Annotated in this window: 57 protein-coding genes and 1 tRNA gene (1 of these 58 cut by a window edge); 20 read left to right on the top strand and 38 right to left on the bottom strand. The window is 62.2% G+C overall.

What is annotated here, in order from left to right; all coding sequences use genetic code 11:
- From B3397_RS11605 to B3397_RS11565, 9 genes are all read left to right on the top strand, one after another.
- Positions 1-98, top strand: the final stretch of a protein-coding gene (locus B3397_RS11605; protein ID WP_296250100.1) for a LacI family DNA-binding transcriptional regulator. The gene continues 937 nt to the left of window position 1, outside the view; only the last 98 of its 1035 coding nucleotides appear in the window; its start codon lies beyond the left edge, outside the window; it ends in the stop codon at positions 96-98.
- Between the two features lie 256 nt (positions 99-354).
- A complete protein-coding gene (locus B3397_RS11600; RefSeq protein WP_296250173.1) occupies positions 355-1662 on the top strand; it encodes an MFS transporter in 1308 nt (435 codons plus the stop codon).
- A 16-nt stretch (positions 1663-1678) separates the two neighbouring features.
- Positions 1679-2656, top strand: coding sequence for a 2-hydroxyacid dehydrogenase (locus B3397_RS11595; protein ID WP_296250098.1), 978 nt, complete (start codon positions 1679-1681; stop codon positions 2654-2656).
- A gap of 10 nt (positions 2657-2666) precedes the next feature.
- A complete protein-coding gene (locus B3397_RS11590) occupies positions 2667-3866 on the top strand; it encodes a mandelate racemase/muconate lactonizing enzyme family protein (protein ID WP_296250096.1) in 1200 nt (399 codons plus the stop codon).
- A 269-nt stretch (positions 3867-4135) separates the two neighbouring features.
- The gene (locus tag B3397_RS11585; protein WP_296250095.1) at positions 4136-5029 is read left to right on the top strand and encodes a nitrilase family protein; all 894 of its coding nucleotides are present in this window, start codon (positions 4136-4138) and stop codon (positions 5027-5029) included.
- 12 nt (positions 5030-5041) lie between these two features.
- Positions 5042-6226: a hypothetical protein gene (locus B3397_RS11580; RefSeq protein WP_296250093.1), complete on the top strand. Its 1185-nt coding sequence runs from the start codon at positions 5042-5044 to the stop codon at positions 6224-6226.
- Positions 6227-6285: 59 nt separating this feature from the next.
- Positions 6286-6978, top strand: coding sequence for a UPF0149 family protein (locus tag B3397_RS11575; protein ID WP_296250092.1), 693 nt, complete (start codon positions 6286-6288; stop codon positions 6976-6978).
- Positions 6979-7282: 304 nt separating this feature from the next.
- A tRNA-Val gene (locus B3397_RS11570) sits at positions 7283-7359 on the top strand.
- 145 nt (positions 7360-7504) lie between these two features.
- Positions 7505-8842 (top strand): sensor histidine kinase, encoded by a 1338-nt coding sequence (locus B3397_RS11565; protein ID WP_296250090.1) that lies wholly within the window; start codon positions 7505-7507, stop codon positions 8840-8842.
- Between the two features lie 197 nt (positions 8843-9039).
- Here B3397_RS11565 and B3397_RS11560 read toward each other — a convergent pair whose 3' ends face one another.
- Both B3397_RS11560 and ampC read right to left on the bottom strand, forming a co-directional pair.
- Positions 9040-9600, bottom strand: a complete 561-nt coding sequence (locus B3397_RS11560) for a hypothetical protein (RefSeq protein ID WP_296250088.1) — start codon at positions 9598-9600, stop codon at positions 9040-9042.
- A gap of 107 nt (positions 9601-9707) precedes the next feature.
- Positions 9708-10859 carry a class C beta-lactamase gene (gene ampC, locus B3397_RS11555; protein ID WP_296250087.1) on the bottom strand — a complete coding sequence of 384 codons (1152 nt, stop codon included), beginning with the start codon at positions 10857-10859 and terminating at the stop codon, positions 9708-9710.
- A 199-nt stretch (positions 10860-11058) separates the two neighbouring features.
- Between ampC and B3397_RS11550 the strand changes: the two genes are divergently transcribed.
- From B3397_RS11550 to B3397_RS11520, 7 genes are all read left to right on the top strand, one after another.
- Positions 11059-11424: a c-type cytochrome gene (locus tag B3397_RS11550; RefSeq protein ID WP_296250085.1), complete on the top strand. Its 366-nt coding sequence runs from the start codon at positions 11059-11061 to the stop codon at positions 11422-11424.
- A gap of 246 nt (positions 11425-11670) precedes the next feature.
- Complete coding sequence (locus B3397_RS11545) at positions 11671-12837, top strand: SMP-30/gluconolactonase/LRE family protein (RefSeq protein WP_296250084.1); 1167 nt, start codon at positions 11671-11673, stop codon at positions 12835-12837.
- A gap of 494 nt (positions 12838-13331) precedes the next feature.
- Complete coding sequence (locus tag B3397_RS11540; RefSeq protein WP_296250171.1) at positions 13332-14063, top strand: TSUP family transporter; 732 nt, start codon at positions 13332-13334, stop codon at positions 14061-14063.
- A gap of 153 nt (positions 14064-14216) precedes the next feature.
- Positions 14217-15245: a TRAP transporter substrate-binding protein gene (locus tag B3397_RS11535; protein WP_414704376.1), complete on the top strand. Its 1029-nt coding sequence runs from the start codon at positions 14217-14219 to the stop codon at positions 15243-15245.
- 2 nt (positions 15246-15247) lie between these two features.
- Positions 15248-15742 carry a TRAP transporter small permease gene (locus B3397_RS11530; protein WP_296250080.1) on the top strand — a complete coding sequence of 165 codons (495 nt, stop codon included), beginning with the start codon at positions 15248-15250 and terminating at the stop codon, positions 15740-15742.
- Entirely contained in the window at positions 15739-17025 is a 1287-nt protein-coding gene (locus tag B3397_RS11525) for a TRAP transporter large permease (protein ID WP_296250078.1), read from the top strand. Before B3397_RS11530 ends, B3397_RS11525 begins: the two co-directional genes overlap by 4 nt.
- Before the next feature lie 30 nt (positions 17026-17055).
- Complete coding sequence (locus B3397_RS11520) at positions 17056-18282, top strand: aspartate aminotransferase family protein (RefSeq protein ID WP_296250077.1); 1227 nt, start codon at positions 17056-17058, stop codon at positions 18280-18282.
- Here B3397_RS11520 and B3397_RS11515 read toward each other — a convergent pair.
- From B3397_RS11515 to B3397_RS11420, 20 genes are all read right to left on the bottom strand, one after another.
- Positions 18255-19136, bottom strand: a complete 882-nt coding sequence (locus B3397_RS11515) for a LysR substrate-binding domain-containing protein (protein WP_296250073.1) — start codon at positions 19134-19136, stop codon at positions 18255-18257. The genes B3397_RS11520 and B3397_RS11515 overlap by 28 nt on opposite strands.
- A 171-nt stretch (positions 19137-19307) precedes the next feature.
- A complete protein-coding gene (locus B3397_RS11510) occupies positions 19308-20534 on the bottom strand; it encodes a hypothetical protein (RefSeq protein ID WP_296250071.1) in 1227 nt (408 codons plus the stop codon).
- Between the two features lie 435 nt (positions 20535-20969).
- Positions 20970-21929 (bottom strand): PDR/VanB family oxidoreductase, encoded by a 960-nt coding sequence (locus tag B3397_RS11505; protein ID WP_296250069.1) that lies wholly within the window; start codon positions 21927-21929, stop codon positions 20970-20972.
- 2 nt (positions 21930-21931) lie between these two features.
- Positions 21932-22369 (bottom strand): Rid family hydrolase, encoded by a 438-nt coding sequence (locus tag B3397_RS11500; RefSeq protein ID WP_296250066.1) that lies wholly within the window; start codon positions 22367-22369, stop codon positions 21932-21934.
- On the bottom strand, positions 22366-23400 hold the full coding sequence (locus B3397_RS11495) for an aromatic ring-hydroxylating oxygenase subunit alpha (RefSeq protein WP_296250064.1): 1035 nt from the start codon (positions 23398-23400) through the stop codon (positions 22366-22368). The genes B3397_RS11500 and B3397_RS11495 overlap by 4 nt, the downstream gene beginning before the upstream one ends.
- 16 nt (positions 23401-23416) lie before the next feature.
- On the bottom strand, positions 23417-23638 hold the full coding sequence (locus B3397_RS11490) for a recombinase-like helix-turn-helix domain-containing protein (RefSeq protein ID WP_296250062.1): 222 nt from the start codon (positions 23636-23638) through the stop codon (positions 23417-23419).
- A 1-nt stretch (position 23639) separates the two neighbouring features.
- The gene (locus tag B3397_RS11485; RefSeq protein ID WP_296250060.1) at positions 23640-23963 is read right to left on the bottom strand and encodes a hypothetical protein; all 324 of its coding nucleotides are present in this window, start codon (positions 23961-23963) and stop codon (positions 23640-23642) included.
- Positions 23960-24925, bottom strand: a complete 966-nt coding sequence (locus B3397_RS11480; RefSeq protein ID WP_296250058.1) for a VOC family protein — start codon at positions 24923-24925, stop codon at positions 23960-23962. Before B3397_RS11480 ends, B3397_RS11485 begins: the two co-directional genes overlap by 4 nt.
- Positions 24922-26418, bottom strand: coding sequence for an aldehyde dehydrogenase (locus B3397_RS11475; protein ID WP_296250056.1), 1497 nt, complete (start codon positions 26416-26418; stop codon positions 24922-24924). Before B3397_RS11475 ends, B3397_RS11480 begins: the two co-directional genes overlap by 4 nt.
- A gap of 24 nt (positions 26419-26442) precedes the next feature.
- A complete protein-coding gene (locus B3397_RS11470; protein ID WP_296250054.1) occupies positions 26443-27246 on the bottom strand; it encodes an aspartate dehydrogenase in 804 nt (267 codons plus the stop codon).
- Positions 27247-27256: 10 nt separating this feature from the next.
- Entirely contained in the window at positions 27257-28939 is a 1683-nt protein-coding gene (locus tag B3397_RS11465) for a thiamine pyrophosphate-binding protein (protein WP_296250053.1), read from the bottom strand.
- Complete coding sequence (locus tag B3397_RS11460; RefSeq protein WP_296250052.1) at positions 28932-29729, bottom strand: SDR family oxidoreductase; 798 nt, start codon at positions 29727-29729, stop codon at positions 28932-28934. The genes B3397_RS11465 and B3397_RS11460 overlap by 8 nt, the downstream gene beginning before the upstream one ends.
- A gap of 1 nt (position 29730) precedes the next feature.
- Positions 29731-30558, bottom strand: a complete 828-nt coding sequence (locus B3397_RS11455; RefSeq protein WP_296250051.1) for an IclR family transcriptional regulator — start codon at positions 30556-30558, stop codon at positions 29731-29733.
- Entirely contained in the window at positions 30555-31436 is an 882-nt protein-coding gene (locus tag B3397_RS11450; RefSeq protein ID WP_296250049.1) for an alpha/beta fold hydrolase, read from the bottom strand. Before B3397_RS11450 ends, B3397_RS11455 begins: the two co-directional genes overlap by 4 nt.
- A gap of 4 nt (positions 31437-31440) precedes the next feature.
- A complete protein-coding gene (locus B3397_RS11445) occupies positions 31441-31980 on the bottom strand; it encodes a cupin domain-containing protein (protein ID WP_296250047.1) in 540 nt (179 codons plus the stop codon).
- 30 nt (positions 31981-32010) lie between these two features.
- Positions 32011-32775 (bottom strand): SDR family oxidoreductase, encoded by a 765-nt coding sequence (locus B3397_RS11440; protein ID WP_296250046.1) that lies wholly within the window; start codon positions 32773-32775, stop codon positions 32011-32013.
- A complete protein-coding gene (locus tag B3397_RS11435; protein ID WP_296250043.1) occupies positions 32775-33551 on the bottom strand; it encodes an ABC transporter permease in 777 nt (258 codons plus the stop codon). The genes B3397_RS11440 and B3397_RS11435 overlap by 1 nt, the downstream gene beginning before the upstream one ends.
- Before the next feature lie 7 nt (positions 33552-33558).
- Positions 33559-34566 (bottom strand): ABC transporter substrate-binding protein, encoded by a 1008-nt coding sequence (locus tag B3397_RS11430; RefSeq protein ID WP_296250042.1) that lies wholly within the window; start codon positions 34564-34566, stop codon positions 33559-33561.
- 40 nt (positions 34567-34606) lie between these two features.
- On the bottom strand, positions 34607-35458 hold the full coding sequence (locus B3397_RS11425) for an ABC transporter ATP-binding protein (RefSeq protein ID WP_296250040.1): 852 nt from the start codon (positions 35456-35458) through the stop codon (positions 34607-34609).
- Positions 35459-35719: 261 nt separating this feature from the next.
- A complete protein-coding gene (locus B3397_RS11420; protein ID WP_296250038.1) occupies positions 35720-36865 on the bottom strand; it encodes an FAD-dependent monooxygenase in 1146 nt (381 codons plus the stop codon).
- Positions 36866-37112: 247 nt separating this feature from the next.
- Here B3397_RS11420 and B3397_RS11415 point away from each other — a divergent pair, with 247 nt between their 5' ends.
- Entirely contained in the window at positions 37113-37778 is a 666-nt protein-coding gene (locus B3397_RS11415) for a TetR/AcrR family transcriptional regulator (protein WP_296250168.1), read from the top strand.
- A gap of 31 nt (positions 37779-37809) precedes the next feature.
- Here B3397_RS11415 and B3397_RS11410 read toward each other — a convergent pair whose 3' ends face one another.
- The 14 genes from B3397_RS11410 to paaF form a co-directional block, all read right to left on the bottom strand.
- Positions 37810-38328: a GNAT family N-acetyltransferase gene (locus tag B3397_RS11410; RefSeq protein ID WP_296250036.1), complete on the bottom strand. Its 519-nt coding sequence runs from the start codon at positions 38326-38328 to the stop codon at positions 37810-37812.
- The gene (locus tag B3397_RS11405) at positions 38286-38588 is read right to left on the bottom strand and encodes a DUF1778 domain-containing protein (protein WP_296250034.1); all 303 of its coding nucleotides are present in this window, start codon (positions 38586-38588) and stop codon (positions 38286-38288) included. The genes B3397_RS11410 and B3397_RS11405 overlap by 43 nt, the downstream gene beginning before the upstream one ends.
- Before the next feature lie 278 nt (positions 38589-38866).
- Positions 38867-39397: a DUF1003 domain-containing protein gene (locus B3397_RS11400; RefSeq protein WP_296250033.1), complete on the bottom strand. Its 531-nt coding sequence runs from the start codon at positions 39395-39397 to the stop codon at positions 38867-38869.
- 208 nt (positions 39398-39605) lie between these two features.
- Complete coding sequence (locus B3397_RS11395; RefSeq protein WP_296250032.1) at positions 39606-40139, bottom strand: cysteine hydrolase family protein; 534 nt, start codon at positions 40137-40139, stop codon at positions 39606-39608.
- Between the two features lie 186 nt (positions 40140-40325).
- Complete coding sequence (gene paaZ, locus B3397_RS11390; RefSeq protein ID WP_296250030.1) at positions 40326-42371, bottom strand: phenylacetic acid degradation bifunctional protein PaaZ; 2046 nt, start codon at positions 42369-42371, stop codon at positions 40326-40328.
- Between the two features lie 92 nt (positions 42372-42463).
- Positions 42464-43540, bottom strand: coding sequence for a 1,2-phenylacetyl-CoA epoxidase subunit PaaE (gene paaE / locus B3397_RS11385; protein ID WP_296250028.1), 1077 nt, complete (start codon positions 43538-43540; stop codon positions 42464-42466).
- Positions 43541-43560: 20 nt separating this feature from the next.
- Positions 43561-44094: a 1,2-phenylacetyl-CoA epoxidase subunit PaaD gene (gene paaD / locus B3397_RS11380; RefSeq protein ID WP_296250026.1), complete on the bottom strand. Its 534-nt coding sequence runs from the start codon at positions 44092-44094 to the stop codon at positions 43561-43563.
- Positions 44081-44848: a 1,2-phenylacetyl-CoA epoxidase subunit PaaC gene (gene paaC / locus B3397_RS11375; RefSeq protein ID WP_296250024.1), complete on the bottom strand. Its 768-nt coding sequence runs from the start codon at positions 44846-44848 to the stop codon at positions 44081-44083. Before paaC ends, paaD begins: the two co-directional genes overlap by 14 nt.
- Positions 44849-44856: 8 nt before the next feature.
- Positions 44857-45138, bottom strand: coding sequence for a 1,2-phenylacetyl-CoA epoxidase subunit PaaB (gene paaB, locus B3397_RS11370; RefSeq protein ID WP_296250023.1), 282 nt, complete (start codon positions 45136-45138; stop codon positions 44857-44859).
- Between the two features lie 17 nt (positions 45139-45155).
- Positions 45156-46145, bottom strand: coding sequence for a 1,2-phenylacetyl-CoA epoxidase subunit PaaA (gene paaA / locus B3397_RS11365; RefSeq protein ID WP_296250021.1), 990 nt, complete (start codon positions 46143-46145; stop codon positions 45156-45158).
- 147 nt (positions 46146-46292) lie between these two features.
- Positions 46293-47606, bottom strand: coding sequence for a phenylacetate--CoA ligase PaaK (paaK, locus tag B3397_RS11360; protein ID WP_296250019.1), 1314 nt, complete (start codon positions 47604-47606; stop codon positions 46293-46295).
- A gap of 115 nt (positions 47607-47721) precedes the next feature.
- Positions 47722-49236: a 3-hydroxyacyl-CoA dehydrogenase PaaH gene (gene paaH, locus B3397_RS11355; RefSeq protein WP_296250017.1), complete on the bottom strand. Its 1515-nt coding sequence runs from the start codon at positions 49234-49236 to the stop codon at positions 47722-47724.
- A 3-nt stretch (positions 49237-49239) separates the two neighbouring features.
- Positions 49240-50031, bottom strand: coding sequence for a 2-(1,2-epoxy-1,2-dihydrophenyl)acetyl-CoA isomerase PaaG (gene paaG / locus B3397_RS11350; protein WP_296250016.1), 792 nt, complete (start codon positions 50029-50031; stop codon positions 49240-49242).
- A 25-nt stretch (positions 50032-50056) separates the two neighbouring features.
- Positions 50057-50827: a 2,3-dehydroadipyl-CoA hydratase PaaF gene (paaF, locus tag B3397_RS11345; protein WP_296250015.1), complete on the bottom strand. Its 771-nt coding sequence runs from the start codon at positions 50825-50827 to the stop codon at positions 50057-50059.
- Positions 50828-51139: 312 nt separating this feature from the next.
- Here paaF and paaY point away from each other — a divergent pair, with 312 nt between their 5' ends.
- Positions 51140-51736 (top strand): phenylacetic acid degradation protein PaaY, encoded by a 597-nt coding sequence (paaY, locus tag B3397_RS11340; RefSeq protein WP_296250014.1) that lies wholly within the window; start codon positions 51140-51142, stop codon positions 51734-51736.
- A 56-nt stretch (positions 51737-51792) separates the two neighbouring features.
- Positions 51793-52713, top strand: coding sequence for a phenylacetic acid degradation operon negative regulatory protein PaaX (gene paaX, locus B3397_RS11335; RefSeq protein WP_296250012.1), 921 nt, complete (start codon positions 51793-51795; stop codon positions 52711-52713).
- 95 nt (positions 52714-52808) lie between these two features.
- On the opposite strand, the gene B3397_RS11330 is transcribed toward paaX, so the two are convergent.
- Together B3397_RS11330 and B3397_RS11325 are read right to left on the bottom strand one after the other, a co-directional pair.
- Entirely contained in the window at positions 52809-53669 is an 861-nt protein-coding gene (locus B3397_RS11330; protein WP_296250010.1) for a pirin family protein, read from the bottom strand.
- A gap of 33 nt (positions 53670-53702) precedes the next feature.
- Positions 53703-54356 carry a hydrolase gene (locus B3397_RS11325; protein ID WP_296250008.1) on the bottom strand — a complete coding sequence of 218 codons (654 nt, stop codon included), beginning with the start codon at positions 54354-54356 and terminating at the stop codon, positions 53703-53705.
- Positions 54357-54616: 260 nt separating this feature from the next.
- On the opposite strand from B3397_RS11325, the gene B3397_RS11320 reads away from it, so the two are divergent.
- Positions 54617-55495, top strand: a complete 879-nt coding sequence (locus tag B3397_RS11320) for a LysR family transcriptional regulator (RefSeq protein WP_296250006.1) — start codon at positions 54617-54619, stop codon at positions 55493-55495.
- The last annotated feature ends 31 nt before the right edge of the window (positions 55496-55526 follow it).

Raw genomic sequence — 55526 nt, 5'->3', positions numbered from 1 at the left:
CGATGTTACTCAACAGGCTGAACGGGGAGGGGGGCGAGCCTGTAGCGCAGGATATCGGCTTCGAGATAGTGGAACGGGAAAGTACCGGGCGGCTTTGAAGTCTGCTGCGCTCGGCAAACCAGGCGCTGCCAGATCGAACCCCTTGCCAATCCTCCTACAATCCCCTACTGTTCACGGCAGCCAATGGTTGCGCTACCAAACGGCTACGGCATCTGTCCGACACAATAAATACAAGACCACAACAGGCGGCCCCCCATGTCCAAGATTCTGGATCCTACGCTACATGCCAGAAATGGTAGCGATACCATCGCCGGCTCCAATGCCATACGCGCCACGCGCGTTCGCTACGGCATCATGGCCATGCTGTTCTTCATGACCGCCATGAACTACGCCGACCGCTCGACGCTGTCGATCACCGGCGCGGCAATCCAGCAAACCTTCGGCATTTCCTCCATTACCCTGGGCTATATGTTCTCGGCCTTCGCCTGGACCTACGTGCTCGCGCAGATTCCCGGCGGCAAGCTGCTTGATCGCTACGGCTCGAAACGGGTCTATGCCATCAGCCTGGGCCTATGGTCGATCACTACCTTCACCATGGGCTTCGTCATCGGCCTGCCCGCCGCGGCGGCGGTGGCGGCGCTGTTCATCCTGCGCATCATCATCGGCCTGGTCGAGGCGCCGGCCTTTCCGGCCAACAGCCGGGTCGTTGCCACCTGGTTCCCGGCCGCCGAGCGCGGTACCACGGCGGCGCTGTTCACCTCGTCGTCCTATTTCGCCAAGATCGTCTTTGCCCCGCTGATGGGGTGGATTACTCAGATGTACGGCTGGCAGTACGTGTACATGCTCATGGGCGTACTGGGCATCGTCATGACCCTGGTGTGGGTCAAGGTGATCTACGCCCCGCGTGAGCATCCGCGCATGAACAAGGCGGAGCTGGACTACATCATCGACGGCGGCGCCGTGGTCGACATGGACAGCCCGGAAAACACCCAGCGCAAGAAAGGGGAGCAGGGCAGCGTCAACACCTGGCCGTGCATCCGCGAGATTCTGGGCAACCGCATGATGGTGGGGATCTTCCTCGGCCAGTACTGCGTGACCACCCTGACGTACTTCTTCCTCACCTGGTTTCCCATCTACCTGGTGCAGGATCGCGGCATGTCGATCCTCAAGGCTGGCTTCATCGCCGCCATTCCGGCCATCGCCGGTTTCATCGGCGGTGTGCTGGGCGGTGTGGTGTCCGACCACCTGCTCAAACGCGGCATGTCGTTGAGCGCCGCGCGCAAGATTCCGCTGGTGCTGGGCATGCTGCTGTCCACCACCATGATCATCTGCAATTACATTCAACTGGAGTGGCTGGTGGTGGCGATCATGGCCTTGTCATTCTTCGGCAAGGGTTTCGGCGCCATGGGCTGGGGCGTGATGTCCGATGTGGTGCCCAAGGAGGCCAGTGGCCTGGCCGGTTCCCTGTTCAACGGTTTCGGCAACATCGCGGGCATCGTCACCCCCATCATCATTGGTTATCTGGTCAGTGGCGCGGGCAACTTCTCGTTTGCCCTGGTATTCATTGCTGCCCACGCAGTGGGTGCGATCCTTTGCTACCTGGTGTTGGTCGGCAAGATCCAGCGGCTGGTGTTGAAGAATTCCGTGGTCGGCGCGCAATAAAGGAGAAGGAGTGGTTATGAAAATTGTGATGGTAGGTGAAGCGGCAACGCACCAGGACGAGATTGCTGCGGGCCTGGACTTCGACGCCGAATTCGTCGCCTTGCCTCGCGAGGCGCATGAATCGCCAGCGTGGGACGACCAGATCGAAGGCGCCGATGTGCTGGTGGCGATGCGTTTCCAACGCAGCACGCCTGCACCGGCATTCCGCCTGCTGCACGCACCGGGGGCAGGCCTGGACGGCATCGACTTCCAGGCGCTGCCCGCGGGCTGCACGGTGTGCAATGTGTTCGAGCACGAAATACCCATGGCCGAATACGCCTTGGCCTGCATGCTTGAACATCAGGTCGATCTGGCTGCGTTGCAGGCCAGCTTCAGCACCGAGCGCTGGTCGGCCACCTACCTGGGGCGCAAACCCCGCGGCGAGCTGTTTGGCAAGACCGTGGTAGTGGTGGGCTTCGGCCGCATCGGTCAGGCGGTCGCGGTGCGGGCCCAGGCCTTTGGCATGAAAGTCATCGCCATCTCCGGGCGGGCCCAGGACGGCCGCGTGGAGGGGCCTATGGACGAGGCCTATCTCCCCGCGCAGCTGAACCAGGTGATTGGCCGTGGCGACTTCGTGGTGTTGACCTGCCCGTTGAACGAGAGAACCCGCAACTCATTTGGCGCCGAGCAACTGTCGGCCATGAAGGCGGACGCGGTGCTGATCAATATCGCCCGCGCTGCCATCGTCGATCAGGATGCGCTTTATCAGGCCCTGCACGACCAAGTCATCGCCAAGGCCTATCTGGACGTGTGGTATGCCTACCCCGTCGGCAGCCATGACCAGGTTGCACCGGCCAGCCACCGCTTCGAGGCGCTGCCCAATGCCTTCTGCACGCCCCACGCATCGGGCTGGACGCACGGTCTGTTCGAGCGCCGCTATGCCTTGATCGCCGCCAACATCATGCGTTTGAAGTGGGGCCAGGCCCTGGAAAACGTCGTACACGGACACGCTTGAGGGCCGCCCCATGAAAATAACCAAGATCCAGACCACGCGCCTGACCCAACTGCCCAATTTGCTGTGGGTGGAAGTCCATACCGACGAAGGCCTCGTTGGCCTGGGCGAGACCTTCCGCGGCGCCGAAGCGGTGGAGGCGTACATTCACTCCATCTCCGCCGGCATGCTGCTGGGCAAAGACCCGTTGCAGATCGAGCGACACAACAAGGCCCTGTTGCGCGGCTACCTGGGTTTCAACGGCTCGGGCGTGGAGACCCGTGCCGCTTCGGCGCTGGATATCGCCCTGTGGGACATCTTCGGCAAGGCGGTGAACCAGCCTGTGTATCAGCTGCTGGGTGGCTTGTGTCACGACAGCATGCGTGCCTACAACACCTGCGCCGGTGGAAACTTCAACACCTCGGGCGAGCAACGCCGCACCATCAGCAAAGGCGAGGCTCGGGTCGCCGAGCGCTACGATGACCAGGTGGCCTTCATCGAGTGCCCCGACGAATTGGCCCACAGCCTGATCGAGGAAGGCTTCAGCGCCATGAAGATCTGGCCGACCGACAGCTTCGCGCTGCCCACCGGCGGCCAGTTCATCAGCAGCGCCGATATTCGCAAGGCCATCGAACCGTTCGAAAAGATCCGTCGCGCGGTGGGCGACAAGATCGACGTCATGTGTGAATTCCATTCGCTGTGGAACACCTCTTCGGCCTTGGCCATCGCCCGCGAACTCAAGCAGTACAATATTTTCTGGGCCGAGGACCCGATCAAGATGGACAGCGTCCAGGCCCTCGCCGACTACCGTCGCCTGTCCGGCCTGCCGGTGTGCGGCAGCGAAACGCTGGCCACCCGCAGCGCCTTCCGCGATCTGCTGGCGGCCGACGCGCTGGATTACGTCATGCTCGATCTGTCGTGGTGTGGCGGCATCAGCGAAGCGAAAAAGATCGCCGGCATGGCCGAGGCCTATCAGAAACCCATCGCGCCCCACGATTGTACCGGTCCTGTGGTGTTGATGGCCTCGCTGCACCTGGGCCTGTCCTCGCCCAATGCCATCTTCCAGGAAGTGGTGCGCGCGTACCTGTCAGGCTTCTACCAAGACCTGGTCACCGAGCTCCCCGTGCTGCAGGCTGGCTTCCTGCTACCGCCGACCGCGCCTGGGTTGGGTACGGCGTTGAGTGAGAAGTTGCGGAATCGGGAGGATTGTGTGACCAGGACGAGTAGTTTGTAGGCGGACTCCCTGTAATCCGCCTCTAGCCCCTTATCCCGCGGGGCGATACGGCCATCCGAGAGGGTGGGGGGGAGGGGGAGCCTCCCCTACAAACCTGCAGCCAATCCGCGCTGTTGGGCGCTTCTGATCTCTCCCAAAATCATACGTTGCACAATCTTGAACCCACCTTCCGACTATTCCTACAAGCACCTGGGAAATGTCTGATTTGACCACCCAAACGATTGGGTTTTTATGTGGAGGCAATCCAAAAACAACAATAAGGTGCCTTCATGTCCTCTCAGCTTGCCATCAGTCCTGTTCGCGTGGCGGTCGTGCAGTTCGACCCGCAATGCGGCCCTGAAAACCGTTCAGCCAACCTGTCCAACAGCTTGTATCTGGCCCAGCAGGCCGCCGCCGGCGGGGCCAATCTGATCGTGCTGCCGGAGCTGGCCAACACCGGCTACGCCTATCGCAACCGTGAGGAAGCCTTCGCCCTGGCCGAGGCTGTTCCCGACGGACCCAGCGTGCAGCAATGGTCGGAATTTGCCTGCACGCACAACGTCTACCTGGCCGCCGGACTGGCTGAGCGTGATGGCAATAAACTCTACGACTGTGCGGTACTGGTTGGCCCCGACGGCTTCATCGGCAAATACCGCAAAGCTCACCTGTGGAACCTGGAAAAACTCTGGTTCAGCCCAGGTGAGTTGGGTTTCCCTGTATTCGAGACGCCTATTGGCCGCATCGGCCTGATGATCTGCTGGGATGTCTGGTTTCCCGAAGTGCCAAGGCTGCTCAGCCTGCAGGGCGCGGACATCATCTGTAGCCTGAACAACTGGGTATGGACGCCACCGCCGCTGTTCGATGAAACCGGCAAATGCATGGCTTCATACCTCACCATCACCGCCGCCCACGTCAACAACGTCTTCATTGCCGCCGCCAACCGCATCGGCACCGACCGGGGTAACCGCTTCCTCGGCTGCTCGTTGATTGCTGGCACCAACGGATGGCCGCTGGGGCGCGTCGCCGGCGCCGAGGAGGAAACCATCCTGTATGCCGACATCGATCTGGTGTCGGCACGCAGCGCGCCGATCTGGAACAGCCTCAACGATCTCCCCCGTGATCGGCGTGTCGATCTGTACGGACCCATGCTGGGTTACGACCGCCACGCCGCGCTGCCGCGTTGAGGAGGGAGTGTCATGGAACATTCTTTCGAAAGCGCGAGCAGGAGCGCCCGCAACGGTACCCTCACGGGCCTGCTGTTGCTGTCATTGGCCATAACCCTGACCGTTATCAGCGGCAAGCTACTGGCACTTGAAGCCCTGTGGCCCAGCTATGCGGACATGATGGAGAACCTGCATCACCCGGCGGCCTGGTGGCGCTGGGTGGTGGGTGACATCAGCGAAGTGGCGTTCTACAAGCATGAGTTTGCCTCTATCGGCCTGCTGGCAGGTGCCGGTCTTGGCTGGTGGGCAAATCATACGGGCCAACGCTGGCAGGGTTTCGCCATCTGTTACGGCACCGGTTTGTGGCCGTGGGTGGTCACCAGTTCGCTGCTCGGGCTGGGGCTGGGCAATCTGATCTGGGGCTGGACGCTATCTGCCACCGAGTGGCAACCGACCTTCGTAGCCTTCGTATCCCTGCCAGCGGCGACGGTCCTGCTATTTGGCCGTGGCTGGCGAATAGCGGTGACCGGTGCGGTGATGGGGGCCTTGCTGGTCACCCCTCTGTGCCTGCTGATCGTCAAGTACGTGTGCACGCCTCTGGCGCTGCCAGTGGTGATCGGCAATGTGTCGGGCATGGCGATTGGCAGCGTGATCGGGTTTCTTGTGTGCAAAGGCTTCCCGGTGCTGGTCAGGCCAGCCCCACGCCTTGCCGAGCCAAAGCCAACCCCGGCCTGCACGCCGGATCATGGCATCCGCTGGACCCTGAGGCGCATTCTGGCGGACTTCTCCGAAGCACCGTTCTTTGGTAACGAGTGGGCCAGCCTGGGCCTGGTATTGGGGGCGCTGCTGGCATTGCTGCTCAATCCTGCCAGCCCGTTCTATGGGTCGGGTTGGCTGCCGCAATTGCTCGCCGCGCAAACCCTCGCCTCGGCGCTGGGGGTGCTGATCTGGCGTCGACAATGGATCGCCCGCGGTTGGTACCCCACCTATATACCGGTGGTGTCGGTGGCGCCCGCGGCCATTCTGGTGCATGGCGGCAGCTGGACCGTCATCGCCCTCAGCGCCTTGCTCGGGGCGTTGCTGGCGCCACCCTTGGCCGTTGCGATCAGCCAACGCCTGCCGCCCTATATGCATGGGTATATCGGCAATGTGGTGTCCATGGCGGTGAGTACCTTGCTGATCCTGCCGGTGATCGGGCTGGTGGTGGGCGGCCATTGAGTCGCGCGGCGCCGGGACTTCCCCGGCGTCGACGGCTACAATGGAGTCATTACCTTCCGATGACTCCGATTGAGCACACCATGGCCTACACCCCCATCAGCGACGACGCGCTGACCGACGAACAACTGGATTATGTTGAGGAAGTGCTGGGCAAGTATGCCAGCGAGACCTCGGTCGGCAGCATCTCCGAGCTTGACGGCTTCTTCGCTGCGATCGTCTCCGGCCCGCAGGCCATTGCCTTCAGCGACTGGTACGCAGCCCTTTGGGGCGGTGCCGACAAGCTGCCGGTATTCGAAGACGACAAGCAGTTCGAGAAGTTTTTCGAACTGCTGATCCAGCACATGAACCAGCTGGCGATGCTGCTCCAGGAAGACTTCGAAAATTTCGCCCCCATCTTCAATCTGTTCGATGACGAAGAGGTGGTGAGCGTCGAGGACTGGTGCTTCGGTTACGAACGCGGTGTGGTGGTGGGCGGCAGTTGGCTCGACATGCCCGACGAAGAGCAGGATTTGCTGGCGCTGATCACCTTGCATACCCAGGGTGTGGACCTGCTCAAGCCCGACGGTTCGGGCGCAGAACTGGATGCCGAACAAGCCATGGAGATGATCCAGATGGCTGCCATCCGTTTGCATCAGTACTGGTTGGAGCGACGTCCCAGCACGACGCCGGTGGTCAACGAGGTCAAGACCGGACGCAATGATCCCTGCCCGTGCGGCAGTGGCAAGAAATTCAAACAATGCTGCCTGCACTGAGTAGCAGCGGCGTAAGCCGCGTCCAACCTCGCACCAGCGCAACGCCCGGACGCGGCTCACGCCGCTGCTACAACGCAACCTGTAGCAGCGGCGTAAGCCGCGTCAAACCCACGCCCAACCGCCATCCACCTGTAGCAGCGGCGTAAGCCGCGTCAAACCCACGCCCAACCGCAATCCATCTGTAGCAGCGGCGTAAGCCGCGTCAAGGATCACTCGGGTGCAACGGCCGGACGCGGCTTACGCCGCTGCTACGCAAATTACCGTTGACACAGGGGCTTAAATCCGTAGAATTGCGCGCCACAGCAGGCACGTAGCTCAGTTGGTTAGAGCACCACCTTGACATGGTGGGGGTCGTTGGTTCGAGTCCAATCGTGCCTACCAAACAAAATCCGCTCTGCTGGGCGGTACGAAAGGGCGATCCGAGAGGGTCGCCCTTTTTTGTGCCCGAGATGGCCATCCGCACTTGCGGCACAGTGGTGGCAACGCGCATTATCCCGCTCATTATTCCCTACCTCGGCGCGCTCTCATGGCTCATCGTCCGGCCCCTCTGCCCGCAGACGAACTCGCTCGTCTGGACGCTCTCGAGCACCTGCGGGTGCTGGACAGCCCTGCCGAGCCGGGGTTCGACGACATCGTGATACTGGCTACCCAGCTGTGCGATGCGCCCATCGGGCTGGTGTCGTTGGTGGACCGCGAGCGCCAATGGTTCAAAGCCTGCGTAGGGCTGGACGTCCAACAGACTCACCGCGATCTGGCGTTCTGCGCCCATGCCATCCTCGCACCTGACGACGTACTGGTAGTTGAGGATGCAACCCAGGACCTGCGCTTCAGCCAGAGCCCGCTTGTGCTGGGCCCGCCCTACATTCGTTTCTACGCCGGCGCGCCCATCGTCTCGCGCGACGGTGCAGCCGTGGGCACGGTCTGCGTTATCGACACCGTGCCACGCACCCTGGATCAAGGGCAGTTGAATGCCCTCCAGGCTCTGGCCCGACAGACCTCGGCCCAGTTGGAACTGCGCCTGTTGAACGATCAGCGCGAACGCCAGGCTCAGGACCTCGCCGCCCGACTCGATCAAGTCTTGTCCGAGCATCGCGACACCCTGGAAACCTTGAGTCATGCGCAGCGGGTCTCGTCGTTGGGCCAACTGACGGCGAGCATTGCTCACGACTTCAACAACCTGCTGCAGGCGGTCAGCGCCAGCCTGCAGATGACCCGATTGAAAGCGCGCAAGCCGCTGGAAGTCGAGCGTCTGACGGATATCGGTCTGCAGGCGGTGAAGCAGGGGGGGCAGCTCATCCGCCACCTGCTGGCGTTCGCTCGTCGCGAGGAGCCCAGCATGGTGGCGGTCGCCATCGATCAGCGCATCGACCACAATCGCGAACTGTTCACCCGCGCGCTGGGTTCGGGGATGACCCTGAAGTTCGACCTTCTGGCATCCTCGCACGATGTACTCTGCGACGCGCATCAACTCGATGCCGCGCTGCTCAATCTGCTGGTCAATGCCCGGGACGCGCTGCAAGGCACGGGAGAAATCCGCATCAGGACCCATCCACAGACGGTACGCGGCGATGCCCAGCTCGAGGATGGGTTGTACCTCTCGTTGAGCGTTTGTGACGACGGCCCCGGTATAGCGCCGGGGATGCTGAGCCAGGTGTTCGAACCTTTCTATACCACCAAGGGTGCCGGCCAGGGCACAGGCCTGGGGCTGGCGCAAGTGTATGGCTTTGCCGTAAACGCAGGCGGGATCGCGCGGATCAACAGTCAACCGGGGGTAGGCACCACCGTCACCCTCTGGCTGAAAGTACATCCCAATACCCTCCCCACCACCCCCGTACCACCACCCCAAGCCGCATCCCCCCTATAGCCAATCTCCTACACCAACTGGATCGAATCACCTCTATCCCCACCCCGCCTGCAGCGCTAACCTAGCCCCAACAACTGAGACGAAGGAAACGACTCAGGGTCAGGGAAGACCGACCATTGCAAGGATTGCTACTGACAGGATGTTGGAATGGCCAGACAAAAACCCGCTTCGGCGGGTTTTTTGTTGCCCAAAATTCGTCATTTACCCGCGATCACGCGCTTTACCATCGCCGCATGACCGCTGCCATCGCTGGCCCGCGAGATCACCTGTACCAACGACATGGTGGTCCCGGAGCCTGCAACGAAGGTCGTGGTCATGGTGGCGCCGCCGCCCATGGTCGCGGTGCTGTCGATCTGCTCAACGCCCAGCTTGCGGATCTTGATGCGCTTCTCGCCGGTCTTCTTGAAGTCCGGCAGAGCGGCGCTCTGCTGGTTGATGAAACCGGTGGCCGCGCCTGAAAGAAACTCGTCGTCGTTATCACCTGCTTCCACACCATTGGGAATGGGCACCTCAGTGGTGACCACTACCCGCTTCTCGCTGTCGCTCATGTACATCATGCCCTTGGCCCCAGCGGCTTCGCTGTTGGCGGCAGCCGGCGGCAACTGCGTGGTGGTGTAGCCTGCTGGCAGGGTGAACATGAACTTGCCGTCCAAGGTCGTGATGGTCTGTGCCTTGGGCGTGGTGACGGCGGGTTGCGCAATGGCCACGCAACTGGCGAGGCCTAGCGCCAGGGCGAGAAACAGGCGGGGGGCACGCATCGACAAAGGTTCCTTGTGGGTGAGGGAGGGGAAAGGTGGATGCTACTCCAGCCTTTTGGCGTTGAGAACGCCAGTGTGGGCTGTGACGCCTTCCCCAGGCCTTCAGTTCACTTATCCAGCGCGCCGAGAATCTGGTACGCCAGACGCACCCTTGCCTCGTTCGGATAGTTCTTGTTGGCCAGAATGACGATGCCCTGCTTGCGCGCGGGCACAAAGGCTACATACGCACCGAAACCGTTGGTGGCCCCGGTCTTGTTCACCCAGGTATTGGCCTGCGGCAACTGCAAGGGACGCAGCGGCTCGGTGGGGTGAGTGTCGTAGGCCATGGCGTTGGAATTGCCCTGTATCAGAACGTCCGGGGCCACGGGATAGCCATACTCTTCCCAGATCAGAGCCTGAGTGAAGGGGCCGACCTTGAAGTAGCCGACATGGGTCGCATCCAGCGCCTTTTGCCATACCGGCTCAACCGGCACCAGGCCCATGCTGGCGTCCAGATACCGAGCCAAGTCTCGCAGGTTGGATTTCACTCCGTAGGCCTCGTCGGCCAGCATCGCCGGATTCAGGCGCACCGGCTGGTCTTGCTTGTCGTAGCCCTGCGCATAGGTGTGCATCTGCGCAGGTGGTACCTGCAAATAGGTATGGCTCAGCCCCAACGCAGGAAACAAGGTGGTCTGCATGGCCTCTCGGAACGGCATGTGCAGGCTCTTGGCGGCAATCACGCCCAGCAGCCCGATGCTGGGGTTGGCGTAGGTGCGATGGGTGCCAGGTGCATAACTGGGCTGCCATTGCGCGAAATACGTCATCAACTGCGAGTCGGTCTGGACCTCGTCGGGCAGTTGCAGGGGAAAGCCGCCGGCGCTATGGGTGCCCAGGTCGGCGACGGTGGCGTTGTCCAGAGGTGTGCCCCGAAGCGGTTCCAGGTACTTGCCAGGGTGGTCGTCCAGCGACAGCTTGCCTTGTGCTTGAGCATAGGTCGCCAGGGTGGCCGTGAACGTCTTGCTGATGGAGCCCAGTTCGAACAGGGTATCGGCGCTCACCGGCGTATTGGTTTCCCGCGATGCGACGCCGAAGGGGTAGAAACGCTGCTGACCGTTGTCGGTGATGGCGATGCCCAGGCCGGCGATGTTGTACTGCGCCATGACCTTGCGCGCGGCGATGGCTATCTGGTTGTCCAGTCCGCTGGGCTGTGCAGCGCAGACGAGGGGGGCGGTGCAGGCGATTACCAACGCCGTGGCCAGGCGAGTGAAGGATAGGTGCATGGGCAGGTTCCCTGTTCTTGGAACGGTGATTATTCCAGCAAAGGGGGCGGGCGGGGCGGTTGGAAGTTCTCGAAGTTGTCAGTGCAAGCTACAGCGCCAGCGATGCCGGTGTGGCGGAAGATGAAAGCTGTGCGTCAGGTCAATCGTCTTGTTGTAGGAATCGGTATCATGGCTGCTCTTTCTCAAGCCATGAGTGACCATGAAATCAGTACTGTTATGGGCGTTGCTGTTGTTGACGCCCGCTGTCCAGGCAGCGGGCGATGCCGAAGCCGGCCAGGCCGTGTTCAGCAAGAATTGCGGCGGCTGCCACAAAGTCGGCCCCGGCGCCCAGGCCGCCTTTGGCCCTGAATTGAACGGGGTCATCGGGCGCACTGCCGGCAGTACCAGCGATTACAGTTATTCGGCTGAAATGAAGAATTCGGGCATCGTCTGGACACCCGAGAAGATCGCCGCCTTCGTCGAGGGGCCCAGTGATGTGGTGCCGGGAACCAAGATGCGGCTCTGGTGGTTTGGCAATGAACAGAAGATGGCGGATTTGCTGAAGTATCTGGAGAGTCATCCGTAGATTCGGCTAGCAGCAGGATCGGCGCTACAGCGAGCAGCGCCAACGCTAATCCCGGGCCGTACCCGAAGTCGAAATCACCACCTATTCAGTGGAACTTCCCCGGCGCAATCCGCTTCAATACTCATGCCCCCTGACGCTGCCTGTTCTGCCTCAACACCTGAACAGGCTTTTTTTGGCCTCGGTCTGAAACCGGTTTCAGGCGCAGGGACAGTCAGCACTTACCTACCCAGCAGGAGCCCGACACGGATGACCAGCACTCCCCTGAAACGACCCGCCTTTACCGTCCTGGCAAGCGCAGCACTGGCACTGGCCATGGCGTCAGCCCACGCCGAAACCACCGATCGCAGCCTGGTACCCATCGGATCGATCCAAGAGGTCGCCGCGTTCACTGGCCCAGGGCCCTCGGGTATCGCCGTCACCCCGCAGGGCCGCACCTTCGTCGGCTTTCCGCGCCACGCCGACGACCATTCAGGCATGACCCTGGGCGAGTTGGTCAACGGTAAACTCGTGCCCTATCCGTCCGCAGACATCAGCCTGCCGTCCGGTCTATCCGATGCCAAGCGCCTGGTCTCCGTGCACGGCATGACCCTGGACAAGCGCGGTCGCCTGTGGCTGATCGACGATGGCAAGCGCGCAGGCAAAGAGGGGATTCCAGCCGGCGCGGCGAAGGTGGTGGGCATCGACCTTGCCAGCAATACCATCGTCACCTCCATCGAACTCAAAGCGGCGCTGCGTCAGGACAGCCACATGAATGACCTGCGTATCGATCTGACCCACGGCAGCCAGGGCACCGCCTACGTGGCGGATTCGTCATTTGGGGAGGACCCTGCCCTGGTAGTGGTGGATCTGGCCAGCGGCAAGCAGCGCCGGGTGCTGACCGGTGACCGCTCCATCGTCGCGCAGAAGGACTTCGTCACCCAACTCGACGGCGTCCCCATGCGCTACGACGGCAAGAACACCCCATTCCCCCATGGTGGTGTCGACGGTCTGGCGCTGACGCCCGATGGCTCGCGCCTGTTCTATTCGCCGCTCACCAGTCGACACCTGTGGAGTGTGCCGACCGCAGCGCTGGCCGACTTCAGCCTCGATGACCCGCGACTGGCCGCGCAGATCAAGGATGAAGGAGAGAAGGTCATGGTCGATGGCATGGACATGGACGCTCAGGGCCGCCTGTACATGACCGACGCCGAGCACCATCAGGTGCTGCGCCGCTGGCCGGATGGCCGCCTCGATGTGGTGCTGCGCGACCCGCGACTGGTATGGCCGGACGGAGTATTCGTAACGGCCGATTCGGTCTACGTGACCTTGGGTCAGTGGAGCCGGATGGGCAAGGGGTTCGATACCCGACAACCCCCGTACCTGCTGGTCAAAGCCCCTATCGACCCCACCCCCTCACTCACCGCCGCCCCGTAGCAGCGGCGTAAGCCGCGTCGCTGTTCACCAAGGACGTGCGGATACCTCATTGATTCCAGATGCGGCTTAGGGCTTTTCCAGGTAAGCCAGCGTCTGATCTGAGAAAAACAGACATTACCTACAGGCACGTCGGAATCGTCCACTTGCTTTTTTGCAATAATTAGTTGACGAGTGCAGCTGCTTAACTTTTGCAATGATTTTTTAAATTATATTTTTTGTCTTTGTTGTTTTCACAGGATCATGCGACTAAGTATTGAGGGCGTAAAAAAACCGCATAACTACAAGAAAAAACGGAGCAGACCCCCATGCATGGACGACTTCACCCTTATTCCCCATGGCAGAGACGTTGTCCAAGACAATCGTCGGCGATTGATCAGGTTGTTCGGCTACTCGGCCGGTGCCAGCCCCGTTGCCATCAGCGACGATCCGCTGATAGTCCGGGGCTGAAATTAAAATAATAATCAAGAGTACAGAACGTGGAATTTGATCTTGCAATGCTATTGATGTTGGCCAGTGTGGCTTTGTTGGCAGGGTTCTTCGATGCTATTGCTGGAGGTGGGGGCTTGATTACTCTACCAGCACTCATGCTGGCCGGAATGGACCCAGTCGCGGCCATTGCCACAAACAAGTTTCAAGCTACCGCTGCCACAGTATCGGCCACTATCACCTACAGCCGCAAAGGCATGATCGATTGGCGTCCTGGGTTGCCTATGGCAGTGATGTCCATGCTCGGCGGCGCAGCGGGAGCGCTTTCCATCAGCTACTTACCCCGAGAGTGGTTGCAGATTGCGGTCCCTGTCTTGCTTCTGCTGGTAGCGGCGTACTTCGCCTTATCCCCCACGCTTCATAATCGAGAGCGTGAGCCCTATATCTCGATCATTGTATTCACGGTCACACTGGCCCCGCTCATAGGTTTCTATGACGGCGTCTTTGGTCCCGGTGTGGGCTCTTTCTTCATGGTGGCGTTTGTATGGGTGATGGGGCAGGGGATCCTCCGAGCGGTATCCAACAGTAAGCTGCTCAACGCGTCCTGCAATCTGGGTGCACTGGCGATTTTTTCAGTCAGCGGGAACATCGTTTTGCCCGTAGCCTTGTGTATGGCGTTCGCCGCATTTCTCGGCGCACAAGCGGGTGCTCGGTGCGCTACGCGTTTCGGACCACGCTTGATAAAGCCGTTGTTGATCGTCATCTGTTGCTCGATGGCCATCAAGCTGCTTGTTGGCTGATGCTCAGCGTTGGGTTATCAGAGAGCTGGGGGGCAGATGCACCCTGTTTGCAACCCCCACTGCACTTTCCATAAATAATCGTATGGTCACATTTCGCATCTTAATCGCAGATGGCCATCCCTCGATTGACGCTCCAGCGGCCCGTCATGGTTAATAGCTGTGACGCTATTTCACCCAGAGGTCGCCGCCGTGTTCAGAACGTCTTCTCGTAAAAAACTTGCCCTGAGTGCCCTCACCAGTCTGGCGCTGCTGATCGGAGCAGACGGTGCGATGGCAGCCCAGACATTGCGCCTGGCCCACGCCTCAAGCTCCGACAGCCTGATCAACCAGGCCATGGTGCGTTTTGCCGCGCAGGTGAGCGAACAGACCAAGGGCGAGCTGAAAGTGCAGCTTTACCCGGACGGCCAACTGGGTGATGAAGCCCCCATCGTCGACTCCGTCGGTGCGGGAGCTATCGACATCGGCCTGGGCGGCTCCACCGATGGCATCGATCCACGCCTCAACGCCCTGTCGCTGCCGTTTCTGTTCAAGGACGCCGCCGCTGTCCATGCCTATCTCGATAGCGCCGCCGGCAAGAAATTCCTGACCATGGGCCAGGACCACGGCTTCGTCATGCTTTCAGCCCTTGACTCCGGCTTTCGCCAGTTTGCCAACAGCAAACGTCCCATCCTCAAGCCCGAAGACCTTAGCGGCCTGAAGATTCGTACCCCGCCGAATCCCGTGATCCTGGCGACTATCAAACAGCTTGGCGCCCTGGGCCAGTCGATTCCGTTCGGTGAGGTCTACACCTCGCTGCAATCCGGGGTGGTGGATGGTGTGGAACCTGAACTGCGGGATTTCTACGACCAGAAATGGTTTGAGGTTGCGAAGAACGTTTCTGTTTCCAACTACGTGTGGTCGGCCAACTTCTGGTTCATCAACAAGGACCGCTACGAAGGCTTGGACGCTGCCGAGCGCGCTGCGCTGGACAAGGCCGTGGTCGACGCCACCGCCTGGTATCGCTCTCAGCTCGAAGCGGTTTACGCCAGGATCCAGACCGAAATGCAAGCCAAGGGCGTCAAGTTCAACGATGTCGAACCCGGCCCGTTCCGCGAGCTGACCAGCCCGGTCTACACCCAGTTCGGCAAGGTCTGGGGTGAAGACTTCGTCAATCAGCTGCGCCGCGACGCGCAAGGCCAGTAACCATGTCCATCACTCAACACCCGGACCAACCGCCCAGCGGCTGGCCGGAGCGTGCCCTGGCAGTGGCCGGCGCGGTGATGTTCACCGTCACCTTCCTGGCCATTCTGGCGGGGGTGTTTTCGCGCTACTTCAACCTGCATGGCTTCGAATGGTCATTCGAGATCGCGACCATCGGCTTCATCTGGGTGACCTTCATCGGCACCGTGATCGCTGAAATCCGCCATGAAAACGTGCGCTTTCAGGGCCTGGCCAACTTATTGCCCGTCAAGGTGCAGAAAATCCTCGACGCATTCGCCAGCCTGGCCCTGCTGGGCATCAGTGGCTGGCTGCTGTACAGCGGCAGCGCGTTCATCGCCCGCACCGGCTGGGCACCGACGCCGGTGCTGCGTTGGCCGGCGGGGCTGAGCTCAGCGGCGTTGATCAGCGCGGCGGCCATGCTCGCGCTGCTGGCGCTGGTTCGCCTTGTTCGCCTGATCCGTACCGGAGCGCGTCCATGACTGTCCTGATTCTGTTCCTGGCTTTTCTGTGCCTGTTGCTGGCCGGTTTGCCCGTGGTGTGGGCGATGGCAGGCGGTACCATTGCTGCCCTGCTGTTCGGCGACCTGCACTTGCCATTGGCGTGGCTGGCCCAGCAGACGCTGCGCGGCGCCGACTCGTCCACCCTGGCCTCGATCCCGCTGTTCCTGCTCGCCGGTGAGCTGATGAATCGCGGCGGCTTGACCCTGCGCATCATGCGCGTGGCCGAGCACTGCTTCGGTCGTCTTCGTGGCGGTCTGGGGTTGGTCAACGTCGCCACCGCCTTTGTCTACGGCGGCCTCACCGGATCGGCCACCGCCGACACTGGCACGGTGGCCAAAGTGATGATTCCAGTGATGGAAGAGCGTGGCTACCCGCGGGCCTTCGCCGCTGCGGTCACCGCTGCTTCCGGCACCTTGGGCATCATCGTTCCGCCGAGCGTGATCCTGATCATGTTCGGCGTTCTTACCAATACCTCCATCGGTGGTCTGTTCATGGCCGGGGTGATCCCCGGCGTCATGCTGGCGGCGGTGTTCATGGTTACTGCCTACGTGGTCGGGGTGCGCGAGGGTTTTCCCAAGGTCGAAGGCCACATGGACTGGGCACAATTGCGTCGCGATCTGCTAGGTGCCCTGCCGGCCCTGTTGATGCCGATCATGGTGCTGGGTTCAATCGTCACCGGTTTCGCCACCGCCACCGAGGCCGCCTCGCTCTCCGTGCTCTACGCACTGGCAGTAGGCACCGTGATCTATCGACAACTGGGCTGGCGGGACCTGTTCCCGGCAGTGACGGAAGCTGTGACCATCACCGGCTCGGTGATGATCATCATGGCCGTGGCGATGCCGTTCGGCTGGATTCTGACTTTCGAACTGGTGCCCCACACGGTGGCCTCATGGATCGTCGATATGCACACCGGTCCATTGATCACCATCCTGCTGGTCATCCTGGTCCTGAAGGTAGTGGGATTCTGGCTGGACCTGGGGCCCGCAATGATCATCCTCGCGCCGATCCTGGTGCCAGTGGCCAAGGCAGCCGGTTTCGAGCCTTACCAGATAGGCCTGATCTTCACCATGACGTTGGGTTGGGGACTGTTCACACCGCCTATCGGCACCAACATCTTCGTAGTGTGCAACGTCGGCCGCATCGACATTGGTGCCGTATCGCGAAGGTTGATTCCATTCTGGATCGCTACCGCATTCGCCATCGCCCTGCTGGTGTTCTTCCCCAGCCTGACCCAGTGGCTGCCTCGCGTCATGGGTTACTGATCCACCCCCTTATTGTGTAGAGAAATGCAGATGAAACATTTGATCGGTGGAATTTCCAGCGGCGGCCGCGCTTTGCCGGAAATCGGTGGCCAGGCCTTCAGCGTCGGCCGTTCCGAGGGCCCCTGGCTGTGGGACGAGCAGGGCGTGCGCTACGTCGATACGGCGATGGGGTTCGGTGCGACCATGTTGGGCCATGCCGAGCCTGCGGTGGTCGCCGCCACCAGTGCAGCGCTGTGCAACGGTCCGATGCCGTCGTTTGCCCATGCCGACGAGGAGGGTGCCGCAGCGGCGCTGGCGGGTTTCACTGGCGATCTCAGCCAGGTGATCTTCGTCAACACCGGCAGTGAAGCGGTGCACCTGGCCTGCCGCACCGCGCGAGTGGCCACCGGACGGGGGCGCATCGTCAAGTTCGCTGCCGGTTACGACGGTTGGTATGACGCGGTCGCCTTCGGCAACGCCGGCCACCCCACAGCGCTCATGGCGGATACTCGACGGCCCGAGCAGGACGGCATGCTGCTGTTGCGCTACAACGATTTTGCCGACGCCGAGCAGTTGTTCCGCGATTACCGCGATATCGCCGCCGTGGTGGTGGAGCCGGTGCTGGCCAACGCCGGCTGTATAGAGCCTGCGCCCGGCTATCTGAAACACCTCAGCGATCTGGCTCACGCCAACGGCGCGTTGGTGATCCTCGACGAGGTGCTGATGGGGCTGCGGCTGCATGCCGGTCTGAGCGGCACTCTGTTGGGCGCCGAAGCGGATCTGGCCACCGTCGGCAAGGCCATCGGCAGCGGCGTGCCCGTCGCTGCGCTGGTAGGCAAGCCCGAGTACATGACGCTGTTCGAGCAGGGCAAGATCATCCGCGCTGGTACTTACAGCGGCGCGCCACCGGCGTGCGCGGCCGTGCTGGCGACGTTGAAACAGTTGGCGGGCGCAGACTACACCTCGTTATTGGCGCGGGGTGACAGGCTGCGGGCCGACCTTGTCGCGGCCTTTGCGCAAAAGGGCATCGCAGTGAGCACCAGCGGTTACGGCTCGGTGTTCACCTTGTGGCCTTGCGCCGTGGCACCGCGCAACTATGCCGAAGCCGCGCAAGTGGCCGACAGTGACTGGACCCTCGCCTTGCACAAAGCCTTGCGGCGCCATGGAGTGATGACCATGCCTTTCGCCTTTGGCCGGGTTTACCTGACCTTCGCCCATGACGACGCGGCCTTGCAGGCGTTGCTCGACGGCTACAAAGCGGCAATCGCTTCGCTGTGAGGCAAGTGGGCCGCCTGGAACCGATCATGGACGAAATGCGCCAGGCGCCGGGTGTTGAGCAGGGCGTGCTCGGGCATCAGCAAGGCCAGTTCGATGCTTGGCAGTTCCGGGAATGGCTCGCCGCGTAAAATCCGCCAACCCGGCGGCACCACGGATGCAGGCAGCACAGTCACCGCCGTGCCCAGACGTACAGCATGCATCACCCCCGGCAAATGGGAGGACGAGCTGACGACCCGCCACGGCGTGCCAAGGCGGTCCAATGCTTCGATGATCTGCGGCCGTGCCCGGCAGCTCTCGGTGAACAACGACAAGGGCAAGGTGCGTTGCTGCTCGGGAAAGTGCCCCGGCGCGGCGCACCACAGCATCGGCTCGCAGCGCAGCAGTTCGCCCTGTCGCTTGGCGTTGGCGCGAGTGATGATGGCGATGTCGATGCTGCCTTCGGCAATCATGGCTTCCAGGCGCGAGGAGAAATCGCAGATGATTTCTACCTGCAGATGCGGATGGCGCTGAGTGAAAGCCTGCATCAGCTCGCAGCCCAGGGTTTCGAGGTAATCGTCTGGCATGCCGATACGAATGCGCGTGGCCTCCTGGCCGCACTCCAGCGCCGCCAGTGCCTCATCTTCGAGCATCTGGATGCGGCGTGCGTAACCGATCAGGCGCTCGCCGTGTTCGGTCAAGGTCACACCGCGCCGTGAGCGGTCCAGCAATTTACGGCCTACTCTGGCCTCCAGCCGACCGAGCATCAGGCTCACGGCGGCTTGAGTCTTGCCGATTCGCTCGCCGGCAGCGGTAAAACCACCGCAATCGATGACCGCAACGAAAGCAGCAAGACAATCTGTGTCTAGATGGCGCATGGGAAAGGGTACCTCGATGAAAAGACAGCGTACCCACGCCCTCATGCACATTCCATTCCGACCACTCCCCCACACCTACGCCGCAACCCCAACCATGTAGCAGCGGCGTAAGCCGCGTCCCACTCCCCCCAAGCCCCCCACACCTAAGCCGATCCCACAACCGGTACCACCTCAGAAGTAATAACCGATGTTCAGATTGGTACGGTAGTACCAATCGTTGCTGCCTACCGAGGAAGTGCTTGTCCAGCCTGTGCCGTTCTCTGCGCCGCCATAGGGGTTGGCATTCCTGGCCCAGGTCAGGTCGACCCAGGCCATGATCGGCATGGCTATGAACTGCGCGCCGAACGTGAACATCTGTGAGTCGTCCCAGCCGCTCTTGTCTTTCATCATGCGGCTGTAGTCGGTGTACAGCTTGACCTTCTTCAACTGGCCGAGGTTGGGGGTGAAGATGTCATAGCCCACGTTCACCGCCGCCAGGGTCGCTTTGGCCGCGATCAGGTAGGCTGGCGTCAGGCCGTTACCCCCCATCAGCACCGAATCGTCGCTCACACCGTTGGGGTTCTTCGGATCGAACTCGTAGCGAATGCCTTGCGCAGTGACGGTCCACGGGCCCTTATTGATGACGGTGTGGACGCCGCCCGCCCAGTAGCTGCCGTTGTCATCGGTGGTCTCGTTGTAGAGCTGCGAGGCGGCCAGCGAGGCGCCGATCTCGGTCTTCCAGTCGCCACTGGCGAAGGTACGGGCGACGCGGGCATTGACCTGATTGCGCTTCTCGTTGTCTTGGCGAGACTGGGTGAAGGCGATGGCGTTTTCCTTGAGGTCGGCGTAGCGACCGATTTCACCGGAATAGCGGACGCCAATGGGTGACATGCGCGGGAAATAACCCAGTTGCACATCCCATTCCTTGTCCTTGTAGGTGTACTTCAAACCTGAGCCCGAGCTGACGCCGTAGCCCATGAAGAAGGGGATATGGAAGCTCCAGCCGAACTGGGGATAGGGTTCCACGCCGAAAGGCTTGAATGGCAAGCCCAGCTGCACGCTGGAGTTGGGCGTGAAGTTGTAGCCGGCGTAACCACGGTCGATGGAGCGCTTGTTCTCGTCGTAGAACCAGTAGTTGACGTCGACAAAGGCCTTTTTGTAACTCGCCTTGAGGTCCAGGCGGAACGTGTCGAACAGCCAGCGAGTGTCGTTCTCTGTGGTATCCCAATGTTCGTCGCGCCAGTTGGCACGCAGCGCGCCGCCCAGGTCGAAAGACGCGTCGCCATCTGCACTGCGCCACGCAATGTGCGGTACCGGTTTCTTCGCGACCGGCCGTGCATCCGGGGTGGTAGGGCCCGGTTCGGCCATGGTGACGGCGCTGCATGCCAAGAGCCCCAGCCCCAACATGAATTTGTTCATCTCGACCTCACTTGCAAGTTGGTAGTGCACTAAGTGATCGGCCACAGTTGCCTGCACGCTCTATATTGAACGTTGTGCGAATCCGGCACTGTTGCTCGCTTAAAGTTAAGTGTTGTTTCGTGGGTGGTACGTTGTTTTTTCTACGGTTCGTCCTAGAGATAGCAGAAACTATGCCAAACACATCGAGCGACGCCTCTAAAAATAAATGTGAGGCTGATCAATTATTTATATGCGAAACATGTTTTTTTGTACCGCCAGTGAAACTGCGCGTCGACTGCATTACTCAAGTGCACACTGTGTGGGCGAAACAGGAGCAATCGGGAACTAATAAGTGCGCGGTAGTGTTTCACGTATGAACTGTGTTTCGACGTATATGAAAAATACGGCAAAAAAAAGCCGACGAAGCGTCGGCCATGAAATCACGGGTAGCGTGGTTCAGAGATCCAGCACCAGGCGTCGACTTTTACAGCCCGATACGCAGACCATCATGGACGTATTGGCGGCACGTTCGGCCTTGGTCAATACGCCGTCGCGATGGTCAATGTCGCCGTCCAGCACTCTGGTTTCGCAGGAGCCACACACCCCTTCGCGGCAGCTGTAATCGATATCGCAGCCCGCTTCGAGCAATACGTCCAACAGATTGAGCCCCGCGTCTACCGACAGCGTCTTCCCGGACCTCTTGAGCTCCACGTCGTAGCAGGTCTGTGCATCGGCCGCTGGCGGGACCTCGGCGGCGGTGAAGCGCTCGATATGAGCGTGTGGATAACCCAAGCGCTCACAGGTGCTTTCGAAGGCATCGAGCATGGGGGTCGGGCCGCAGCAGTAGAAGTGCGTGTCGGCGGGTTGGCCTGCCAGATACTCGGCCAGATCCGGCGCACGATCCTTCTCGTCGTTGAAGTGGTAAAGCACTTTGGCATTGACGCCGCTGAGCTCTTCCAGCAACGCCGCTTCCTTGCGTGAGCGAGCGCAGTAGATCAGCTCTGCGGATTTCCCCAACGCAAGCAGTTGGCGGAACATGCAGTAGATCGGCGTGATACCGATGCCACCGGCCACGAGCACGCTGTGGGACGCTTCGCTGTCGAGCTTGAAGTTATTGCGCGGCTGCGAGATACGCAGGGTGGTGCCCACCCGTAGCTGCCCGTGCACATACTCCGAGCCGCCACGGCTTTTGCGGTCGCGCAGGATGCCGACCACGTAGCGGCCCTGGTCGCTCGGCGAATTCAATAGCGAATAGCTTCGCACCAGCCCATTGGGCAGATGCAGGTCGATGTGCGAACCGGCTTCGAACGGTGCGAATACGGTGTCGCCATAGGGGCGTAACTCAACGCTCATGATGCCTTCGGCTTCATGGCGCAAGGTGTGCACCAAGGCCGTGATCTGAGGGGCACTGGTCATGCTCATTTCTCCAGGGCAGTGCGCAGGTCGATATCGAGGCGGGCGCTGGCCTCGATCTCGACTCGCAGTTCAGGAAACACCAGGCCCTTTACCTCCACCAGGGTGGACGTGGGATAGCAGGCGAATCCTTCGAAGAAGTCCCGCCGGGCCCGGCCGACTTCATTCTTGTCGGCGATATGGGTGAGATACACCGTCAATCGGTAGAGATTACCGATGTGTCCGCCGGCGGCTTCGACCAGGTCGCGGATCTTGCCCAGCACCACCAAGGTCTGCTCATAAGCGCCCAGTGGAGTGCCATTTTCCGCGGCTTGCCGGGTTGCAGGATGGCCGGTCATGCCAGACATCAGCACGTCGTTTCCGATCAGCAATGCGTTGGACCAGGTAGCACTGGGCAATTCACTCACGGTCTGGGCCCTGACTCGTTGCACAGGGGCTTTCATGACAGTTGCCGGGCTTCGATCAAGGCCAGCTGTTCCTTGGCCTTGCTCTTCAGGTAGCGGCGAATTCGCACCACGCCCAGGTCATGCTGGTACAGGTTCTCGCGCTGGTTGGCATCAGGCTCCATGAATTCCAGGAGCACTCGATCCTGTTCCAGTACCGCCCAGTGGCGTGCCTCCAGGCGGTTCTTGTAGAGAAAACGCCAGGTATCGCGTTGCCAGCCTGTCAGTGGCCGCGCACGCCAGTGGAACACGGCACTGAGCTGTGGGCTGCTGGGTGTATAGCTGCCGATGATGGTGAAGTTGCCGCCCGGGCCACCGGTCTTCGGATAGGGGATTTCCAGCCGTAGCCAGTGGCAGCCATTGTCGACGAACTCGGTCCAATCGAAGTTGACCCCGCGCTGGCCCTCTTTCTCGAAGAAAAACCCTTGATCGGTATCGCGGGTCACGAACCTGGCAGTGGCTTCGCCTTCGCTCATCGAGTGGGACATCTTGTGCAGGTAGGTACCGTGCATGGGGTCCATGACGTTGTCGATGACATAGCGGTAATCACCTTTCCACTCGGTGTAGCAGAGGAAGTGACTCCACTCCGGCGAGGTGAGCTGCTCAGGCAACTCCAGTTCCGGTGGCGTTTCCAGGTGCGGGTCGGTCGCGTTGAACAGGAAGATGGCGCCGGCCACTTCCCGGGTGTGGAACATGCGCGTCGGGCGGCTGCCCTCCAGTTTGCAACCTGGGCTGCCGGGCACGCGGGTCACGGTGCCGTCGTGGCGAACTTCCACGCCGTGGTAGGGGCATTGCAGGCGGTCGCCCAGTACCGGACCTTGAGACAGCGGTGCGCCGCGGTGCGGGCAGTGGTCTTCGAGGGCATGCACGGTGCCGTCGTTGTCGCGCCACAGGGCAATCTTGTAGCCCAGGCGGCGAATCGACATCGGCTTGTCAGCCAGCAGCGCGCCGGGCAATACCGGAAACCAGAGGTCCTTCAGGCCATTGGCAAGTACGTTCTCAACAGGGTCAACGGTCAGTTGCATATTCATTATCAGTCTCCGCGGCTCAGGCGCCGAGTTTGGCCATCAAGGTGCTGTAGGTCTCTGGCGTCCATTGGCCGGCATTGAGGGGGCAGGGCGGGCCGGCCATGTTCAGGTGATCGAGCAGGCTGGGCAGATCGTATTTGCCGGCACCGAAGGCGCGCTCGATGGAATCGCCCAGCAGGTCTTCGAACGGTGTGTTCGGGCGCAGGCGGGTCTGATGGGTTTCGTTGTAGGGTTCGCTCATTTCACTGGCCTCCGTTACGCACCCGTTCGCGGATCATTTCGCGCACCGGGATGAAGTCATAGGTGGGGTAACACTCGGTGCTGAACACGCCCCAGGCGGAGCGCTCCAGCTCGACATTCAATGTGGGCAGCAGCGCCGGGGGCAGGCGCAAGGTGACGATCTGGCCCAGCCCCATGGCCACGGTCCAGCTCACCACTTCCACACCTTCCACGGGAAAACGCTCCCACCAGTCCATGGTTTTCATATGGGCCTGGATCTGCTCCAGGTTCTTGGACTGATCGTGCTTGAGCAGCACGGTCAGCAGCAGGCTGTCGGGGCTGTTCATGGTTTGGGCTTGTCGGTGAGGAATTTGCCCTGGGGAGCTTCGACGTTGTGCTGGCGGCGGGTATTGCCGTCGATGCCCCCGGCGATCGCCCACTCGGCGAACACGGTCGGGCCCGGCTCGAATTCGCGTGGTTGCCACTCGCCGGTCAGTTGATCTTCGTCGGCGTAGTACTCCACCAGCGCGCCTGCCGGGTTCTTGAAGTACCAGAAGAACGCCGAGGACACCGGGTGACGGCCCGGTCCTATTTCCGTCGTCCAGCCGCTGCGGGAAATATGCATGCCGCCGCCGAACACCTCATGCACGTCGCGCACGGTGAAAGCCACATGGTTGAGGCCGGCCCGCGGGGCAGGCAACTGCAGCATGAACAGGTCGTGATGGCCGCCTTCCTCGGCGGTGCGCAGGAAAGCGCCACGGTTGGGGTACCGGTCCGAGGCCTGGAAGCCGAAACGTTCGTGGTAGAACGCCTCACAGGCGTTGACGTCGGTCACGAAGAACACCACGTGACCGACCTCGATGGGGGTGGCGCGCTCGTACACCGGTGCAGGCTTGTTGATGCGGCCTTTGGTTTGCCAAGTGTTGTGACCGCTGCATTCGACCTCCAGTGCACGCTTGCGCGTCACCTGGAGTCGGATGGCCAGCCCGTTGGGGTCGGTGCAGCCAATGCGCTCGGCACTTTCGATGAACCCGGGATCATTGGCGATGCGTTGGCTGTACAGCGCGAGGTCGGCCGGGGTTTCCACGCCCCACACGACTTCGCGAATGGTCGAGCCGGCCTCGATGGCCGGCGGCAGCCCAGCCTTGTTCAGGTCGGCCAGCACTACCCGGCAACCGTTGAGGGTCTCGAAGATGATCTGGTCGGGCTGTTCACTGACTTTGCTCAGTCCCCAGTCGCTGAAGAACCGCACGCAGGTGTCGAGGTCTTCGACGCCGTAGGTGACTTCATCGATGCCTAGAACGCTCATGACTGTACCTCTGTGTGCTCGCGGGCCCAGGCCAGCGGCTGTTCGTTCATGCCCCAATAGAGGCTTTTCTGTTCCATGTACTGCAAAATCCCCAGCCGGCCTTTCTCGCGGCCCAGACCGCTGTCACGCCACCCGCCGAAGGGAGTGGAAATGGAGAACTGCTTGTAGGTGTTGATCCACACGGTGCCGGCCTGAATCTTGCGGCCCAGCGTCCAGGCACGTTTGTAGTCGCGGCTCCAGATGCCCGCGGCGAGGGCGTACAGGCTGTCGTTGGCCTGCTCGATCAGTTCGGCCTCGTCGTCGAACGGCATGGCCACCAGCACCGGCCCGAAGATTTCTTCCTGACAGGTCTGCTGGCGGTTGCTCAAGCCTTCGATGATGGTGGGCGGGAAGAAGAAACCTTTGTCGTAGTCGCCACCGGACGGCCGCTGACCGCCCAGGCGCAAGCGACCACCTTCGGCCAGGCCCAGGGCAACGTAACGCTCGACCGACTCGCGATGGGCGGCACTGATCAACGGACCCATCTGGGTGCTTTCGTCGGCCGGGTCGCCGAGACGAATCTGCGCGGCGGCGGCCGTCAGGCGAGCCAGGAACGGTTCGTACAAGGCGCGGGCCACAAACAGCCTGGAGCCGGCAATGCAGGCTTCCCCGGACGAGCTGAAGATGCCATAGAGCACGCCAGCCACAGCGTGGTCCAGGTCGGCGTCGTCGAGCACGATGGTCGGTGACTTGCCGCCAAGTTCCAGCGACACCGGCATCATCTTCTCTGCGGCAATGTGGGCGATGTGCTTGCCGGTACGCGTGCCGCCAGTGAAGGAAACACGCTTGACCAACGGGTGCTGCGTGAGCGCATCGCCCAGCACCGAGCCTTTGCCTGGCAGCACGCTGATCAAACCTTTGGGAAGCCCGGCTTCTTCGCAGATGCGCGCCAGTTGCAAGGCCAGCAGCGGCGTGATTTCGGCGGGCTTGATGACCACCGCATTACCGGCCGCCAACGCCGGAGCGACTTTCTGGGCTTCGCTGGCGATAGGCGAATTCCAAGGCGTGATGGCCGCCACCACGCCCATGGGCTCATACACGCTCATGGTGACGAAGTCGCCCCGGGATGGGGTGATGGTTTCCTCCAGGGTTTCGCAGGCGGCCGCGAAGAACTGGAAAGTGCCGGCCGCGCTGGCCACCAGGGCGCGGGTTTCGCCAATCGGCTTGCCATTGTCCTGACGCTGCAACTGCGCCAGTTCTTCGGCTTGTTCACGTATCAACTGGGCGATGCGGTACAGCACGCTGGCCCGCTCGTGGGGTTTGCGCTGCGCCCAGCCGCTGTGCAGGAAGGCCTGATGGGCCCCTTGCACCGCTTCTTCGACGTCCTCCAGGCTGGCGGCGTTGAGCCAAGCCACCGGTTCGCCGGTAGCCGGGTAATGGCTGGCGTAGCGATCGCCGCGCCCCAGGCGCCATTGCCCAGCGATGCACAGCGGTAAAGTTTGCTCGGTAGTCATCTGACTTCCCCTGAATCAACAGCCCTAGATGGAAATGGCATGGGCGTGGTTACCCAAGGCGCGCACCACGCTGTAAACGGTCAGCGCACTGGTCTTGGGATTGGCCAGCAGCGGCTTGCCGCGCAGGCTCAGTTCAAAACGGCCGAAGGCGCCGCGGGCTTCGTACTGGTGCACGTTTTCGTCACTCGACGGATCGGCGATCAGCGTCACCTGGGTGCGGTCCAGGCCCAACCCGGCCAATGACAAGGTGGCAGCCACGTTGGCGTTCTTCGGGTACAACCGCGCCGCCTCCCGAGCGCTGCCCTGAAAGATGACGGTCGCCTCGGTGATCGTGTCCAGGTCGCAGGCCAGTTCACCGGGCGTATTTTTCCAGGCTGTGGCCGGTTTGCGCCCGGTGTAGCTCACCGCGTCCAGACCACCGACCTTGGCCGCCGACAACGCGTCGATGCCGCCGATGGCACCCGGCAGCAGCTCGATCCGGGTATTGCCACGCTGCGCCGCCGCCTCCAGGCGTTCTACCAGGCCCACCTCGGACAGAGCCCCTACCGAGACGATCAGGCAGGCGATGCCTCGCTCCAGCGCCGGCAGGACGTGCTCTTCGATGGCGCGATGGCCTGCGCACTCGACCAGCAGATCGGGACGAGCATCGGCGGGCAACGCGGTCAGCACCTGCGGGGGTTGCTTGAAGCTGGCCAGGCGCTGGCGCACCAGGTCTTCCGAGCCGGCCGAGGCGATCACGTAGTCGACGCGTAGCTGGGGGTCCTGCTCCAGCAGTTCCAGCACGCCGACGCCGATGGCGCCGCAACCGATCATGGTGATATGCAGCATGATGCGATCCTCAGGCTGTAGCCTTCTGGGCTTTGGTTTCGCTGTTGGGCGGGCCGGCGAACTGAGTGGCAAAGCCGCCGACGGCGAGCATGTCCACTTCGAGCAGGAAAGGCCCCGGCTGGCTCATGGCACTGTCCAGCGTTGCGCCGAAGTCCTTGAGGTCGCTGACCAGGCCGTGGCGGATGCCCATGGACTCGGCCAGTTGCGTGTAATCCGGTGTGTGCAGTTCCACGTACGCATGTCGCGCGCCGTAGATCGCGTCCTGAATGTTGCGGATCACGCCATAGCGCTGGTCGTTCATCAGCAGGATCACGACGTTGGCTTTCTCCTGCACCAAGGTGGCCAGCTCACCCAGGTTGAGGATGAAGCCACCGTCACCGGCCAAGGCGAACACCTTGCGCTGGGGGTCATATTCGGCCGCGGCGATACCGGCGCCGATACCCATGGCCAACCCCTGGCCGATACCGCCGCCGAGGGCATGCACACCTGATTGGGGGTGGTACAGATCAAGCAGGCGGTTGCCCCAGATGCTGTTGGACAAGGTCACATCACGCACCCAACTGAAGTTGCGCCCGGTCAGTGCCTGCAGCTGTTCGACCATCGCCGAGTAGGGGCCCAGGTCGGCGGTCAGTTGGGCACGGGCCTTGGCGCGCACTTCCTTGAGCTCGTCCAGAAACTGCGGGTCGGCCTGCAAGCGGCCCTGGAGTCGGTCGGCCAGGCCGTCCAGGCTCAGTGCCGAGTCCCCGCACACGAACATGTCGCTGGGGTAGCTGCGGCCTTCGATGGCTGGGTTGGCGTCGATACGCAGGGTGTTGGCCGGTAGCTTCAGGGCGTATTTGAACGTTTCATTGCTGCGCAAACGCGAGCCGGCAATCAGCAGGGCGTCGCAGCTCTGCATGAACGTTTCCACCAGGCGGTTCTGTGAGAACGCGCCCAGGCAGCGTTCGTCGTCTTCATTGACCACGCCGCGGCCCTGAGTGGAGGTGATGACACCTACGCCCATGGCCAGCAGACGCTTGACCGCAGCGCCGGCGTGGCGGGCACCGCCGCCCAGCCACAGCAGCGGGCGCCTGGCATTGGCCAGGCGGTTGGCCATGGCGTCCAGCGCGTCTTCGGCGGGCACCGCCACTGGCACGGGCAGTGGCGAAAGGTCGGTGGGCATGGTGATGAAGGTGGACTGGATATCGATCGGAATTTCCACGCTGACAGGGCCGGTCGGCGCGGTCAGCGCGGTTTGCACGGCCAGCTTCAGGGTACTCAGCGCGGTTTCCACGCTACGCACGCGGAAGGCGGCCTTGGACACCGCCTTGAGCATGGTCAACTGGTCGCGGGCTTCGTGAATGTAGGCGAACTCTTGGTCCAGGTAGGGTGTCTCGATCTGTCCGGTGATGTGCAGCAGCGGTGTGCCGGCGGTCAGGGCTTCGACCATGGCGCCGGCCGCGTTGCCTGCGGCGGTGCCGGTAGAGGTCAGGCACACGCCCAGGCCACCGGTGGTCCGGGCATAGGCATCGGCCATGTTGGTAGCCCCGGCTTCACCGCGCGCCATGACGAAGCGGATGTTGCCGCGCACCGCAAAGGCGTCGAGGATCGGCATGTTGTGGATGGAAATCACGCCGAAGGCGGCCTTGACTTCACATTGTTCGAGAAACGCCGTGATGGCGGCGCCGACGGTCACTTGGTTGTCATTACGCATGGCGGGACAGGCCTCCAGATACATCGATATGGCTGCCCGTGGTGTAAGCCGACAATGGCGAAGCCAGGAAAAGGATCGCTTGCGCCGCTTCGATCGGCAGGCCCAGGCGACCCAGGGGAATGTGTTTGCGCTGCGCCAGTTGGGCGGTCCATTGCGACCAGTCCAGCTCGCGCTCTTCGCGGGCTTCGAAGCGTCGGCGCCATTGACCCGACTCCACCAGCCCGATGAGGATGCCGTTGACCCGGATGTGCTTGGGCGCGAACTCGTAGGCCATCGAGCGCACCAGGTTCTTGAGCCCGGCGCGGGCGGCGGAGGTGGCGACCATATGGGGCTCTGGCTGGCTGGCCAGCAGTGAGTTGACGCAGACGATCGACGCGTTGGCGGTCATTTCGAGCTGGGCCATGAACGCGCGCACCGGGTAGATCACCGAGAAGAACTTGAGGTTGAGCTCTTCGCTCCAGTCCTGGTCGCGGGTGTCGGCGAAAGTCGATACGCGACCCTGGCCGGCGTTGTTGATCAGTACCTGAGCCGGTCCGAATGCGTCGGCACTGGCGCGGGCGAAGGCTGCCACCGATTCGGCGTTCAACACGTCGCATGCCTGGGCCAACAGTGCAGCCTCAGGGAAGCGCTGGCGCAAGGCTGCTTCGGTCGCACGCAGGCGTTCGGGATTGCGTGCGCAGAAGGCGACCTTGGCACCGGCCTCGAGCAGCAGTTCGACGCAGGCCAGGCCGATGCCAGATGAGCCACCCGTGACGATCACCGTGCTGCCGTGCAGTTGATAAAGGCTCATGTCAGTCCCTCATCAGCGCGGTGACGCGGCTGTGTCCATGGCTTGGGGTGTAGTTGAGCAGGCGCGACAACTCATCGGCGCTACGACGCACCTGGTGCAGCAGCTCCTCGAAATTGACGTGGCCGATCTGGGTAGTCGGAATGGTCACGCCCAGTGCCGCGACGATACTGCCGCTGTGGTCGCGTACCGGGGCGGCGACAGTGGAGATGGTCGATTCGAAAAAACCCTCGCCCCTGACGAAGCCGCGCTGGCGGTCGTTCTGCACTAGGTCGAACAGGTCCAGCACCGTGCGCGGGGTGCAGGGTGAATGTTGCTCCAGGTGTTCCTCGGGATACAGCTCGCGCAGTTCGGCCAGCGACAGGTCTTCCAGCAGGATGCGGCCCAGCACGGTGGCATGTGCCGGGAGCCGGGTACCGACGTTGACCGCGCTGGAGAACACCGAAGGCGGCGACACCTTGGCCACGTAGACGATTGAGCGCCCATCGCGTACCACCAGGTTGCTGGGGTAATTGAGTTTGTCGCACAGACGGGCGAGCAGTGGCTGGCCCAGTTCGGTCAACTCTAGCGATGCCAGATACTCGAAGCCCAGGCGCAGCACCGACATGCCCAAGCGATATTCATTGCCGCTGCGGGTCACGAACCCCATGGTTTCCAGCGTCGTCAGCAGGCGAAAGATGGTCGAGCGCGGCAGCTCCAGGCGCCGGGCCAGTTCCGGGGCGGTGAGCGTACGGTTCTGCCGGCTGAATTCGCACAGCAGCAGAAGGCCTCGCTCCAGCCCTGGCACGATGTATTTGTCCTGTGCGTCTTTGCTCTGGTCTGAATCATTCATTGAGCAGTACCTGTCTGTGTTTGCTGCAGGGCGTGGGCCAGGCGGCCGGCGACCAGCAGGGGTTGTTCGATGGGGCTGGCGTGCCCGGCGTCGGGAATCAGGTTGAACGGCGCGCACAGGGCCTTGGCCAGGCTCAGGCAGTCCTGCGGCGCGGTGATCGAATCGGCTTCGCCGCAGTGCACTTCGCAGGGCATGCTCAGTGGCCCATGGCGCAGCAAATCGTCATCACAGAGCAACTCCACGGCCTGGCGGTAGCCGCCGGGGTTGAGTCGGCTCATGTTCCAGCGCACCCAAGCCAGGGCTTGAGCCGAGGGGCGTGGCGAGAGCATGTAGGTGCTGCGTTGCTCGGCCATCTGGGCGATGCCCAGTTGTTCCAGCGCCTGCAGACGCCGATGGCGTACTTGCGAGCGTTGCAGCGCGTGTTCGCAAGCGCCGTAGCCACGTGCCGGGCTGATAAGCACCACGCGCGCAACTCGCGATGGCTGCGCTCGAGCGAAGGCGGCGGCGGTGAGGGCGCCCAGGGAATGGCCGACCAGCACGCACTGGTCAATCTCCAGTGCGTCCAGGGTCTGGCCCAGGCGTCGGGCGTAATCTTCGGCCTTGGGTTGCGCCTGGGGCAATGGTGCTGAGTCGCCATAGCCGGGCGCATCCCAGGCCACTACTTTGGCGTGGGCACCGAGTTGCAACGCTACCTGCAGCCAGGACGCCGCCCCCGAGCCGATGCCGTGCAGCAGCACGATGGCAGTGCCCTGACCAATGATGCGCACGGCCTGCGCGCCGTGCTCGAGCGTCAAGGTGTGCTGGGCAAAATGCCTGGCCAACTGCTGCTCGAGTTCGTCTGTGAGGCCTGTGGCAAGTGGATGGGTAGCGTGCATCATGGGCTTATCCGCGTTTGATCGAGGCCAGGGGATGCTCTGGCGGGTAGGTCGGGGTTACGGGCTTCTTGGCGCCGAGCATCACGCACATCAGGGCATCTTCGTCGCCGATGTTGATTTCCTCGCGGTAAACGCCTGGCGGTACCGAAATCACATCACGGTCGGTGAGGATGGTTTCATAGCGCTCGCCGTCCTTTTCGATGACCACCTTGAGCTTGCCGCGCAGCACGAAGAACACTTCCTCGACGTCGGTGTGCAGGTGGGGCGGGCCTTCGTGGCCGGCCGGGATCACCATGGTGGAGAAGGTGAAGTTCTCCGATGGAATGGTGTTCATGTCAGTGCTGACGCCTGTCCCGCCGGTGCCGATGTAACGCATCTGGGCGCGACGGAACTTGGGGTCGTAGTCGGCCTGGAACTTCAACGCGTTCCAGTCGTACTTTCGGGTTTCATAGCGTGCGACACGGCTTTGCATCCAGTCGGCGAGGCTGGCGCCTGCAGGGCGTTCCCAGCTTTTCGGGGCTTCTTGTTGAGCGGCTAGATCGGTCATGGCGGTCTCCAGGTGCTTGTTCATAACGACTTACGGCATGACGAACCCGCCGTTGACCGGCAGGGTTTGTCCAGTGATGAAACGGGCCAGGTCGCTGAGTGCGAACACCACGGCGCCGCTGACGTCCGCGGGCAGTTGCGGACGCTGTATCGCACGCTGCTCGGTGTACAGGCGGTGGCGTGCTTGGGGCACATAGGCGGTGGCTTCCACCAGTACCAGGCCTGGGGCGATGGCATTGACGGTGATGTTGTCGCTGCCCAGTTCGCGGGCCAGGCTGCGGGTCATGGCGATGATTGCGCCCTTGCTGGCGACGTAGGCCAGCAGGTTCGGCGCACCCCACAACGGTGTGTCGGACGCCAGGTTGACCACCGCGCCGTTGCCGCTGGCACGCAGGGCTGGCAGGCAGGCCGTGGTCATCAACCAGGTGCCGCGGACATTGACCTGCATCACCTGGTCCCAGGTATCGATGCTCAACTGCTCGCAGGTCTTGCCACCGGAATTGGTCACCGAAGCGTTGTTGACCAGGCAGTCCAGGCCGCCCAGCGCTTGGGCTGCCGCTGTGGCGCAGGCCGTGATCGACTCAGGGTTGGCCAGGTCGACGCTGAGCCCGGTTACGTCCAGCCCCAGCGCCTGGAGCTCGCAAGCGGCTTGCTGCACCCGCTCGGCAAGGATGTCGGCAATCACTACTCGAGCGCCGGCTTCGGCGATGGCCTGGGCAAAGGCATAGCCCAAGCCCCGAGCCCCTCCGGTGACGAGCACGCGGCGGCCGTCCAGCAAGTGTTTGGCGGCATTCATCATTGGGTACTCAGCATAGCTTTGGGCATGTAGTGCAACACGCGCTTCTCGGTCCACACCACGGCGCCATAGGCCAGCACACCGATGAGGGTCAGCATCACGATGGCCACGAACACGCCAGCGGTATTGCCTTGGCCTTCGGCATCCACCAACAGGAAACCGAGGCCCTGATTGCCACCGACCAACTCGCCTACGGTCACACCGATCACTGCCAGGGTGGACGCGATCCGCAGGCCGGAGAACAGCGCGGCCATGGCCGATGGGAATTCCACCAGACGAAAGATCTGGAAACGGCTGGCGTTCATGGTGCGCACCAGGTTGATCATGTCTGGGTCAACGGTTCGGATCGCTGACAGCACGTTGATCATTACCGGAAAGAACACGATCAGGATGGCGATCAGGATCTTGGGGTAGATGGTGTAGCCCAGCCACATTACGAACAGGGGCGCGAACGCCACTTTGGGTGCGATCTGCAGGGCCAGAATGTAGGGCGACAGCATTGCTTCGGCCGATGGCGAGAGGCCCAGCGCGGTGCCGATCATGATGCCCAGCAGCGCACCCAGGCCAAAGCCTACGACGATCTCGAAAGCCGTGATCAGGGTATGTTCCAACAGGCCGCCAGTGCGCCACATCACCAGGCTTTCCTGGGCCACGCGGGTCAAGTTGGGCATTACGAATTCAGGCATGCCCAAGGCGGCAGGCCCCCATTGCCACATGGCAAGAAACAGGGCCAGCAGCGCCAGGCTGCCCAGCATGGAAGGGTTCGGGCTTTTCATCAGGTTGCTACCTTTCTATAGCCGCGACCCACTTGGCAGCGGTCGAGGTTTCGATGAACTGGTTGGTGTACAGGTCTTCAAGCTTGGGCTCTTTGGTGACGATGCCTTCGCTGACATAGAACTGGCGAACCTTGTCCAGGCGTGCCGCATCGATCATCCCGGGCACTGCCTGGTTGGCATACACGTGCTCGACGTACAGCTTGAAGGTCTTCTCCAGAGTGGCTTCCTTGCCGGCGTAGGCGGGCACGGCCTTGGCGAAGGTGGCGGCGGCCGCCTTGGGATCCTTGATGATGTCGCGCATGCCTTGCAGGGTGGCCTGCACCACGCCACGCACGACCTCAGGGTGATTCTTGATGGCGTCGTCCGAAGCCATGATCGACTGGGCCATGCTTTCGAAGATCTGCTCCTGGGGAATGAGCTGCACGTTCAGCCCTGCTTCCTCCGCGTTGACAACCCAGTCCGGCACGCCGGCCATGGCCTCGGCTTTCCCGGCTGAGAACAGCTGCCACACCCCAGCGGGGCCCGCGGCCTGGACACTGACGTCATTCTTGTCCAGCCCGGCCTTGCGCAGCGAAGCGAGCAGGGCGTAGTAGGTGGTATCGGAGTAGGACATTACGGTCAGCGTCTTGCCCTTGAGGTCGGCCAGCGACTTGATGTTTTCATCGCCATTGGTAGCGATCATGGTCACGCCGCCGGCACCGAGTACCGCGACATCACGCACGGGAATACCGTTGGCGCGCACCACGATCGGGGTGTCACCAATGGCGCCGCCGACCAGGGCATTGCCCGCGCCGATCTGCTTGGCCACGTCGACCCCGCCCTTGGCGGCAATGAACGTCACGTTGAGATCCTGTTGGCGGTAGTAGCCTTTTTCCTGGGCGATGACCCATGGGGCGAACGCCGGCGAATTGGGAGGTGCCGGCAATAGGTAGGTGACGTCGGTTGCAGCCTGCGCACTCAGCGCAAGGCCCAGACCAAGGGCCACCAGCGAAGTGTTGAACGCGAACTTGAACATGGTTAACTCCAGTAACGATTGAAGGGCCGATGGGCAGTAATCAATGCAGTTCGGTGTCTTCGCCCACTTTCAGCAACTGCATCAGGCGCCCGGCTAGGGGGCCGATCTCCGGCAGCTTGCGGCGCTCGAGCGGGTTCTCGCGATACGGCAGGTCAACCACGATTTCCTCGACGATGGTGCCTGGGCGGGCACTCATCACCAGCAGGCGGTCGGACATGGCGATGGCTTCGACCAGGTCATGGGTGATGAACAGGGCAGTCTTCTTTTCCTCGAACAGCATCCTGGCCATGTCCTGTTGCAGGATCATCTTGGTCTGGGCGTCCAGTGCCGAGAACGGCTCATCGAGAAACAGCACCTGGGGGTCCATGGCCAAGGTACGGGCCAACGCTGCGCGTTGGCGCATGCCGCCGGAAAGCTGGAAGGGGTAATGGTCGGCAAAGCCCTGCAAGTGGCAACGGTCGAGCAGGTTGGCGGCGATAGCCGCACGTTCGGCACTGGCCATGCCCTGGATTTCCAGGCCCAGCTCGACGTTGCGACGAATGCTGCGCCACGGCATCAGCAAGTCCTTCTGCAGCATGAACGCCACTTTGCGCACTGGACCTGTGACCGCTTCGCCTCCTACGAACACTTCGCCCTCGCTGGGCCGATACAAGCCCGAGCCCATGTTCAGGATCGTGCTCTTGCCGCAGCCCGAAGGGCCAATGATCGACACCACTTCACCGCGACGGATGGTGAAGTTGACGTCGCGGATAGCGAAGGGCGCGTCAGCCTTGCCTTTGGCCGGGAAGCATTTACCGACGTTGCGAAACTCGATTTCCACCGGTGCCGATGTTGCGACCGGTGCCGGCTCGTTCCACTGCGGGTTGATTGCGTAAATCTCTTTCACAGCCATTGGTAAAGTTCTCTGGTCTGTTTTGCTGGTGATACAACGGTTAGTGCATGAACAATGCCAAATACATGAGCGGCTTTTATTTACATAAAAGTCCTTGTTATTCAGTCTATTAAGTTAAATTGATTATTTTTCGAACGTTTCATATATAAAACAACTGTTTATATACGATACGTTTGTGTGCGGGAAATGTGCGCCGCGCACCGGCGGCGCATTCAAATGGTGCTGATCGGTAACAGTGGATCAAGCAATCGAAACCGGACGTCAGGCCACTTCAGTCGTTGCTGAAACGGTCCAGGCGTCATACCCGTAAACCCAGTCGGCGTTACCGCCCGCCTTGAGCCACTGGTTGCCTCTGGAGCCCACCTGGATCTGACTCGCACGCTGGATACGTGCTCTCTGATAGCCCTGCAGCGCAGGTGCCACTTGCTCGTTGGTGGTAGCCAGGCCGAGGGCGCGTGCCAGCACCACGGCGTCCTCGATCGCCTGACCAGCACCCTGGGCCATGAACGGCATCATCGGATGACAGGCATCGCCCAGCAGCGCCATGCCATCGGCCGCCCAATAGGGCAGGGGGTCGCGTTCATACAGGGCGGTCTTCAGGACCTCATCGCAGGCGTCCAGCAACGCCCGAGCATCCGGGTGGAAGTTAGCGTAGTTGTCACGCAGTTCGCTGACACTGCCAGGCGTGGTCCAGCTCTCCAGGTGCCAGCTGTCCTGGGCGGTAGTGGCGAAAATGAAGATGTCCCGTCCGCGATTGAGTGGGAAAGTCACGATCTGGCTTTGCGGGTTCGGCCCCCACCATTTAGTGAACGCCTGGATGTCAGGGACATGGGCCACTTTCTCGGCCGGTACCACGGCACGATAGGCGACCACGCCGGTGAAACGCGGATGCTCCTTGCCAAACAGCGTATTGCGCACCACCGAATGAATGCCATCGGCGCCGATCAACACATCGCAGTGCGCCCGTTCGCCGCCGGCGAATATCAGCTCCAGATCGCCTGAACGTTTGATGACCTGTTCCGCGCGCTTGCCAAACCGTACGCGTTCCACTGGGAAGGCCTCGGCGAGGGCCGTCAGCAGGTCCGCGCGGTGTATGGTCAGTTGGGGGGCGCCGTACTTCTGCTCGGCGGCGTCGGACATTTCCAGGCGCGAGGTTTCCTCACCCGTGTCCCACATGCGACTGATGCGGTGGGTAGGTCGCGCGGCAAATGCCCGCACCGCCGTACCGACACCGAGCCCATCCAGCGCTTTGACCGCGTTGGGCGTCAGGTTGATGTCGGCGCCGACGCGCATGAAAGCCTTGGCCTGTTCGTAAACCTGAACATCGTGCCCTGCGCGCAGCAAGCCAATGGCCGCGCAGAGCCCGCCGATACCTGCGCCGATGATGCCGATCCTGAGTGTGCTCATGTGTCTGGTTCTCGCTGATTGTAGAAGGCAGACAGACATGCATGGCCGATGCCATTAATTCCTTTATTGGGGAATAAAGAGGTAACTCGTTTAAATTCAGCTCGTTAGATTTGTTCGTAGGTGAAACGCATTCCTCGCGACTCAATCGATGTATCTGTCGGTAACATCAGGCACCGCAAGGGGGCGCGAGTGTGTCGTAGCCGCTGCGTTATCATCCGTTTTCACTGAGCAGGAAGGCGTGAACACCATGCAAAAGGACTTATCGAAGCGCCGCGAGGCAGGCCGGCCCCATCAGCGAGAATCCGTGGGGCGCCAAGGGCTGATCGACGCAACACTGCTGTTGCTGCGCAGTACCGTGCCGGAGGAGTTGACCTTGCGGGCCATTGCGCTATCGGCTGGCGTGGATCCGGCGTTGATTCGCTACTACTTCGGAGGCAAGGACGGCCTGCTACGCGAGGCCACCATGCACCTGATGGATCTCACCCAGCAACAAGGTGAACTCCGCATTCAGGGCGGTGATGTGCAAACAATGGTGCGCGAGCGCATCAGACTGATTGTGGACATCGGCCAAAAGAACCCGCACTTCCTCAAGCTGGTGATGCGCGAGATCTACGCCGGCGAGGAGACGGCAGGGGAGCAGTCACGCGCCTTCCTTGCCTCTACCGCCAAGCGCGGCGTGGCGATCACCGCGACCATCCTGGATGCCCGGCCGGGCTCGGCGGTCAAGCTCCCTGATGTAGATGCACGCTTTCTGCATGTCGCACTGATCGGCGCATGTACCTACTTCGCCACTGCGCAGCCATTGTTCGAAGTGTTGTTTGCGGACACCGGAGGACGCCGGGAGGAACTGGCGGAGCGGTATGTGGACTTCATGACCGATATGGTGCTGCGGGGGATTGGGGTGGTGGAGTGAGGGGGCACAGCGTGGGCCGACGCAGGCGTTTTCAACGCAACGACAGCATCATCGTCACCGGTGAAATCGACGGACAGGCCACAAAGCCGTACCTGGCGTAAAAGTCAGCCAGCTTGTCATTGAGCGGATGTACGACGATTGCGCTCGACCCTATGGCTTGCGCAGCACCCACGCATCGCTCTACCGCGTCTTGTAGCAAATCCGCCGCATACCCCATGCCTTGAGCCTCGGCACTGATACCCATACGGCCCAGCACCGTGACGGGATGATGATCGGGGGAGTTGCGCTGCAGGCTTCTGGGAACGACATTGGCACGGATCACCGAGCCATTTGAAAGCGTGTAGTAGCCTGCCACTGCAAGAGTGCCCTTCACGCAAACTACGTATACCACCGCATGCCGAGCGGCTTGGGCCTTCCTTGCCCTTTTATGCAGGTACTCATCGATGGACGGCTCGCCACAGGCGAATTTGCTCAGATCATGATTGTCGTTGAGCTTTTGCGGAGCGCTTAGCTCCAGCGTTTTGGCCTTGCCAGGAGTTGCTGCAGACACGTGTTTCCCCGTACCGGGTTGGATTCCAACGCTTGTTCGAAGGCATCGAACGCAGTCTCTTCAAGGACAAAGAGCTGCCTGTCCAGAATGACTTCTTCCGCTCTCTGACAAGCCGCATCCAAAATGAAGCTGGTGCGATCGCGGCCAGACAGTGCAGCGGCAATGTCTATAAGGTTTCGTTTCTTGATATCTGCCCGCATATTGATGGGTACGGGTTTATCTTTGGTTGCCGGCTCGGTGTCACTGTTTTTCAACATCATGAATACCCTCGATGGGGTGGGATCGGTGCCCATGCTCTTGGTCGTAGGCACATTGAGCAGATGTGCATGACTATCCTAGCATCGCCGTGTAGCTAACTGCTATACGCTTACGTCTGGCACCGATGCGCCTTTCTGCGCAGGGTGCAAGGATCTTGCCTTCGCCTGCTGTGGGAGCCAATCACCTCTGTCCTGAATCGGTGTAGGAAAACTCCTTATTGACGCCTTGGCAGTGCCTGAACGCTGGTTCAGCACTCTGCGAATCGCCCTGCCATGGGGCGTCATACCGCGTCTTCAGGCTCTAATCGCGCCAGGACCCGATCCAGCCGCTCGACAATCTCTTTATCGATCTTTTCGTGCAGCCGCATGATTTCCAGCTCCGCACGCAGGTTCACTTCGAAATCCAGGCTGGCAGCCAACCGGTCTTTGGCCGATTGCCGGTTCTGGCTCATCATGATGACCGGCGCTTGAATGGCGGCGACGGTGGAGAGCATCAGGTTGAGGAAGATGTACGGGTACGGGTCGAAGGCCAGGCCGAAATGGTCCAGTACGTCGGTGTTGAGCAGCATCCATCCCAGCAGGATGATCGTAAACGTGGCGATGAAGGCCCACGAACCACCGATTGCCGCGACCCGATCCGATAACCGCTCGCCGAAGGTCGCCACCTCGTCCGAGGCATCGCCCGCGTCGCGGCTGACGGGAAGGCGCTTTTTCATCTGCTCCAGAACATGGATTTCTTCGGGTTCGAGCTGATGGGGGTGTTTGCCGAGGAAGCGTCGAGCCAGCGGTTCGAGAGGGTGCTTGGTGGCCATGAGGCGAGGTCTTCGAATGGGGGGAGAGGACGCCAACTATCCCATGGATTTCAGTGGGGTTGAATGGCGAGATGGCTGCGCCGGGATGCCGGCTCGTGCCGCTGCCAGGTTGTTCAGGCAGAGGCCGTGAATAGGCGCGCTGCAGAACGACCCGCTGGCTTCACTGCAGATGAAAGTCAGCCGGGACGTTCGTGCGAACAGAGCGGGGTTAGAACGTTACGGCGCTGGTCTCCAGCGCATGGATGGCGCCGCCATAGCTCTTGATACTGGCCAACGTTGCATTGTGATGGGTGATGATCTGCGTGGCCGGTGCATGGGATTTGTCTTGAGTGGTATGGGCGTCGCTGACCAGCGTGACCTCGTAACCCAGGCCCGCGGCGCGGCGCACGGTGGTGTCGATGCAGTATTCCGTGGCGTAGCCGCACACCACGACATGGGATATGTCAGCGTTGCTTAGTAGGGCTTCGAGCTCAGTGTTAAGGAAGGCATCCGGAGTGGTCTTGGCGACGATGTGGTCGCTTTCGGTGATGATCAGCCGAGCGTCGAGCGCCCATTCCGGGCTGCCGTGTCGGAAGAAGTCGCCGGCGGTGGCTTCGTGCTGCACGAATACCACGGGAGCAACTTGTTGCCGGGCACGTTGGGTCAGGGTGTTGATCCGTTCGACAACCTCCGAGGAGGCAGTAGGGGCGGGGGTGGCGTTGAACAGGGCGTGTTGTACGTCGATGACGATAAGCGCTTTCACGGGTATCAGGTCCTTTGATTCGAATGAGACGCCGGAGCAGCTTAATCTGATCGGGCGGTACGCGCCACGACCGCGGTGGTCCGGACCCGGCTTACGCCGGTGCTACAAGCCTACGCCGCCGCAAACCCCATCAGGATCGAAACCCCTGTAGCAGCGGCGTAAGCCGCGTCCGGCCCCGCCGCGGTATCACGGCGCTTTGCGCACAAGGGTCAGAATGTCGTAACTGGCCACAACTTCGTCGTGCTGATTGGTGACCTCCACATCCCACGCCACAACGCCCTGCGGGTCGCCCAGGGGGCTGGCTTTGCCCTGGTCGATCTTGCGCTTGCAGGTCAGGCGGGCACGGATGGTGTCGCCGATGCCCACCGGGTTGATAAAGCGCAGGTTGTCCAGGCCGTAATTGGCCAACACGGGGCCTTCGCCTGGATACACGAAAAGCCCGGCCGCCGCCGACAGCACGAAATAGCCGTGAGCAATGCGTTTGCCGAACTGCGAGTTCTTCGCCGCGATCTCATCGAAGTGCATGTAGAAGTGATCCCCCGACAAACAGCCGAAATTCACCAGGTCGGCCTCGGTGACCGTGCGTCGATGGGTGAGCAGTGACTCGCCGATCCGCACGTCTTCGAAGTGACGTCGGAAAGGGTGCACCTCGGTTTCAATCACTGCCGCGCCGCGCACGTATTCGCCCGTCACCGCGCTGAGCATGCTTGGCGAACCCTGGACCGCAGCGCGTTGCAGGTAGTGCTTGACCGCCCGCAGCCCGCCCAGCTCCTCGCCGCCGCCCGCACGACCGGGACCGCCATGCTTGAGTTGCGGCAGGGGCGAGCCATGGCCGGTCGATTCGGCGGCCGCATCGCGGTCCAGAATCAGCAGGCGGCCGTGCCAGGCAGCGATGGCCGGTGCGGCCTTGGCCGCGATCGCGGGATCGTTGGTGATCAGGCTGGCCACCAGGCTACCTTTGCCACGGGCGGCCAGGGTCAGCGCTTCGTCCAGATCGCTGTACGCCATCAATGTGCTCACCGGGCCGAAGGCTTCGATGTCGTGGGCGCCGCCCTCGGCGTGTGGGTCGTGAGCCTGGAGCAACGTGGGCGCGAAGAATGCGCCTTCTTCCACGCCGTCACCGCGAGGGGCGAAACCGTCACGGGCGCCGAACAGCAGATCGCTGCTGTGCAACAACATCTCCAGGCGTTCGCCGACATCATGCTGCTGGGCGTGAGAGGCCAAGGCGCCCATGCGCACGCCCTCGACAGAAGGATCGCCCACCACCACTTTGGCCAGCCGCGCGCAGATACCTTCGGCCACCGCCTCCAGGTGCTGACGGGGCACGATGGCGCGGCGTATGGCGGTGCATTTCTGCCCGGCCTTGGTGGTCATCTCCCGCACCACTTCCTTGATGTACAGGTCGAATTCCGGATCGCCGGGGGTCACGTCCGGGGCCAGGATGGCGCAGTTCAGCGAGTCGGCCTCCGCGGTGAACGGCACACTGTGTCGGATCAGGTTGGGGTTGATCCGCAACCTGGCAGCGGTGTCGGCAGAACCGGTGAACGTCACCACGTCCTGACCCTGCAGACGGTCGAGCAGGTCGCCCGTGCTGCCGATCACCAATTGCAGACTGCCAACCGGCAGCAGTCCCGATTCATCCATCAGGCGAACCACGGCTTCGGTCAGGTAACTGGTGGCGGTGGCAGGTTTGACCACGCATGGCATGCCGGCCAGAAAGCACGGCGCGAACTTTTCCAGCATGCCCCAGATGGGGAAGTTGAACGCATTGATGTGCACCGCCAGACCGCCACGGGGCACCAGGATATGGGTGCCGGCAAACTGGCCGAGCTTACCCAAAGGCAACGCCGGACCTTCGTGGAACACGTTGCCCGAAGGCAACTCGCGGCTGCCGATGCCGGCATAGCTGAACAGGGTGGCATTACCACCTTCGATGTCGACCCAGCTGTCGGCACGGGTGGCACCGCTGTGGTGGGAGAGCGCGTAGAGCTGCTCCTTGCGCTCGGCCAGGTACAAGGCCAGGGCCTTGAGGCGTTGAGCGCGCTGCTGGAAATCCAGTGCACCGAGATGTTTGTTGCCTTGCACGCGGCCGTGTTCGACGGCTTCGGCGAAGTCCAGCGGTTCTTCGTGGGTGCGGGCCAGGGGCTGGCCATTCAGGGCACTGCGCAGCACGCTGGCGCCCTGGGCGCCGATCCAGCGGCCGGCGATGAAGGATTGCAGGGTGGGGGTCATGGTTCGGGCTCCTTGAGGGAATCTTTATTGGCCAGGCGAAGCCCGCTCCCACAGGGGATCTGCGGCGGGGCGCCTCACTGCAAAACCATCGATCAAACCTGGTCGAAATCCAGCACCACTTTCGGGCTCAACGGGAAGGTCTGGCAGGACAACACGTACCCCGCAGCCACCTCGTAATCTTCCAGCGCATGGTTGCTGTCCATCTCCACTTCGCCTTCGATCACCTTGCACTTGCAGGTCGAGCACACGCCGGCCTTGCACGAGTAGGGCAGCTCGGCACCGATGGCGTTGCCGGCGTCCAGTACGCTGACAGTGTTGCGTGGCAGATCGAACGCCAAGGCACGGCCATCGCTGATCACCGTGATCTGGCTGACCTGCGTGTCCACTTGGCGCGCTGCCTCGCGGGCTTCCCGTTTGCGCCCGTCGACCGCGGCGCCGAACAGCTCGAAATGGATGCGCTGGTTGTCCATGCCTTTGGCGTGGAGACTGTTGCGCACGGTTTCGGTCATCTGTTGGGGGCCGCAAATGAACGCCGCGTCGAGTGCCTTCACATCCAGCCAACGCGAGAACAGCCGATCGCACTTCTCGGCGTCGATGCGCCCGTTGTAGAGGTCCACATCCTGCTGCTCGCGGCTGAACACGAAGATCAGGTTCAGACGTTGCACGAAGCGGTTCTTCAAGTCCTCGAGTTGTTCGCGGAACAACGCCCCGGCGCTCGAGCGGTTGCCGTACAGCAGCGTGAAATGGCTGTCGGGTTCTGCATACAGGGTGCTTTTGATGATCGACAGGATGGGCGTGATGCCGCTGCCGGCGGCGACCGCCAGGTAGCGGCCCTGGCGCGTGGGGTCCAGGGCGATGCCGAATTCGCCAGCCGGCGGCATCACTTCCAGGGTATGCCCAGGCTGCAAGGTTTCGTTGGCAAAGGCAGAGAACCGCCCGCCGGCGACTCGCTTGATAGCGACGCGCAATTCGTTGTCGGCAACACCGGTGCAGATGGAGTAGGAGCGACGCACTTCCTCGCCGTCGAGCAGGGTGCGCATGACCAGGTGCTGACCCTGGGTGTAGCGAAACGCCGCTTGCAGTTCGCTCGGTACGTCGAAAACGATGGACACCGCATCGCGTGTTTCCGGGCGCACCTGCTTGACGGTCAGGCTGTGAAATCGGCTCATCTTATTGTTCTCCTGAGCGCTTAGATGCACTTGAAATGGTCGAACGGTTCCCGGCATTCGCAGCAGCGGTACAGCGCCTTGCAGGCGGTGGAACCGAACTGACTGAGGAGCTCGGTATGGGCACTGCCGCATTGCGGGCACAGCACGGGCGCCGCATCGCCCAACAGGCTGCGCATGCGGGTGCTGTGAGCCGGTGGAGCGATGCCATACGCCTGCAGCCGCGCCAGGCCGCTGGGCTTGATCCAGTCGGTGGTCCAGGCCGGCGACAAGCGTCGCAGCAACTGCGGCGCGGCAAAGCCTGCCTGTTCCAGCGCGCTACGGATGTCGTCCTCGATGACTTCGGTGGCGGGACAGCCGGAATAGGTGGGCGTGACCACCACGCGCAGATGTCCCTGGTGCCAGTCCATTTCGCGCACGATGCCCAGCTCCACCACGCTGATCACGGGCACCTCAGGGTCCATGACCTGCTCCAACACTGCCCAGGCGTGGGGCAGGTCGGCCGGCACCGAGTGGCGTGCGCCGCGGTCGGCGGCGATCAGCTCACCAGGTTGCATCGGGGTACGCTCTGGGCAGGTACTGCATCTCGGCCAGCAACAGCCCCAGGTGCTCGGTGTGCAGCCCCTTGCGGGCGCTGAGGTAGAACGGGCTGGCGGCCGCCGGCAACGGCAGGGTGGCGCTGGCGAATACATCAGCCACCTTGCTCTGCCAGGCGGCGATGACGTCTGCCTGGTTGCCGAGCACGCCACTGACGCGCAGGCGTTGTTCAGCCTCGCAGGTTTCGGTCAGCTCCACGGTAAAACGCCAGAGCTGGTCGATGGCCTTGAGCATGCGGGCGTGGCTGTGCTCGGTGCCATCGCCCAGGCGCTCGACCCATTCGGCGGAGCGACGCAGGTGGTAGGTCACTTCCTTGAGCGCCTTGGCGGCGATGCCACTCACACGCTCGTCGCTGGAGGCGCTCAGGCCAAGCAGCACCTGAAAATGCCAGGCGTCGTAGAGAAACTGCTTGAGCATGGTGACCGCGAAATCACCGTTGGGCTGTTCCACCAGCAACAGATTGCGGTACTCACGCTCCTGGCGCAGGAACACCAGGCGGTCGGCGTCCCGGCCATCGTTCAACAGTTCGGCGGCGTAGTCCAGCCAGTTGCGTGCCTGGCCGATCAGATCCAGGCCGACATTGGCCAGCGCCAGTTCTTCCTCGAGTGCCGGCGCGTGACCGATCCACTGGCTCAGACGCTGGCCCTGGATCATCGCCGTGTCGCCAAGGCGCAGCAGGTACTCGATCAGGTCGTTGCGATCAGGGTTTGCCATGGCACGCCTCACATATGGCCGACTTCGGGCGGCAGCACGTAGAAGCTGGCGTGCCGATAGACCTTGTCGTCTGCCGGATCGAACAGCGGGTCCTTGTCGTCCGGAGACGAAGCGGTGATCAGCGCCGAAGGCACCACCCACAGGCTTACCCCTTCACTGCGCCGGGTGTACAGCTCGCGAGCATTCTCGATAGCCATGGTGGCATCGGCGGCGTGCACGCTGCCGACATGTTTGTGGTTAAGGCCGTGCTTGCTGCGCACGAACACTTCGAACAGGGTCCAGTCGGACATCAGCGTATCTCCCGGCTTCAGGCGGCGTTCTTGTCATGTTTTTTGCGGGCATGGGCGACGGCGGCTTCGCGCACCCAGGCGCCGTCTTCGATGGCCCGGCGGCGGGTCGCCACGCGCTCCTGATTGCAGGGGCCGTTGCCCTTGAGCACTTCGTGGAACTCGTCCCATTGGATGTCGCCGAAATCGTAGTGGCCGGTCTCGGCGTTCCATTTCAGGTCCGGGTCGGGCGCGGTGCAGCCCAGCAGTTCGAGTTGCGGGATGGTCTGGTCGACGAAGCGCTGACGCAGCTCATCGTTGCTCTGGCGCTTGATTTTCCAGGCCATCGATTGGGCACTGTTGGGCGAATGCTCGTCGCTGGGGCCGAACATCATCAGGGATGGCCACCACAGGCGGTTTATGGCGTCCTGGACCATGTCCTTCTGCGCCTGGGTACCGTGGCGCATCATGGTCAGCAGAATTTCGTAGCCTTGACGCTGATGGAAGCTCTCCTCCTTGCAGATGCGCACCATGGCCCTGGCGTAAGGGCCGTAGGAGGTGCGCTGCAACACCACCTGGTTGACAATCGCCGCGCCGTCGACCAACCAGCCCACTGCGCCAATGTCGGCCCAGCTCAGGGTGGGGTAGTTGAAGATGCTCGAATACTTCGCCTTGCCGGCATGCATCTTTTCGATTTCTGTATCGCGATCGGCACCCAGTGTCTCCATGGCGCTGTACAGGTATAGGCCGTGGCCGGCTTCGTCCTGAATCTTGGCCATCAGTTGCAGCTTGCGCTTGAGGCTCGGTGCCCGGGTGACCCAATTGGCCTCGGGCAGCATGCCGACGATTTCCGAGTGGGCATGCTGGGAGATCTGGCGGATCAAGGTCTGACGGTAGGCCTCGGGCATCCAGTTCTTGGCTTCGATCTTGATTTCGGCGTCGATCTTTTCCTGAAAAGCGCGCTCCTGCTCGGACATTTCATCCAGGGTCTTGAGGCGCTTGACGCCGGTTTCAACGAGTTGCGCGTACATGCTGGTTCTCCGCAATCGGGGCATGACTCTTTATAAGTGATACAGAAAAAAATATCAAACGTAAATATGCGCGTCACGATTATTTGTGTATCGCTTTATGGGTTCAGTGACTGGCCGGGTCCTGTCCCTGGCAGCCATCTGCGCGAATCATTGCCCCCGCTTATCGAACACGTGAGCCGCCTTGCCCTCCGAGCGCTTGAGGCTGAACGCCGGCTGCAGCAGTACCCGCGTGCTGATGCCGATGTACGTCTTGATCTGCCTGCTCAGCTCGTTGCATACCCCCTGGCGCTCGGCGTCGGTCAGATGCTGGTGGCCGGCATCGAGTTCTACGTGGATGTCCACCGAGTCCAGGTTGCCGTGGCGATACAGGTGCATTTCATAACAGCCGCACAGCGCTTTGCTCTTGAGCACCTGCTCCTCGACCTGGGTGGGGAATACGTTGACCCCGCGGATGATCAGCATGTCGTCGCTGCGGCCGGTGATCTTGTCCATGCGCCGCATGGGGCGCCCGCTGCCGGGCAGCAGGCGGGTGAGGTCACGGGTGCGGTAGCGGATCATCGGCAGTGCCTCCTTGCTCAGGGACGTGAACACCAGCTCGCCGAACTCGCCATCGGGCAGAACGTCCCCGGTCACCGGATTGATGATCTCGGGATAGAAGTGGTCTTCCCAGATCGTCGGGTGGCCTTTGCTGTCGGCACATTCCATGGCCACCCCCGGCCCCATGATTTCCGACAGGCCATAGATATCCAGCGCGCTGATGCCCAGGCGCTGCTCGATGGCGCCGCGCAACTCATCGGTCCACGGCTCGGCACCGAAGATGCCCAGGCGCAGCTTCAGGCTTTGCGGATCGATGCCCTGACGCTCGATCTCGTCGGCGATGTTGAGCATGTACGAGGGCGTGACCATGATGATGTCCGGCTGAAAATCACGGATCAGTTGCACCTGCTTTTCGGTCTGGCCGCCGGACATGGGAATCACCGTGCAGCCCAGCCGCTCGGCACCGTAGTGGGCGCCCAGGCCACCGGTGAACAGGCCGTAGCCATAGGCGATATGCACCTTGTCACCCTTGCGGCCACCGGCGGCGCGGATCGAGCGGGCCACGATGTTGGCCCAGATGTCGATGTCGTTCTGGGTATAGCCCACCACCGTTGGCTTGCCGGTGGTGCCGCTGGACGCGTGCAGGCGCACCACCTCGTCCATGGGAACGGCGAACAGCCCATAGGGGTAGTTGTCGCGCAGGTCGGCCTTCCCGGTGAACGGAAATCTGGCCAGATCTTCCGGGGCTTTCAGGTCGTCGGGGTGCACGCCCAACGCGTCGAAACGCTGCCGATAAGCCGGTACGTTGCGGTAGGCATGGTTGAGACTCCAGCGCAGACGTTCGATCTGGTGGCTGCGCAATTGATCGACACTGGCGTGTTGCAAGGGGTCCAGCAAGGCTTCGCGGTCAAGGTACATATTCATGGCTTCGCTCGATTATTGTTGTGGGCGGGCACACAGGTTCAATGCACAGCGTTCTAGAGGCGTTCGATGATCAAAGCGTGTTTCCTGTCAGGGTTCCAGCCGGCAGTGGATGAAATCATGCATGCAGCGATCTGCCTTGGGCCAGACAGCGGCGCAACAACAGCGAAGGGCGATAGCGCTCTTCGCCATAGGCCGCTTGAAGGTGTTCGAGCGTTCGCACCACAGTGTCCAGTCCAAGGCTGTCGGCCCAAGCCAAAGGGCCTTTGGGATAGTTGACGCCGGTGCACAGGGCGAGGTCGATGTCGGCAGCGCTCGCTACCCCTTGCAGCACGGCATCCGCGCCTTCGTTGGCGAGCATGACCACGGTTCGCAGCACCAGCAGACCGGGTGTGTCGCTGAGGCGGGACGCGGTGATGCCCACGTGGGCCAGCAGCGCCACCACCGCGCCCACTGCATCGTTGTCGTCGCTGTAACTGATGGCGGCGCGCGTTGCACTGGCGTAATCCAGGGCCAGATCGATCAGCACCAGATTGCGCAGCCCCTCATCGCGGGCGCGGCGGCTAACCATGCGCCCGTCGCTCAGTGCCAGTACGGCCTCGCCGATGCGCAGCAAGCCGCTGCCAGGCCCCTCGGTGACGGTGATACCCGATTCACGCAGGCGCTGCAGCAAGGGCATGAGTGCCGTGCCCAAACCTTGCGCCACCACCTCAGCGGGCGCCGGCTGAACGCTGGCCAGGGCGCTGGGCCGGGGTCGCTCGGCGCCCTCACGGTAGTCGTAGAAACCAAGGCCACTCTTGCGCCCCAGGCGACCGGCGTCTACCAGTTGCTTCTGTACCAGCGACGGCTGAAAACGCATGTCGTGATAGTAGGCATCGAACACCGAGCAGGTGACGGCGTAGTTGACGTCGTGGCCGATCAGGTCGGTCAGCTCGAACGCGCCCATACGAAAGCCGCCGGCATCGCGCAGCAGGGCATCGAGTGTGGCGCAATCGGCCGCGCCTTCCTGCAGCAGGCGCAAGCTCTCGGCATAGAAGGGCCGCGCCACCCGGTTGACGATGAAGCCTGGAGTGGACTGGGTGCGGACCGGTTGCTTGCCCCAGCTGAGTGCCGTTTCACAGAGCGTGTCGGCTACCCGCGCGTCGGTGGCCAGACCGCTGACCACCTCCACCAGCGCCATCACCGGGGCCGGGTTGAAGAAGTGCAGCCCGGCCATCCGCTCGGGATGCTGCAAATGAGCCGCCAGGGCGGTGATCGATAGCGATGAGGTGTTGCTGGCCAGGATGCAGTCGGGTCGACACAGAGCCTCCAGCGCGTTGAACAGCTCCCGCTTGGCCTCGAGTTGCTCGACGATGGCTTCGATGATCAGGCCGCAGTCGGCCAGTTGCTCCAGGCGGTCAGCCACTTGCAGGTTGCCCAGGCACGCGCTGCAGGCGGCTTCGCCGAGCTTGCCTGCGGCGACCCGCTTGCCCAGTTGCTGGGCAATGCCAGCGATGGCCTGGGCGGCGGCGCCGGGGCGAGTGTCGAACAGCTTGACCGAATGCCCGGCTTGCGCCGCCACCTGGGCGATACCAGCGCCCATGGCGCCTGCGCCGATCCCGGCTACGCCGGCATGGATGGAAAGTGCGGCCATGACTCAGTGCCCCTTGAACGTTGGTGTGCGTTTTTCCATGAAGGCGGCGGCGCCCTCGCGGTAGTCCTCGGTACGCCCGGCCAGCCGTTGCAGATCACGCTCCAGCGTCAGTTGCTCATCGAAACTGTTGTCGAAGCTGGCGTTGAGCGCGCGCTTGATCAGGGCCAGGCCACGGGTGGGTTGGGTGGCGAGGTGACGGGCCAACTGCAATGCGGTTTCGCGCAGGGCTTCATCGTTGACGCACTGATAGATCAGGCCCCATTGTTCGGCCTGCTCGGCGCTCAACCGATCGCCCAGCAGCGCCAGCTGCTTGGCCCGCGCCATGCCCACCAGCCGTGGCAAGGTCCAGGTGCCCCCCGAATCCGGCACCAGTCCCAGCTTGCAGAACGCCTGGATGAAAGTGGCCGAGCGCGCCGCGATCACCAGATCGCAGGCCAATGGCAAATTCGCCCCGGCGCCGGCTGCCACGCCATTCACCGCGCAAATGACCGGCATCGGCAGATCGCGCAAGGCGCGTACCAACGGGTTGTAGAATTTTTCGATGGATTCGCCCAGATCCGGCATGGCCGCGCCCGGTGCAACCTGCCGGTCAGACAGGTCTTGCCCCGCGCAAAAGCCACGGCCTTCAGCTGTGAGCAGCAGCACTCGCACATCGCTGCGTTGGCGTATCCGCTGCAGCGCTTCGCGCACCTCGCCGTGCATTTGCGTATTGAAGCTGTTGAGCTGGTCGGGACGGTTCAGACTGAGCAACGCCACGCCTTGCTCGATGGAAAACAGGACTGTGTCAAACGTCATGGCAAGTAGCCTCTTATTGTTCAGGTTATGCACCGGTGAAGCGCGGTCGGCGCTTTTGCTGAAACGCCTGGATGCCCTCCGCGCGATCTTGAGTGCCGGCCAGTAGCGTGAAGGCATGGCGCTCCAAGCGCAGACCGCTGGCCAGATCCATGTCCTGAGCCTTGAGCAGTGCCTCCTTGGCCAGGCGCACGGCCAGGGGCGCCTTGGCAGCAATCTGTTGGGCAATGGCCAGTGCGCGCTCGACGGTCAATTCAGGTGGCGTAACTTCACTGACCAAGCCCGCCTGCTGTGCCTGCCGCGCGCTGATCGGCTCACCGGTCAACACCATCTGCATGGCCAAGGACTTGCCCACCGCGCGCAGCAGCCGCTGGGTGCCGCCGGCGCCGGGCATGATGCCCAGGTTGATTTCCGGTTGGCCAAACAGCGCGCCTTCGCCGGCCAGGAGGATATCGGCGTGCATCGCCAGCTCACAGCCGCCGCCCAGCGCATAACCGTTGACGGCGGCGATCAGCGGTTTGCCGAAGGCGCCGATGCGTTGCCATGAGGCGGCCCGCGGGTCGTTGAGGATGCCGACCAGATCGCGCTCGGCCATTTCGTTGATGTCGGCCCCGGCGGCGAATGCACGGGCATTGCCGGTGATCACCACGGCGCGGGTTTGCACGTCTGCGTCGGCCTCGCCCAGTTGCGCGGCCAGTTCGGCCAACAGTTGGGTATTGAGCGCATTGAGGGCTTCGGGGCGTTGCAGGGTGATCAGGCGCACGGCGTCCAGTACCTGGACCGTTAGCAGCTGCGGCATGACACGGTTCCTCATGGAGGGGGCTCGGCATCGGGGCGAGCTTGTTATTGTCCGGCCGAGGTGGCCACTGTCCGCAGTATAGGCCCAAAGTGATACATTAAATCAATATTGAATTTGTTTCAGGTGTCCTAATATCAGGGTTGGCGTCCTGGTATTCGCAGTAGTGCGCTGATCCTATAAGCGCTTATTAATAGAAGTGCTTAGCACAGCCAGGCGTTTCCTGCGGACTGGCGTGATTGATAGGTATGTGATACAAAAAAATATATCTACGAGAAAATAATCGTTATAAAAGCTTCGAAGGAGCTCCCGCCCATGCCCTGCTACCGACTTGCCGGCCTGACGCCGGTCATCCACCCCAGCGCCTACGTGCACCCCACCGCCGTACTGATCGGCGACGTCATCGTCGGCCCTCATTGCTACGTCGGCCCGCTCGCCAGCCTGCGCGGAGACTTCGGTCGCATCGTGCTGGAGGAGGGCGCCAACCTGCAGGACACCTGCGTGATGCATGGCTTCCCGGACAGCGACACGGTGGTCGAACGCAATGGCCATGTCGGCCACGGCGCGGTGCTGCACGGCTGTCGCATCGGGGCGGATGTGCTGGTGGGCATGAATGCTGTGGTCATGGACAACGCCCATATCGCCGCGCGCTCATTCGTTTCCGCAACGGCCTTCGTCAAGGCTGGTTTCAGTTGTCCGGCACAATCGCTGGTGATGGGCGCGCCTGCACAGGTCAAGCGTGAATTGACCGACGAGGAAGTCGCCTGGAAGCTGGCGGGCACCCGCGAGTATCAATCCCTGGCCCGACAGTGCCTGCAAGACATGCAGGAGTGCGCACCCTTGGCCGCCGTCGAAAGCCACCGCCCACGGCATGCCGACTCTGGCTTTCGGCCCAAGCACAGCGGCGGTTGATGGTCAGGAAGCACGGTCTGCAGGTATATTTCGTTTTTTCTCCGCACGGACAGCCAATGTCGTCCCTCACGCCGCTCGATGCCTTGATTACCCGTTTCCAGGAACAGACACCCATCCGCGCCAGCTCATTGATCGTGACCTTGTACGGTGACGCCATCGAGCCCCATGGCGGCACGGTGTGGCTGGGCAGCCTGATTCGCATTCTGGAACCCATGGGCATCAACGAGCGGCTGATTCGTACGTCCATTTTCCGCTTGAGCAAAGAGGACTGGCTGAGCGCCGAAAAAGTCGGCCGGCGCAGTTACTACAGCCTGACCGCCGTTGGCCGCCGCCGCTTCGATCAGGCCCTCAAGCGCGTTTACAGCTCGACGTTACCTGCCTGGGACGGCAGTTGGTGCATGGTCATTCTGACCCAACTGTCACCGGCCAAACGCAAGTCGGTGCGTGAAGAGTTGGAATGGCAAGGCTTCGGCGCCATCTCCCCAACCCTGCTCGCCTGCCCGCGCAGCGACCGCGCCGACGTCAACGCCAGCCTCGCCGACCAAGGCGTGCTGGATGACACGATCGTGTTTGAAACCAAGCCCCAGGGCGATGTGAGCGTGGGGGCCTTGCAGGAACAGGTGCGCGAGACCTGGAGCATCGAGGCCCTGTCGGCGCATTACGGTGAGTTCATCCAGTTGTTCCGCCCTTTGTGGCAGGCGCTGCGCGGGCGTGACAACCTGGATCCTGAAGAATGCCTGCTGGTGAGATTGCTGTTGATTCACGAGTATCGACGCTTGCTGCTGCGCGATCCGCAACTGCCCGACGAGCTGTTGCCGGCGGATTGGGAGGGCAGGGCAGCACGGCAGCTGTGCCGCAACATCTACCGTCAGGTCTACGCCCCTGCCGAACAATGGCTGGCCACCGTCATGGAAACCGCCGACGGCCCCCTGCCCGAAGCCGCCCCCAGCTTCTACCAACGCTTCGGCGGCCTGTAGCAGCGGCGTAAGCCGCGTCAGCTCCTCACCATCCCCTGACACGCTACGCCCCCTCTCGAATCAGCTTGAGCCTGATGACGCGGCTTACGCCGCTGCTACGGGGGGGGGACGAATTCCTGGTCGTCGGCGTCGGGGAGTTTCATTCTGCCTGCGCTCCAATCTGCGGCGGCCTGGGCGAGACGGTCTTTGGAGGAGGACACGAAATTCCACAACAGGAAGCGCTCGCCCACCGGCTCGCCGCCGAGCACCATCACGGTGGCCCGTTCCAGTGCTCTAACCCGCGACGCCGTGGGCCCCAGCACCAGCATCCTGCCGCTCTCATGCCGGGTACCGTCCAGCTCCACTGCACCGGTTGCGATATACAGCGCCCGCTCCTTGTGCCCGCCGGGAATTTCCGCCGTGGCGCCCGGCAGCATATCCAGATGGGCATAGAACAGCGGCGAATGCGTCTTCGCCCCGGCCGTCAGGCCATAGGCGCTGCCAGCAATGAGCTGCCCCACCACGCCGGCCTCGTTCCAGCTGGGCAACTCACTGCCGTGGTGGTGGGAAAAGCTGGGTGCGATTTCCTCGCTTTCGGTCGGCAGGGCGACCCACGCCTGGATGCCATGTAAATGATCACCCTGAGCTCGCGCACGCTCGAACCGTTCGCTATGGGTGATACCGCGACCGGCCGTCATCCAATTGACCTCGTTGGGCCGAATCGGCTGTTCGTAACCCAGGCTATCGCGGTGCATGATTTCGCCGGCGAACAGGTAGGTCACCGTGGCCAGCCCGATGTGCGGATGCGGCCGAACATCGATGCTGCGATTCACCCCAGGCGCCAGGTCCAGCGGCCCGATATGGTCGAAGAAAATGAACGGGCCTACCATCCGCCGCTTGGCGAACGGCAACACGCGGCCAATTTCAAAGTGCTCGCTGAGCTTGCGCCGGCGCTGCTCGATGACCATTTCAATCATGTCGGCTCTCCAGTGTGTGATCGCCCGCTCAGCCTACGCTTCGCCGGCGGGTACGGGCGTGTTGAGCAGTTGCTGCTCCCACAGATAGGCAATCCCACTGCCAGCGGCGTGCTGCACAAGCACCTCCGTCAGCCCGGCAGCCGTTTCAACCCGGGCCCAATCGCGCTGCCATTCGGCAGCCAACGCCAGCCAGGTCATCATGTTTGCCCCTGCGCCGATCATACGCTGGACCGCCAACTGATGGGCCTCCACGGAAACCCCACCCGATGCATCGGTGATCACCGTCACGTCCCAGCCTTCTCCCAGCGCTTGAATCACCGGCATGGCCACGCAGATTTCGGTCCACAGGCCTGCGATAACCAGTTGCTTGCGTCCGGTGGCTTTGACGGCGTCCACCACTTTTGGATCTTCCCAGGTGTTGATGAAGGTCCGGTCAATGACCTCCTGGCCGGGGAACACGTCGGTGATCTGCGCAAAGATCAACCCGCCGCGCTCGGCGATCACGCTGGTCATAATGGTCGGTACGCCAAACACCTTGGCGGCCTTGGCCAGCGCGGCGGCGTTGTTGACCACCATCTGCGGCTCATGGCTGTTGAGGTTGGTCAGTTGGTAAGGTTGGTGGTCGATCAGAACCAATACTGAATCTTCAGGGCGAAGGAGCGAGGCAAGGCCGTTGCGAAAAGTCATGGGTTCATCCTGTGTGCTGTGATGAGTGGGATCGAATTCAGGCCACCGGCACCGGCGGCGCGGTGGCTCGAACAGCACTGTGCAGTTGCAACGGGCAAGGCGGTAGTAGCGACGGGTGATCAGCTGTGTTGCGCAACGGGGAACGCAGCAGTGTGGCCCGAATGCTGCCGCAACCCGGAAAGCGGACCAGCTGCGCTCAGGCCCCACCTATTTGGCCTAGTATGCGTAGGCAGTTTTGTCGCGCAGCGAGGAACACGAGCATGGACATGGAAGAGCTTCAAACCTTCGTCGAGGTTGCCGATGCCGGAGGCCTGTCACGCGCCGCCGTGCGGTTGGGGGTGTCCAAGTCGATCATCAGCCGACGCCTCGCCCGGCTGGAGGCAGAGCTGGGGGTGCAGCTGATGGCGCGCTCCACCCGTGGTGCCGCGCTCACCCAAGCAGGCATCGCTTTTCGCGAGCATGCCGTCAGGGCCTGCGCCGAGATCGAAATGGCCCGCGAGGCGATCCTGCCTGCCGGTGAGCTCTGCGGACGCCTGCGCCTCTCCGCGCCGCTAACCTTCGGCCCGACCCACTTCGCGCCGATCCTGGCGGAAATGGCCCGCCGCTATCCCAGGTTGCACATTTACACCCATTACAGCGATCGTTTCGTCGACCTGATCGCCGAGGGTTACGACTGCGCCATACGGGTGGGCTACCTGCAGGACTCAGACATGATCGCCCGGTGCATCGGCCCCATTCAGGGAAAACTGGTCGCCAGCCCAGCCTATATCCAGGCCCACGGTGCACCCGAGAGCCCCGATGAACTCGTCGCCCATCAGGCCTTGATGCAAGGCACGGAATCCTGGATGTTCATGGACGGCGACGCCACCGTCACTGTGCACCCCCAGGGCACCTTCAAGGCGGACAATGGCACCGCGCTGCTCTGCGCCGCCATCGCCGGGCTTGGCGTTGCCTACCTGCCCGATTGGATCACCGACGAGCACGTCGCCAGCGGAGCGTTGGTCCCGATCATGACGCAATACCCACTACCCCCCGCCGCCGCCTACGTCATCCGCCCCCCAGGCCAGCACCCACCCCGCAAGATCCGCCTGCTCACCGAACTCCTGATCGAACACTGCCCCGCACCGCGGTCAGATTGATAGGCCGCGGTATTCCCATGACGCGGCTTAC

It is taken from the genome of Pseudomonas sp. UBA4194, from assembly GCF_002379585.1.
Lineage (GTDB): Bacteria > Pseudomonadota > Gammaproteobacteria > Pseudomonadales > Pseudomonadaceae > Aquipseudomonas.
The sequence above is the reverse complement of the archived record's forward strand: the minus strand, read 5'-3'. Positions and strand labels throughout refer to the sequence as shown.

What these genes read in the sequence shown, in the direction of transcription:
- B3397_RS11415 (WP_296250168.1), top strand. Translation starts at nt 37,113, where the DNA reads ATGCAAAAGGACTTATCGAAGCGCCGCGAGGCAGGCCGGCCCCATCAG.
- B3397_RS11420 (WP_296250038.1), bottom strand. Translation starts at nt 36,865, where the DNA reads ATGAGCACACTCAGGATCGGCATCATCGGCGCAGGTATCGGCGGGCTC.
- B3397_RS11440 (WP_296250046.1), bottom strand. Translation starts at nt 32,775, where the DNA reads ATGAATGCCGCCAAACACTTGCTGGACGGCCGCCGCGTGCTCGTCACC.
- paaC (WP_296250024.1), bottom strand. Translation starts at nt 44,848, where the DNA reads ATGGCAAACCCTGATCGCAACGACCTGATCGAGTACCTGCTGCGCCTT.
- B3397_RS11450 (WP_296250049.1), bottom strand. Translation starts at nt 31,436, where the DNA reads ATGATGCACGCTACCCATCCACTTGCCACAGGCCTCACAGACGAACTC.
- B3397_RS11515 (WP_296250073.1), bottom strand. Translation starts at nt 19,136, where the DNA reads ATGCGCCATCTAGACACAGATTGTCTTGCTGCTTTCGTTGCGGTCATC.
- B3397_RS11540 (WP_296250171.1), top strand. Translation starts at nt 13,332, where the DNA reads ATGCTATTGATGTTGGCCAGTGTGGCTTTGTTGGCAGGGTTCTTCGAT.
- B3397_RS11480 (WP_296250058.1), bottom strand. Translation starts at nt 24,925, where the DNA reads ATGAGCGTTCTAGGCATCGATGAAGTCACCTACGGCGTCGAAGACCTC.
- B3397_RS11485 (WP_296250060.1), bottom strand. Translation starts at nt 23,963, where the DNA reads ATGAACAGCCCCGACAGCCTGCTGCTGACCGTGCTGCTCAAGCACGAT.
- B3397_RS11590 (WP_296250096.1), top strand. Translation starts at nt 2,667, where the DNA reads ATGAAAATAACCAAGATCCAGACCACGCGCCTGACCCAACTGCCCAAT.
- B3397_RS11435 (WP_296250043.1), bottom strand. Translation starts at nt 33,551, where the DNA reads ATGAAAAGCCCGAACCCTTCCATGCTGGGCAGCCTGGCGCTGCTGGCC.
- paaK (WP_296250019.1), bottom strand. Translation starts at nt 47,606, where the DNA reads ATGAATATGTACCTTGACCGCGAAGCCTTGCTGGACCCCTTGCAACAC.
- paaX (WP_296250012.1), top strand. Translation starts at nt 51,793, where the DNA reads ATGTCGTCCCTCACGCCGCTCGATGCCTTGATTACCCGTTTCCAGGAA.
- B3397_RS11475 (WP_296250056.1), bottom strand. Translation starts at nt 26,418, where the DNA reads ATGACTACCGAGCAAACTTTACCGCTGTGCATCGCTGGGCAATGGCGC.
- B3397_RS11505 (WP_296250069.1), bottom strand. Translation starts at nt 21,929, where the DNA reads ATGACCAGTGCCCCTCAGATCACGGCCTTGGTGCACACCTTGCGCCAT.
- B3397_RS11560 (WP_296250088.1), bottom strand. Translation starts at nt 9,600, where the DNA reads ATGCGTGCCCCCCGCCTGTTTCTCGCCCTGGCGCTAGGCCTCGCCAGT.
- B3397_RS11430 (WP_296250042.1), bottom strand. Translation starts at nt 34,566, where the DNA reads ATGTTCAAGTTCGCGTTCAACACTTCGCTGGTGGCCCTTGGTCTGGGC.
- B3397_RS11320 (WP_296250006.1), top strand. Translation starts at nt 54,617, where the DNA reads ATGGACATGGAAGAGCTTCAAACCTTCGTCGAGGTTGCCGATGCCGGA.
- B3397_RS11330 (WP_296250010.1), bottom strand. Translation starts at nt 53,669, where the DNA reads ATGATTGAAATGGTCATCGAGCAGCGCCGGCGCAAGCTCAGCGAGCAC.
- B3397_RS11400 (WP_296250033.1), bottom strand. Translation starts at nt 39,397, where the DNA reads ATGGCCACCAAGCACCCTCTCGAACCGCTGGCTCGACGCTTCCTCGGC.
- B3397_RS11325 (WP_296250008.1), bottom strand. Translation starts at nt 54,356, where the DNA reads ATGACTTTTCGCAACGGCCTTGCCTCGCTCCTTCGCCCTGAAGATTCA.
- B3397_RS11600 (WP_296250173.1), top strand. Translation starts at nt 355, where the DNA reads ATGGCCATGCTGTTCTTCATGACCGCCATGAACTACGCCGACCGCTCG.
- B3397_RS11460 (WP_296250052.1), bottom strand. Translation starts at nt 29,729, where the DNA reads ATGAGCCTTTATCAACTGCACGGCAGCACGGTGATCGTCACGGGTGGC.
- B3397_RS11470 (WP_296250054.1), bottom strand. Translation starts at nt 27,246, where the DNA reads ATGCTGCATATCACCATGATCGGTTGCGGCGCCATCGGCGTCGGCGTG.
- B3397_RS11455 (WP_296250051.1), bottom strand. Translation starts at nt 30,558, where the DNA reads ATGAATGATTCAGACCAGAGCAAAGACGCACAGGACAAATACATCGTG.
- B3397_RS11510 (WP_296250071.1), bottom strand. Translation starts at nt 20,534, where the DNA reads ATGAACAAATTCATGTTGGGGCTGGGGCTCTTGGCATGCAGCGCCGTC.
- paaB (WP_296250023.1), bottom strand. Translation starts at nt 45,138, where the DNA reads ATGTCCGACTGGACCCTGTTCGAAGTGTTCGTGCGCAGCAAGCACGGC.
- B3397_RS11595 (WP_296250098.1), top strand. Translation starts at nt 1,679, where the DNA reads ATGAAAATTGTGATGGTAGGTGAAGCGGCAACGCACCAGGACGAGATT.
- B3397_RS11550 (WP_296250085.1), top strand. Translation starts at nt 11,059, where the DNA reads ATGAAATCAGTACTGTTATGGGCGTTGCTGTTGTTGACGCCCGCTGTC.
- B3397_RS11495 (WP_296250064.1), bottom strand. Translation starts at nt 23,400, where the DNA reads ATGAATATGCAACTGACCGTTGACCCTGTTGAGAACGTACTTGCCAAT.
- B3397_RS11525 (WP_296250078.1), top strand. Translation starts at nt 15,739, where the DNA reads ATGACTGTCCTGATTCTGTTCCTGGCTTTTCTGTGCCTGTTGCTGGCC.
- B3397_RS11545 (WP_296250084.1), top strand. Translation starts at nt 11,671, where the DNA reads ATGACCAGCACTCCCCTGAAACGACCCGCCTTTACCGTCCTGGCAAGC.
- paaA (WP_296250021.1), bottom strand. Translation starts at nt 46,145, where the DNA reads ATGTACGCGCAACTCGTTGAAACCGGCGTCAAGCGCCTCAAGACCCTG.
- B3397_RS11580 (WP_296250093.1), top strand. Translation starts at nt 5,042, where the DNA reads ATGGAACATTCTTTCGAAAGCGCGAGCAGGAGCGCCCGCAACGGTACC.
- ampC (WP_296250087.1), bottom strand. Translation starts at nt 10,859, where the DNA reads ATGCACCTATCCTTCACTCGCCTGGCCACGGCGTTGGTAATCGCCTGC.
- paaZ (WP_296250030.1), bottom strand. Translation starts at nt 42,371, where the DNA reads ATGACCCCCACCCTGCAATCCTTCATCGCCGGCCGCTGGATCGGCGCC.
- B3397_RS11500 (WP_296250066.1), bottom strand. Translation starts at nt 22,369, where the DNA reads ATGAAAGCCCCTGTGCAACGAGTCAGGGCCCAGACCGTGAGTGAATTG.
- B3397_RS11405 (WP_296250034.1), bottom strand. Translation starts at nt 38,588, where the DNA reads ATGATGTTGAAAAACAGTGACACCGAGCCGGCAACCAAAGATAAACCC.
- B3397_RS11425 (WP_296250040.1), bottom strand. Translation starts at nt 35,458, where the DNA reads ATGGCTGTGAAAGAGATTTACGCAATCAACCCGCAGTGGAACGAGCCG.
- paaF (WP_296250015.1), bottom strand. Translation starts at nt 50,827, where the DNA reads ATGCCGCAGCTGCTAACGGTCCAGGTACTGGACGCCGTGCGCCTGATC.
- paaH (WP_296250017.1), bottom strand. Translation starts at nt 49,236, where the DNA reads ATGGCCGCACTTTCCATCCATGCCGGCGTAGCCGGGATCGGCGCAGGC.
- B3397_RS11445 (WP_296250047.1), bottom strand. Translation starts at nt 31,980, where the DNA reads ATGACCGATCTAGCCGCTCAACAAGAAGCCCCGAAAAGCTGGGAACGC.
- B3397_RS11520 (WP_296250077.1), top strand. Translation starts at nt 17,056, where the DNA reads ATGAAACATTTGATCGGTGGAATTTCCAGCGGCGGCCGCGCTTTGCCG.
- B3397_RS11575 (WP_296250092.1), top strand. Translation starts at nt 6,286, where the DNA reads ATGACTCCGATTGAGCACACCATGGCCTACACCCCCATCAGCGACGAC.
- B3397_RS11585 (WP_296250095.1), top strand. Translation starts at nt 4,136, where the DNA reads ATGTCCTCTCAGCTTGCCATCAGTCCTGTTCGCGTGGCGGTCGTGCAG.
- paaE (WP_296250028.1), bottom strand. Translation starts at nt 43,540, where the DNA reads ATGAGCCGATTTCACAGCCTGACCGTCAAGCAGGTGCGCCCGGAAACA.
- B3397_RS11530 (WP_296250080.1), top strand. Translation starts at nt 15,248, where the DNA reads ATGTCCATCACTCAACACCCGGACCAACCGCCCAGCGGCTGGCCGGAG.
- B3397_RS11465 (WP_296250053.1), bottom strand. Translation starts at nt 28,939, where the DNA reads ATGCGTAATGACAACCAAGTGACCGTCGGCGCCGCCATCACGGCGTTT.
- B3397_RS11565 (WP_296250090.1), top strand. Translation starts at nt 7,505, where the DNA reads ATGGCTCATCGTCCGGCCCCTCTGCCCGCAGACGAACTCGCTCGTCTG.
- paaY (WP_296250014.1), top strand. Translation starts at nt 51,140, where the DNA reads ATGCCCTGCTACCGACTTGCCGGCCTGACGCCGGTCATCCACCCCAGC.
- paaG (WP_296250016.1), bottom strand. Translation starts at nt 50,031, where the DNA reads ATGACGTTTGACACAGTCCTGTTTTCCATCGAGCAAGGCGTGGCGTTG.
- paaD (WP_296250026.1), bottom strand. Translation starts at nt 44,094, where the DNA reads ATGCAACCTGGTGAGCTGATCGCCGCCGACCGCGGCGCACGCCACTCG.
- B3397_RS11490 (WP_296250062.1), bottom strand. Translation starts at nt 23,638, where the DNA reads ATGAGCGAACCCTACAACGAAACCCATCAGACCCGCCTGCGCCCGAAC.